This is a genomic window from Streptomyces bohaiensis, from assembly GCF_012033785.1.
In the GTDB taxonomy this organism is placed as follows: Bacteria; Actinomycetota; Actinomycetes; order Streptomycetales; family Streptomycetaceae; genus Streptomyces; species Streptomyces bohaiensis.
Genome location: NZ_JAAVJC010000016.1, coordinates 1 through 44,052 on the forward strand (window position 1 = coordinate 1; position 44,052 = coordinate 44,052).

Genomic DNA, 44,052 nt, shown 5'->3' on the forward strand with positions numbered 1-44,052 from the left:
GTCCGGGGCCGGCGGCGACGGCCAGCAGCTCGGCGAGCGCGTGTCGGGCGGCGGCGCCGGGGTCCGGGGCGCCGGGCGGGGCGGTGACGCCGCGGTCGGCGAGCCAGTGCGGGTCCGCCTCGGGGAGGTGCCCGGCGTCGAGTTCGTCCCAGGAGGCCAGGCAGTCGGAGCCGGTGAACCAGTGATTGCCGAGCGGCTCGCGGACGCCGAGGTCGGTGAGGACGGCGGTGGGGACGCCCCGGCTGAGCGACTCCAGCGCGGCGGTCGAGCTGACGGTGACCAGCAGGTCGGTGGTGTCCAGCAGCGCGCCCATGTGCCCGTAGGCGAGGCGGACGTTGGCGGGCAGCCCGCCGCGGACACGTGCGGCCAGGCGCTGGTAGGGCGTCTCCTCGACATGGGTGGTCTGCTCGCCGGGGACGCTGCGGAGCTTGAGGACGACCTCGCGGTCCGGGTGGCGGCGGGCGTGGCCGACGGCACGGTCCAGCAGGTAGCGGCGCGCGGCCGGGGTGTCGGGTACGGAGGGCTGCACGGCGAAGACCACGCGGAAGGGCCGGTCGCCGCGGGCGGCGGGCGCCGCGTCGTGCGGCTCGCCGCCCAGGAACGGCAGCGGCCAGGTGGTGACCGGGCGGGCGTCGGCGCCGACCCCGGTGAGCGTCTCGCGGAAGCGGCGGGTGTCCCAGTCGGAGCCGGCGAGGAGCAGGTCGGCGCCGTGGCGCAGCAGCAACCCCTCGGTGAGCTTCTCGTAGACGACGCCGCAGTACCCGGTGACGACCACCGGGCGGCGGGCGGTGGTGGGCCACGCGCGGGCGAGCCCCTGGAGGACGGCCTGCACGGTGTGGCCGACGCAGGCGAGGACCAGCACGTCGTACGGGGCGTCGCGGTCACCGTCGCTCGCCGCGTCGCCCGCCTCGCCGCCGCGCGCGGCGACCTCGTCGAGGAAGCCGGTGAGTGTGGTCTCGCGGGCGTCGTCGGCGGCGACCCCGGTGTCGGCGAGCTGCCGCGCGGTGGGGGTGGCCCGGCCCCGCAGCAGCCGGGCTGCGACGTCCGCGCCGGGGGCGAGGGCGCGGGCGGTCAGCGCACCCCACTTCCAGCGGGTGTCGGAGTCGGCGAGCACGGCGGCTCGCACCGGTGAATTCGGTGTCGCGGGCACAACTCGGAAGCTAGGCAGCCATTCGGCCTCTCGGACCAACGCGCCCGCAATGGAACATGAACAGCGGGTGGCCCGATTCCCAACTGGCCCAAGAAGAAAACCAATTCACCGATGAAGGGTTCTCCGTTCACCCGCGGATCACTTTTCCGGTCACTCGGCGGGTACTCCGTTCACCCGGAACTCCCGAGCGCTTCGCGGGGATGTCGGGGGCCTCGGCCACCGGGTGCGCCGCGCGGTCGGCGAACGCGACGGCCCGCCGTCCCTGCGACGAGGGGCGGCGGGCCGGGTGGTGCGCGGCGGTGACCGGAGCGCGTCAGAAGCGCTCGGAGGGGACGTACGCGCCCCACACCTCCCGCAGCAGGTTGCAGACCTCCCCGACGGTGGCGCGGGCGCGCAGCGCCTCCTTCATCGGGTACAGCACATTGGCGTCCTGGCCCTCGGCGGCGGCGCGCAGCTCGGCGAGGGCGGCGTCCACCGCACCCTGGTCGCGCTCGGCACGCAGCACCCGCAGCCGCTCGACCTGCTGGGCCTCGATGGCGGGGTCGACGCGCAGCGGCTCGTAGGGCTCCTCCTCGTCGAGCTGGTAGCGGTTGACACCGACCACGACGCGCTCACCGGCGTCGGTGGCGAGCGCCTGCCGGTAGGCGCTGCGCTCGATCTCCATCTTCTGGTAGCCCTGCTCGATGGCCTCGACGGCACCGCCGCGCTCCTCGACCTGCTCCATCAGCTCCAGGGCGGCCCGCTCGACGTCGTCGGTGAGGGACTCCACCACGTACGAGCCGGCGAACGGGTCGACGGTGGCCGTCACGTCCGTCTCGTAGGCGAGGACCTGCTGAGTGCGCAGCGCGAGCCGGGCCGACTTGTCGGTGGGCAGCGCGATGGCCTCGTCGTAGGAGTTGGTGTGCAGCGACTGGGTGCCGCCGAGGACCGCGCCGAGTCCCTGGATGGCGACGCGGACCAGGTTCACCTCCGGCTGCTGCGCCGTCAGCTGCACGCCGGCGGTCTGGGTGTGGAACCGCAGCATCAGCGACTTCGGGTTCTTCGCGCCGAACTCCTCCTGCATCACACGCGCCCAGATCCGGCGGGCGGCGCGGAATTTCGCGACCTCCTCCAGGATCGTGGTGCGCGAGACGAAGAAGAACGACAGCCGAGGCGCGAAGTCGTCCACATCCATTCCGGCCGCCACGGCGGTCCGGACGTACTCGATACCGTCCGCGAGGGTGAAGGCGATCTCCTGCGCGGGCGTCGCGCCCGCTTCCGCCATGTGGTAGCCGGAGATGGAGATGGTGTTCCACCGCGGGATCTCGGCGCGGCAGTACTTGAAGATGTCGGCGATCAGCCGCAGCGAGGGCTTGGGCGGGAAGATGTAGGTGCCGCGGGCGATGTACTCCTTGAGCACGTCGTTCTGGATGGTGCCGGTCAGCTTGTCGGCCGGCACCCCCTGCTCCTCGGCGACGAGCTGGTAGAGCAGCAGCAGCAGCGCGGCGGGGGCGTTGATCGTCATCGACGTGGACACCTTGTCCAGCGGGATGCCGCCGAACAGGACCCGCATGTCGTCGATGGAGTCGATGGCGACGCCGACCTTGCCGACCTCGCCCTGGGCGAGCGGCGCGTCGGAGTCGTGGCCCATCTGGGTGGGCAGGTCGAACGCGACGGACAGCCCCATGGTGCCGTTGGCGATCAGCTGCTTGTACCGGGCGTTGGACTCCGCGGCGGTGCCGAACCCCGCGTACTGGCGCATCGTCCAGGGGCGACCGGTGTACATGCTGGGGTAGACGCCGCGGGTGTACGGATAGACGCCGGGGGCGCCCAGCCGCTCGTCGGCGTCCCACCCCTTCAGTGCCTCCGGGCCGTAGACCGGCTCGATCGGTGTGCCGGATTCGGACTCGCGCGCCATGCTCTGTCAGTGCCTTCCGCTCGGAATGCCGTGGTGCGGGACTGCTTGTGGCAGGTCCCCGCGCTAGGACTGTAGCGAGCGGTGGGCCGGGGCGGGAGGTACGCCGTCCCCGAAGAGGAGAGGGCGCCGCGGAGCGGGCACGCGGCGCGGCCGGTGCCGGCGGGCGCCGGGCACGGCCGGTGAGGTGCGCGGGCGGAGCGAGGGGGATACGCCCCGCCCGCGCCGGCCCCTGGGGTACGGGGGGAACCACGGGGGCCACAGCGGACCGATGACCAGTCGGCCCACTAGGTACAGCGTTGCAGACCGCTCCGGCGTTACGAAGGGCAGGTCGTGTTTTCCGGCCGGGATTCGTCGGTGGCGGTGGGCGCGGCGTCCCGCGGGACCGTCTGCCCGCGCACGCCGCCCTCGCCCGGGGGGTGGCTGCGCTGTTCCGGCAGCACCGCGTGCGGCGGGTGCGGCGGGTGCGGCGCGGGTGCGTGCCCGGGGCGGCTCGTGGCCCGCTGGGCGAGGACCGGTGCAGCGCGGCGTCCGGCCGGAATCGGCCCCACCAGCGGTTCCGCCGGGGCGCCCCGAGCGGTCCGGCGTCGCTGCTCGGCCGCCGGGATCGGCGTATGGGAGCGCTCCCCTTGCGCGTGGGAGCGCTCCCCCGACGCGCGGGCGCGCTCCCCGGTCGGCTGGATGTGCTCCCCCTGCCGGCGGGCCTGGGTGTCCGGGACGGCGTGCCCCGGCCCGGACGCCTGCGCGGGACGCCGCCCGTCGAGCAGTTCCGCGAGCCGGCGCAGGCCCCGGTGCGCCGCGGTCCGGACGGCCCCGGGGCGCCGGCCGAGCACCCCGGCCGCCCGTGCCGCGTCGAGGCCCAGCACCGAGCGCAGCACGACCGCCTCCGCCTGCTCCCGCGGGAGGCGGCCGACCAGCGCGAAGGCGTCGGTGGTGCCCAGTGCCACGATCGCCTCCTCGGCGGTGTCCGCGCGTGAGGGCATCTCGCCGAGCGCGACCTCGTCGAGCGGGTCCGCGGGCCGGCGCGCCCGGGAGCGGAGGTGGTCCAGCGCCCGGTTGCGGGCGATCCGGGTGGTCCAGCCCCGGAACCGGTCGGCGTCGCCGTCGAACCGGTGGAGGTCCCGCGCGATGTGCAGCCAGGCCTCCGCGGTGACGTCCTCGGCGTCGGGCTCCGCGACAATGCTGCGCACATAGCCCAGCAACCGCGGATGCAGCGCCCGGAAGAGCGTACGGAAGGCCGCGTCGTCCCCGGTGCGGGCGGCACAGAGCGCCGCCGTCAGTTCCTCGTCTTCCCCCAGCACGTTCCCGCCCCCTCCTCGCACATCCACGGCCGAGCCGATCACTGTGCGTCTCCCGGGAACGAACGCTACGCGAGCCGGGCGAACCCGTCCATCCCGGTCGCCTCTCCCGGTACCACCGGCAACGCGGCGCCGCGCAGCCGTCGTCACCCCCGGGACAGCGGCCCCCGCCGGCGGTAACGGATTCCGGGGACGGGACGCTGTACTCGGTGGAGGCGGGCGCCGCGGGGCCCGTCACCGAGCGGCGGCCGGGGCCTCTCCTGTGGGGGGTGGCGGCCCCGGCTGCCTGCCCGAGCCGCCGCCGCTCCCGCCGGGCCACCGGCCCGACGGTGGCCCGCTGCCGGCTCAGGCGCGGACGCCGGCCTCCAGGCGGTCGGCCAGGGCGGTGAACTCCTCCCAGCTCAGCTCCGGCTCGTCCGGGTTCCACAGCTTCTGCGAGGTCGCGTGGAGCGGCAGCCGGATACCGTCGGCGACCTCCGCCACGCTCTGCCGGTCGGCCAGGTCGCACCAGACGGCGAACCGGCCGCCCAGGATGTTCTCCGGCCCGCCCAGCGCGGGATCGACCGGTTCACTCCCCCGGAGCACCTCGGGCGTCCACTCCTCGTAGATGCGCTCACCGGTGGGGTAGACGAAGCCCACCGGCTCACCGAGGACGTAGTACAGGTACTCGCTGCTCATGTTGATCAGCTGCCAGCCGCCCTCCAGGTACTCCTCCGGCGGGCGGGCGCCGATCTCCCGACCGGTCCAGTAGGTGACCTCCCGCTCGGCGTCGGGCTGGATCTCCCCGCCGGCGTGCATGCCGTCGTTCCAGACCTGCGGCAGCCGCTCCAGGTCGCGGGCGGTGTCGGCCCGGTCGTTGAGCCAGCGGGTGGCGAGGTCCTGGACGGTACCGGCGGGGCCGAACTCCTCGCGTGCCGCGGCGGCCAGCCCGGGGAAGGACGCCTGCGGGTCGCGGTAGTAGAGCGCGCCGTACTCGTCACCGCCGAGGTGCCAGTAGGGGCCCGGGAACAGCTGCGCGAACTCGCGGGTCAGGCCGTCGATGAGCTCGCCCGCCCGCTCCTGCGAGATGTCGATCGCGCCCCGGACCGCCTCGCCGTCCCGGTCGAACAGGCGCAGGTCGGGGTAGGCGTTGAGCACCGCGCCGAGGTGGCCGGGCGAGTCGATCTCCGGGATCACGGTGATGTGCAGCGATTCCGCCAGCGCCAGGATGCGCCGCACCTCGTCCTGGGTGAGGTGCTCCTCGGAGACGACCTCGGGGTACTCCTCGCTCTCGATGCGGAACCCCTGGTCGTCGCTGAAGTGCAGCTGCAGCTGGTTGTACTTGAGGTCGCCCATCTGCCGCAGCCGGTCCTCGATCCACTCCGCCGGGAAGTGCTTGCGGGCGATGTCCAGCATGAAACCGCGCTGCGGCCGGTCGGGCGCGTCGCGGACCTCGCCCTCGGCGACGCCGCCCAACTCCTGCACCGACTGCACCAGGGTGCGGGTGCCGTAGAAGACCCCGGCGTCGTGCGAGCCGGTGATGGTGAGGACGCCGTCGCGGCTGGCGAGGGTGTACTCCTCCCGCTCCAGCGGCGCGTCCGGGTCGACCCGCAACAGCACGTCGCCGAGCAGCGCCTCGTCGCCCTCCACGACGGGGACGGACAGCTCGTCCGCGAGCCGCTCGGCCTCGTCGTCCAGCACGCCGTCGAGGACCGCGACGACCCGGGTGTCGGGGGTGACGGCCCAGCCGCTGCCGTCGGCCGGCTCCCACGACCGCACGGCCGGGATGGCCCGCGGCGCCTCCTGCGGCCCCGAGGGCCGGACGCGCGGTTCCTCCGGGGTGGGCGGGGGCGACGCGACCGGTGCGTCGTCCTCCGCGGAGGGGTCGGGACCGAACACGACGACGCCGAGCGCGACGAGCACCACCATGGCGGCCACGACGCCACCGATCACTACACGAGCCATGGGTCGACCGTAGCGACCCGGGCCGACAAGCGGTGACCGGAGCGGGTCCGTCCGGCCCAGTGGAGCGCCCCGGGGCCGGCCGGCGGCCGCGTGCGACGGGCCCGGCGAGGCCGCCGGGCGCACCGCTCGGGCCTCACCCATCCGTGCCTGATTGCTCACACCTGAGCCCCCGGGTCCGAGAGGCCCGGAAGCCGTCGATACGATATCGCCCGGCCGGTGGACCGTACCCGGCTCGGGACCGGCGGCCTCCGCGAGGCGGTGACACCGGCACCCGCTCCCGACATTCGGCTCCCGGAGGGTATTTCCGTGCCGGCAGGAACGCTGTACCGCGGCCGGGAAGGCATGTGGTCATGGGTGGCTCATCGAGTCACCGGTGTCCTCGTTTTCTTCTTCCTGTTCGTCCATGTGCTCGACACCGCGCTCGTCCGCGTCTCGCCCGAGGCGTACGACGACACTGTCGCGGTCTACAAGACCCCGCTCGTGGCATTCATGGAGTACGGCCTCGTCGCGGCCGTCCTCTTCCACGCGCTCAACGGCCTGCGTGTCATCGCGGTCGACTTCTGGAGCAAGGGCGCTCGCTACCAGAAGCAGCTGCTGTGGAGCGTCATGGGGCTGTGGGGCCTGCTGATGGCCGGTGCCGCGTACCCGGTTCTGTCGCACGCCTTCCGTGAGCTGTTCGGGAGCTGATCGAGATGACCACCGAAAACACCACCACCGCCGCCGCCTCGGGCACCACCGCGGTCGAGGGCGAGCGCTACTCCCCCGAGAACCCCGCGCCGGTGATCGAGCCGCCCCGCGCGCGCACCACGCGGACCCCGCGGTCCACCCGCACCAACTTCGAGCTGTACGGCTGGCTGTTCATGCGGCTGTCCGGCATCCTGCTCGTCTTCCTGGTCCTCGGTCACCTGCTGATCCAGCTCGTGCTGGACGGCGGCGTCTCCAAGGTCAGCTTCGCGTTCGTCGCGGGCCGCTGGGCCTCGCCGTTCTGGATGGCGTGGGACCTGATCATGCTCTGGCTGGCCATGCTGCACGGCGCCAACGGCATGCGGACGATCATCAACGACTACGCGCAGCGCGACAACACCCGCTTCTGGCTGAAGGTCCTGCTGTACACGGCGACGACCTTCACCATCCTGCTGGGCACGCTGGTGATCTTCACCTTCGACCCGAACATCCGCTGACGCACCGGGGCTGACGAGACAGATGCAGATCCACAAGTACGACACCGTCATCGTCGGTGCGGGCGGCGCCGGTATGCGTGCCGCCATCGAGGCCACCAAGCGCAGCCGCACCGCCGTACTGACGAAGCTCTACCCCACCCGGTCCCACACCGGCGCGGCGCAGGGCGGCATGGCCGCCGCCCTGGCCAACGTCGAGGAGGACAACTGGGAGTGGCACACCTTCGACACCGTCAAGGGCGGCGACTTCCTGGTCGACCAGGACGCCGCGGAGATCCTGGCCAAGGAGGCCATCGACTCCGTCCTCGACCTGGAGAAGATGGGCCTGCCGTTCAACCGGACCCCGGACGGCACCATCGACCAGCGCCGGTTCGGCGGCCACACCCGCAACCACGGTGAGGCGCCCGTGCGCCGCTCCTGCTACGCGGCGGACCGCACCGGCCACATGATCCTCCAGACGCTGTACCAGGTCTGTGTGAAGGAGGGCGTGGAGTTCTACAACGAGTTCTACGTCCTGGACGTCCTCCTCAACGAGGTGGACGGCGTGCGCAAGGCCGCCGGCGTCGTCGCGCTGGAGCTGGCCACCGGTGAACTCCACGTCTTCCAGGCGAAGTCGATCGTCTTCGCCTCGGGCGGCAACGGCAAGTTCTACAAGGTGTCCTCCAACGCCCACACCCTCACCGGCGACCTGCAGGCCGCCGCGTTCCGCCGGGGCATCCCCCTGGAGGACATGGAGTTCTTCCAGTTCCACCCGACCGGCATCTGGAAGATGGGCATCCTCCTCACCGAGGGCGCCCGCGGCGAGGGCGGCATCCTCCGCAACAAGGACGGCGAGCGCTTCATGGAGCGCTACGCCCCCACGATCAAGGACCTCGCGCCGCGTGACATGGTCTCGCGCTCGATCTACACCGAGATCCGCGAGGGCCGGGGCTGCGGTCCGGACGCCGACCACGTCTACCTGGACCTCACGCACCTGCCGCCGGAGCAGCTGGACGCCAAGCTGCCGGACATCACCGAGTTCGCCCGCACCTACCTGGGTATCGAGCCGTACACGGACCCGATCCCGATCCAGCCGACCGCGCACTACGCGATGGGCGGCCTGCCGACCAACGTGCGCGGCGAGGTACTGGCCAACAACACCGACGTGATTCCCGGCCTCTACGCCGCCGGCGAGGTCGCCTGCGTGTCGGTCCACGGCGCCAACCGCCTGGGCACCAACTCGCTGCTCGACATCAACGTGTTCGGGCGCCGGGCGGGCATCGCCGCCGCCGAGTACGCGGCGACCGCCGACTACGTCGAGCTGCCGGAGGACCCGCAGTCCTTCGTCGCCGGCCAGGTCGAGATGCTGCGCGACGCCACCGGTTCCGAGCGGGTCGTGGAGATCCGCAACGAGCTGCAGGAGACCATGGACAAGAACGCCATGGTCTTCCGCACCGAGGAGACGCTGCGGGAGGCCCGCGACACCATCGCGGCCCTGCGCAAGCGCTACAAGGACATCTCGGTCCAGGACAAGGGCAAGCGGTTCAACACCGACCTGCTGGAGGCCATCGAGCTGGGCAACCTGCTCGACCTGGCCGAGGTGCTGGTCGTCTCCGCCCTGGCCCGCAAGGAGTCCCGCGGCGGTCACTACCGCGAGGACTACCCGGACCGCGACGACGTCAACTTCATGCGCCACACCATGGCGTACCGCGAGGTCGACGCCGAGGGCACCGACTCGATCCGGCTGGACTACAAGCCGGTCGTCCAGACCCGCTACCAGCCGATGGAGCGTAAGTACTGATGAGCACCGCCACCGTCGAGAAGCCGGAGGCCGGCGCCGCCGACAGCGCCGCCTCGCACAAGATCACGGTCACCTTCCGCATCCGCCGGTTCAACCCGGAGGTCTCCGCGGACGCGTCCTGGCAGGACTTCGTGATCGACATCGACCCGAAGGAGCGCGTCCTGGACGCGCTGCACCAGATCAAGTGGGAGGAGGACGGCACCCTGACGTTCCGCCGTTCCTGCGCCCACGGGATCTGCGGTTCGGACGCCATGCGCATCAACGGCCGCAACCGGCTGGCGTGCAAGACGCTGATCAAGGACCTGAACCCGGCCAAGCCGATCACCGTCGAGGCGATCAAGGGCCTGACCGTCCTCAAGGACCTCATCGTCGACATGGAGCCGTTCTTCCAGGCCTACCGCGACGTGATGCCGTTCCTGATCACCAACGGGAACGAGCCGACGCGCGAGCGCCGGCAGTCCGCCGCGGACCGCGAGCGGTTCGACGACACCACCAAGTGCATCCTGTGCGCCGCATGCACCTCCTCGTGCCCGGTGTTCTGGAACGACGGCCAGTACTTCGGCCCGGCGGCGATCGTCAACGCGCACCGCTTCATCTTCGACTCGCGTGACGAGGCCGGGGAGCAGCGGCTGGAGATCCTGAACGACAAGGACGGGGTGTGGCGCTGCCGCACCACGTTCAACTGCACCGACGCGTGCCCCCGCGGCATCGAGGTCACCAAGGCCATCGCCGAGGTGAAGCAGGCGCTGATCACCCGCCGCCGTTCGGCGTCACGGGGGGGGCGGGGCCCGGGTGATGTGTGGCTGAAGATCTGCGGGAAGGGGCGTCCGCGGGACCCGGGCCACGAACGCCGGGAGCCCAGCGGCGTGCACCACGCCGACGACCTGGACGCGTCGTCGCGCGCTCGTCACCATGGGTCGTTTCCCGTGGTGGACCCAGCGGGACCGGGGCGCGCTTCTCGGCCCAACTCGACCAATTTGTTTGCAACTTGGGGTCCTGCGCGTGCGGCGTGTCGTCCCGGGATGCGTGACGCGGGGCCTGAAGCATGCTGCGGGACGGGCCGGGAGGACCGGCCCCGGGGACACGTGAAGGGGAAGCACATGCGGAGCACTCGGGCAGCAGGCGTTCGGTACACGGCGATGGCGGCGGCGGCCGTTCTGGCACTGTCGGCATGCGGAAGCGGCTCCGACGACGAGACATCGGAGGCATCGCAGTCCTCGGAGTCCACCGCGCAGGAGGAGGACGCGGAGGGGCCGGATGTGCAGATGACCGCGGAGGAGACCGACAGCGACGCCCAGGCCGGCCCCCTCACGGAGATCACGGTGGAGGAGGGCGAGGGCTCGGAGACCGTGATCCTGGAGTTCGACGGCGCCGCCCCGGAGTACGAGTGGGAGCGGTTCGTGGCTCCCGTCTACTTCCTCAGCGGCGACTTCGCCGACGAGCCGATCGAGGTCGACGGCGACTGGACGCTCCGCTTCCTCCTCACCTCGGGGCACGGCACCGACACGGACACCCCCGAAGAAGCGACGTTCGACGGCATGGTCGCCCACGTTCTCCCCTTCGGGAAGTTCGAGGGCGGGATAGAGATCGCGATCGGCATCAACTCCGAGTACGGCGAGCAGCCCGAGTACGAGATCACCACCGAGGGCTCGGAGATCCACATCGAGATCACCGAGATGAACGACCCGCGGGTGGAGTGACCCGGCGCCTCGGACGGCACGTCCGCCTCCTCGGATGCGTGGCACTCCCCTCGGGAGTGCCACGCATCCGCGTTTCCCCCACAGCTCACGGCGGACCCCGGACGCCGGTGCCGCTCGGATCAACGCGCTCCCGGGTGCGACGCCGCGCCCGCAGCCGGCGGCACCGGCGTCCGGCTGCGCGACACGTGAGCGGTCCGGGGTCCCGTCGCCGTTCGCGGGTGCCGGGGCGCGGGTGCCGACCGCGGCGGGGCGCCGTCCGGACGTCTCCCGGCGGCGGTTGTCGGTGGGGCGCGCTAGCGTGCCCGGCATGACGGAATTCGTACTCGTACCCGGTGCCTGGCTCGGCGCCTGGGCCTGGGCGGAGATCGCCCCGGCGCTGCGGACCGCCGGCCACGGCGCGCTGCCGCTGACGCTGGGCGGCCTGGCGGAGCGCGGCGGGGAGTCGGCCGGGCAGCAGGACCACGTGGCCGACATCGTGGGCGCGGTCGAGCGGCTGGACCTCCGGGACGTCGTCCTGGTGGGACACAGCTACTCGGGCATCCCGGTCGGCCAGGCGGCGGAGCGGATCGGCGACCGGTTGCGGCGCGTGGTGTACGTCGACGCCACCGTCCCGGTCGACGGCCAGTCCTTCGTGGACTCCTGGCCGGGCGGCCGCGCCATGGTGGAGCCGGCGTTGGCGGCCCACGACGGCCGGTGGCCGCCGCCCGCGGCGGCGGACTACGCGGGGCAGGGTCTGGACGCCGAGTCCGTGGAACGGCTGGTGGTGGGGGGGCACGCCGCACCCGGGCGCCACGCTGACGGAACCGGCCCGGCTGTCCCACCCGGCGGGCGGCCTGCCCGCCACGTACGTGAAGTGCCTGCTGGACGGCGCGGAGCCGCCCCCGCCGGCGGTCGAGCCGCTCGCTGCGGGCCGGTGGCGGCTGGTGCGGTTGGAGACCGGTCACTGGCCGATGCTGTCGGCCCCGGCGGAGCTGGCCCGGGTCCTGCTGGAGGCCGCGGAGGAGAACTGAGGCAGCCCGTGCAGAGCAACGCCCGCACGGGGCTCAGCGGCCAGTGAGCACCAGTTCGTCATCCTCCGGGCCGTCGTCCGGACCGTGACCGCCGTCGGTCGGCGCGGGCTCTCCTGCCCCGTCCCCCGCGCGCCGCAGCACGCCCCAGGCCACACACCCGGCGACGGCCCCCCAGACCGCGAGGCCGGCGGAGAAGGCGGTGACGGCTTGGAAGCACCAGGCAGCGAGCGCCCCGCCGTCGAAGACCGAACCGTCGACGAAGGTCGCGTGCAGGGCCAGAGCACCGGCCACGTGAGCGACGCTGCCCGCGGCGACGGAGACCCACACGCCGGTGACCGCGAGCGCCTGCGGGGTGCGCTCGGTGATCCGCGTCAGCATCTGCCGGAGCAGGAGAGCGAACAGCAGGATGTACAGCACCGCGCCGACGAGATCGGCCAGCCGGTCCAGGAGGCCGGGGTCGTCCGGGACGAAGCGGCCGATCGACCAGCTGGTCGGAACGAGGAATCGCCCCACCAACCACCACGGGCCCGTGGCGTCGCGCGACAACCACGGGGGCTCCGCCTCGGCCGCTCCCCCGACGCCGGCCACCACGGCCAGCGTGACGGTGGCCGCGCCCACGGCGGGCCGCCGAGCGCGAACGGACGGACGTGCTGTCATGCCGGCAGGCGTCGTCCCGGCAGGCGGCGCGACGGCAGGCGTCGTTTCGACGGGCGGCCCCGGTGCCGTGTCCGCCGCCGCGTCGGGTGCGTCGCCTTCAGGAACCGTGTCGTGGTCGGGGGCCGACCGGTCGATCACCGTGCGGCCCGCCCATGCCGTCAGCGCCACCAGGACGGCGACCGGCAGTGCCAGGGCGGTGGGCAGCACCACCGCGGCGCCGGACTCGAGAGCGACGGCGGACGTCAGGTCCGAGCCCGGCGGTGCGGCCATGACCACCACGGCCACGGTGCTCAGCACCGAGGCGGGTGCCACCGCGGCCCAGCAGGCAACCGCCGCCCACGCGCCCTGACGCGGTGTCGGCAGCAGGTACCGCAGCGCAAGCCGGCAGCCCAGGGCGAACAGCACCCCCAGCACCAGGCCGCGGGTCGCCACCCACCCCGCCCCGGGGTGGTCGAGGGTTCCCAGCACCGCCGCCGCGTCGGTCCATGTCGGCATGTCGGGGGCCCAGGCGGCCAGCCACGGCGCCGCCCACGCGGCACCCCCCGTCCCGGCACGCACGAGCGCGTCGACCCGGTCGACGGTCGCCACCAGACGCACCGCGACGACGAGCACCACACCGCCCAGCGCCGACGCCACCCAGTCGACGGCCCGAGGGTCCGTCACGACTCTCCGCATGTTTCCCCCCGGGAGCAGCGGGGTCACCCCCTCACCGGCCCGGCCCGCTCCGCACGAGGCCCCACCGCCCCGCCCGGCCACCCCCGGTGTTCCCGTCCCCGCAGTGTGCCCATCCCCGCGTCGGCGGGAACATCACTGCCGGTTCAGAGCTGTTACGGGTCCTCCACCGCCTCGCCGCGCGCTCTGACGTAATCTCGTAGCGGGCACCGTGGGCCGTTCCGCGGCGCGGCAGTGCAGTGGGGGGTTACGGATGAACCAGGGCGATCCGCACGGCTACCAGTGGGGGCCGAACGGGCAGCAGTCACAGCAGCCGGCCGCGCCGCCCGTCGACCTGACGAAGGGCCCGTACCCGGCCCAGGGCGGCTACGGAACGCCGCAGCCGAACGCGCAGGGCGGGCAGCCCGGCCCCTACGCGCCGGGGGCGTACGACGCCGGCTCCCCGTCACAGGCGCCCATGGCACCGCAGGGTCAGCAGGGCGCGCCGCTGCTGTACATCGGCGACATCACGGTGATGCCGGACGCGATCCTGACCCCCGCCGGGCCGATGCCGCTGCGCGGGGCGGTGTGGACGTTCAACGACCTCTCCCGTACCGAGAAGTCCATCACCACCACCGGCATCGTCCTGGCCTGCGTCTTCGCGGTGTTCTGCCTGCTCGGTCTGTTGTTCCTGCTGATGCGCGAGGAGCGCACCACGGGCTACATCCAGGTGGGTGTGACCTCGGGCGGCCGCCACCACTCGACGATGATCCCCGCCACCACTCCGCACGCCGGCCCGGCCATCGCCCACCAGGTCGCCTGGCTCCGCTCGATCAGCGCCTGATCCCGCCGGGCGACGGCCCGTGGGGGCGGCGCCTCGATCGCATCGCCGGTCAGACGTCGTGCCGCCAACGCAACGCGGGGTGGCCGTCGATCCAGTAGGTGTGGCTCTCCGGCGTGACGCGCAGCCGCACAGCGGTGATGTCGGGGCGACCTGCGTCCTGCCATGCGGCAAGAGCCTGCTCGATCACGTCCCACAGCGCCGCGGGGCCGCCCTGGCGGACCCTCCAGCTGCCACCGCGCTCGGTGAACGAGGCGAACGATTCACGGTCCGGGTCGAAGAGGTACAGCAGCCGCTCGCCCGTCGAGGACGTGGCGCGGGTGAAGCGCGCACCCGGGGTCGCGAGCTGCGCGAGGAACGCGGGCATCCACTCCTGGAGCAGCAGCGGGCACACCTCCGCCTCGCGTTCGCCGTCCGCGTACGCGGTCCGGGCGGAGAGGTCGCCGTCAACGGGTGTCTCCGCCTGTGAGCGGGCCTGCATGAACGAGCTGCGGCCGATGATCCCGCCCTCCGCGGAGCCGTCCTCGGCGACGGTGACCTTGGCAAGGCCGGTCCCGTAGAGCCACGTACCGCCGATCGTGGCCAGGACGATGCCGCCGGGCTTCGTCTGCCTGATCCAGGTGTAGGGGATGCGGCGCACGGCGCACGTGGCGATGACCCTGTCGTACGGAGCGCGGCGCGGGTGGCCGAGAAGCCCGTCGCCGGTGACGGTCCACGTCGAGTAGCCGGCGCTCTCCAGGGCGGCGTCGGCTCGGGCAGAGACGTGCGGGTCCACCTCGACCGTGGTGACGTTGTCCTCCCCGAGCCGGAAGCACAGCAGAGCTGTGGAGTAGCCGCTGCCCGTGCCGATCTCCAGTACCCGGTGGGCGTCGTCCACCTCCAGCTTCTCCAGCATGTCCACGACGGTGACCGGGGTGGTGGACGAGGAGGTCGGTGAGCCGGCCACCAGGCCGTCGGCCTGGTCTGCGGTGAGGTGCCCGTCGAGCTGGGTGGTCAGGGACTCGTCGCGGTAGGCGAGCCGCACCCAGTCGGCGGGGGGCGTTGCCGCAACCGTCATCGGACGCCATCGGCCGCCCTCCGCGGGCAGGAACACGCCGGGGGTCAGGAACAGCTCGCGCGGCACGGCCTCCACAGCCGCCCGCCAGCGGGAACTCGACAGCACCCCCGCTCGCATCAGGCGGGCCGCGAGCGCGTTCCGCTCCGGGGAGGTGTCGGTCACGGTGCGGCTCCTTGCGTCAGCAACTCCGCGACCGCGGAGGACATCGGAAGGCCGGTGGACTCCTCCAACCACCCCCACTGTCCGTTCGGATTCAGCTCCAGCCACCACAGGTCACCAGCCCTGTCCACCGCCATGTCGAAACTCCCTGAGACGAGTCGGAAGTGGGCGAGGTACGCGAGCAGCGCGCTCACCACGCCGGCGGGCAGCTCCACGACGCGGTAGGAGAGCGCCGAGTAGTCCATGCGCCAGTCCAGCATCCCGGAATCGATGCGGACGGCGAACACCTCGTCGCCGACAACCAGGACGCGAAGGTCGGCCACCTTGTCCACGGCGGCCTGAAACAGATGCGGCACCACTGCCACACTCTCGTCGACCTCAGCAGCAGTGACCGGTTGGACCCAGCAGGTCACAGGGGCGCCGTCACGCCGGTAGGGCGTCCACCGCAGGGTTTTGAAGATCACCCGGTGGTGTCTGTCGATGAAAGTGCGCGCCGCCTGCGGGTCGTTCGTGACCAGCGTCGGCGGCACGGCCAGACCGAGGCGCCCGGCGACGGCGAGCTGGTGGGGCTTGTAGTCCGCGGCGGCGTTGCGCAGTGGATGGTTGACCCACAGCGGCCCGTCGAGTGCATAGAGGGCGCCACCGAGGCCGTACCGGACTTGCGCCGCCGCGAACCGCGCGTCGTCCGCGCCGAGATGGCCGAAGGCGGGCCACACCGGTCGGCGCCAGTAGACCGACCGGACGCGGGCCAGGTCGACAGCTCTCGACGGGGTGCGGAGCTGCCCGGACACGGGGGCCGGGCGCTCGCCGAATCGGACTGAAACCACCAGGGCAGCCCCGATGTCGGCGGGGTTGAACCTGGTTACCGGCACGCTTCTCCGGTTCAGCTCCGCGATCACCATGTCGGCGGTGAGGTCGTCGACCTCCGTCGCCACGAGCACCGGCCTGTCGTCGACCACAGATCAGTCCTGCTCGGAGTCCTGATCGTGCCCCTGGTCCGGTGCGGAGTCCGAGTTGGTGGTGGTACTGGTCTCGGTGCCCTTGCCGGTCCCGTGCTTACCCATGTCGATCACCGTTCCGTTCTGGTCGGTGAAGACGCCGAGCTGGGTGCCGGGGTCGATCGTGACCGACGCGTGCCCGCGGCGGGTGACGGTCGGGTACGGGGCGAGTCGTCCGGCACCCCAGGGACGCGTGGCGGTCTCGATGGCGATGGTCATCCTTACCTCCTCCGTGGCGGTGACTGTTGCCGAATCCGACGCTACGGTCCCGCTGGTCGGCGTAGAACTGACTGTGAGTACGAGTTCGGTTACCGAGGGGGTGGCATGGCCGTCAAGGGGGTCGCACACGGACACGCGACAGCGGGGACGATCGCCGGGTTCGTCCTGCGCATCGCCCGGGAGAGCACAACCATCCGCACCCAGGCCGGCATGGCCGAAGCGATGGGTGTCGACCTTGCCACCTGGCAGGGTTGGGAGACCGGACGGCGGCCGCTCGTCAACGTCAAGGCGGGCGTACTTCTCGATGTACGACACCGGCTGCTCGCGTTGGGTGCTGACCCGCGTGTACTTCGCCGAATCGGCCCGGCGATGGACGCGGACCGCGTCATCACCGCGACCATCCACCCGGAGGCCGGCCGCCGTCATCCACTCGCGAACTGGGTCCACACGCGCGAGACGGCCCACATGATCGCCTGGGCGCTGAACGGGACCGCCCCTCCTGCTCTCGTCCGCCCCTCGGTGACAAGGCGCCGCGGACCGGTGGCCCAGGCCCCGCTCCTGCCGCCGCCCGTTCGGGGTGTGTTCTTCTCCCGTCTCCGGGAGACCGCCGAGTCCGCGATACAGGCCGGAGACGACGGACTGCTCCTTCACCGCCAGGCCCTTTACCTCTGCAGCTACGAGCGAACCTCCGCGGCGGTGTCGTGGATCCGGCGGCAGGCGCTGCACAGCAGCCGCAACCAGCTCCCCACGCCGGGTTGGAACCCTCGCTGGTCCACAGCACGCTCAACCGCCGCTGCCCTGGCACGACTCGGTGACCGCGAGCCACTGATGGAGTTCATCGACCGGAGCATTGCGGGCAACGAGTCAGCCGAACGTGCGAACCTCAACTACTGGGCCTACTGGTTCGGTGCCATCCGCGACGCGCAGCCGGGTGACCACTTCATGCGTCGCGAGGCAGTCGGCTGGGACCCCGTCCGCCTCCTGCACGGCCTGGCGAGCGGCCTGCACCAGGCTCCGGCCTACCGGGAGCTGTACGTCCACTCGCTGTGGGCGCTGCTGACCACCAACCGGTGGCTGCCACAGGCGGACCCTGCCCTGGCGGACGGCCTGGCAGCCCACGCGGCGCAGCTTCTCGATCGCGGCGGGATCTCCCGAAGAGCCAGGCGGGAGCTGAGTGCTGTGCATTACGTTCTAGGCGAGAACCGCGCGTGACACATCGGAGGGCACCTTCATGGCGGACACGGAGCAGGAGCAGGCAGCGGGGACCGCGGGCTTCCTGCTGGAGATGGGAATGCTCAAGCGCGCCAAGCGTTCCGGCTGGTGGATCGCCGGGGTGAAGGACCCCGAGACCATCGCCGAGCACAGCTTCCGGACCGCTCTCATCGGCTCCGTCCTCGCCATGATGGAAGGCGCCGACCCGGCCAGGACAGCCTTGCTGGGCCTCTGGCACGACACCCAGGAGACCCGCGTCGGCGACATCCCGCACATCGGTCGCCGCTACCTCGACGCCGCTGACAATCAGTCCGTCACCGCGGACCAGCTCGCCGACGCACATCCGGCCGTGCGCAGCGAGGCCCGGCGGATCGTCGACGACTACGAGAACGGCGATTCCCTCGAGGTCGCCTGCGCCCGCGACGCCGACAAGCTGGAGTGCCTCATCCAAGCCGTCGAGTACCGCGAACAAGGCTGCTCGAACGTCCAGCCGTGGATCGACAGCAGCATCGCCAAGCTCAGGACAGCTTCGGCACGGTCTCTCGCCGAAGCAGCTCTCACGATGAACTCGACGACATGGCAGCAGACCTACCTGCGCTGACACCCTGACGTACGGGCCCTGGGCGCGGCGGCTTCCTCCACGACCCGGGCGTAGACCGCGGGAATCAGGCAACGACCAGGCGAACGTTGGGCTCATCGATGCCCGGCTGCGGGCCGCATCAGCCAGGTCGACATTCACCTCCGGTGCGGTGACCTGGACGCAGCGGTCGCCGCCGGGCAGGGCATGTTGAGCGCGAGCCCGCTGCTGGCGTCGGTCCGGATGGTGGTGCAACTGGACGAAGTCCGCCGGCAGCTCGCGTCACGGGCGGGCCACCGGCCGGTGCGAGAGTACCTGGAGCGGTTCGACGAGTCACGAAGGCCGGGAATGCTGCTGCTGGCCGACATCATCCCGCCGCAGCCCCCGGGAGGTATCCCCGCATGAAGTCGAGCGCACCCTCGCCCGCCGACCCCGAAGCCTGGAACGCGTACCTGGCGGAGGGCAATGCCAGGCAGGCCCGCAAGCGGGTCTCCGCCGACGCGATCGTGCGCGACCCGGAGGGTCGCGTGCTGCTGGTGAAACCGACGTACAAGCCGGGGTGGGACCTGCCGGGCGGTATGGCGGAGGAGAACGAGGCCCCGGAGGACGCTGTGCGGCGGGAGCTGGCCGAGGAACTCGGGCTGGAGGTGTCGGCACGGCGTCTGCTGGTGGTGGACTGGGTGGCCCCGCACGGCCCGTGGGACGACCAGCTGGCGTTCATCTTCGACGGCGGCACGCTGGACGGGGTGCGGGTCGACCGGTTGCAGCCGCAGGAGGATGACGGAGAGGTGGCGGAGATCGCCTTCGTCCTTCCCGGCCAGGTGACCACCTGGTTGTCGGAACGGGCGGGGCCGCGGTGTGCGGCAGCGCTGGGGGGCTGGACTCGGGCGGCCCGGAGTATTTGCGGAACGGCCTACCGGTCGGTGGGGAAAAGAGGTCGGAACCCGGCGCGGCGGATGCCCGCCGGGAGTAGTCCGGTGGACACCGCACCGTGGGAACGTCATCGCCCCGGGCCGCTCCTGGTGTGTGAGGGCGGCCCGGGGTGACAGCGTGGCATCGAATCGAGTGCCCTCCCCCGCCCGTAGCCCGTCCGACAGCCCCTGGTCGACGACATGGCAGCAGACCCACCTGCGCTGACGCACAGGCGTACGGATCGCGGTCGCGGACCGGTGTGGGTTATCGGGCCCGGCGCAGCGCGAGGGTGAGGAATCCGAGGGTTCCCCGGTAGCCGCCGAGCCAGGCGTCGCGGTGCTCACGCGCGGTCGCGGCAGCTTCGGCGGCGGACGGGTGGTCGGGGTGGTCGAGCGCCCAGCGGGCCAGGGAGCCGGTCCACGACCACTCGTAGTCGTCCCACTCCTCGACGGTGCTGACGTGCCCGTACACCGGGACCCAGCCGCCGTCGGTGACGCGGCGGACCGTGCCGGGCAGGTCGTCGTAGGCGTCCGGGCCGCAGCCGAGTGCGTCCAGGGCTGCGCCCTCCGGTTCCCGTTCCCAGAACCCCTCCCCCACGACGACCGTGCCGCCGTCCGCCAGGTGGCCGTGAGCCGCCTCCAGTGCGGGCGGCAGACCGCCGAAGGCGTGGGTCGCGCCGACGCAGAGCACCGTGTCGGCAGGACGGTCGGAGACGTGCAGCGCGGCGTCCTCGCGGACCAGCCGCAACCGGTCCGCCACACCTTCTCGCTCGGCCGCGCGTCGGCCGACGGCGAGGCCGGGCTCGTCGAGGTCGACGCCGACCGCGGTGGCCCCGGGGCGCGCGGCCAGCGCTCGCCGCAGCCAGACGGCCTCCCCGCAGCCGAGGTCGAGCAGCCGCACGGTGCCGTCACGGGGGACGGTGCGGTCGAGCACCACCTCCACGGCGCGGTCCGACAACGGTGCTGCGACGGGGTGGTCTGCGTGGGTCACCGTGTGCCGGTGGTAGGCGTCCATCGGCGCATCGTCACACCGCCGCGGCCTCCCGCGCAGCTGATTTCCACGGAGTCCCGAGCCGCCGCCGTCCCGCCTGCTCCGTTCACGCCCCGTGATGTCACCCGCCGGTCGACGGGCCGAAGAGGAGCCGTGCGCTCGCGACCAGCTCGCACCCCCGGATCCCCAGGCCACCCGTCCCGCCACGCACCACCGACCCCAGCGCCACCCGGAGTTCCGGAGGTACTGAACGGGACACGGCGCGGCGGGTGGTCCGGGCCGGCGGGCCCAGGGGGCGGAGTGGTCGTCGGAGATTGTGGCCGAAGGGCAGCGGTGAGGCGGCCGCTCTCACGGGTGGGCCGGCGGCCGAACTCGCGCGGACGAGTCGTCGCAGAACGTCCGTCGTCCTCGACGCGCTGCCCCTTTGTGATCGTCGCGCGGTCCGGCGCGTGGTGGAACCACGGGATGTGAGGGGGCTTCTCTCAGCCGAACCCGACTGTTTTGTTTGGCTTTTGGGGTTCTGTGCGCGCGGCGTGTCGTCCCCGAAGGGGCCATCAGGCACCGGAAGCATGCGGCGGGAAGCGGCCGGGGACCCGGCCGGAGGCGACAGGAGGGTCAGGGATATGCGGAGCATGCGCGGAGCGGGCGTTCGGGCGACAGCGGTGGCGGCAGCGGCCGTGCTGGCCTTGTCGGCGTGCGGGAGCGACTCGGACGAGGAGAGCGCGGAGACCTCGGAGTCCGCTTCCCAGGACGACGCGGAAATAGAGCTCGCATCGCAGGGTTCCGACAGCGATGAGGAGTCCGAGTCCACCGGGCCCTCGCTGCTCGAGGACGTCACTGTGGAGGCGGGCGAGGACGCCGACATCGTGCGGCTGACGTTCGCGGACGGGGCACGCGAGCCGCTCGGCGACTACTTCGTGAACCCCATCTACCGGGGCGGCGACCGCGCCGACGAGACCCACGACGGAGTCGAGGGGCACTGGTACCTCAAGCTCCACATCCCGGGCCAGGACGGCACCGGGGACGAGGACGTGTACGAGGACATCACCTTCGACGGTGACCGAGTCGTCCACTACTACCCGGTCCTCCAGTTCGAGGGCATGCTGGAGGCCGTGATCGGCATCAACTCCGAGAACGGACTGATGCCCGAGTACGAGATCACCACCGAAGGGTCGGACCTCGTCATCGAGATCACCGACGGTGAGCACGACAGCTGACCCACGCTCACCGGTGCCGGTGCGCGCCAACCCGCTTGACTATCAGGGGTGTTGGCGCGCGCCGGCAGTTCCGGACAGCGAACGCGCGGGGTACGAGGACATCGGCCGCAGCCGGCCCCTTCCCGCCTCACGGTGATGATGCGCTCGGCAGCGTGACCTTGCTCCGCGCGGTCAGGACTTCGGCCGCGGTCAGCTCGCGAGGTCGCGGCGCTTCACGACCGCCACGAACGCGGACCAGGCCGCGTGCTCCACCAGCAGCACCGCGCCACCGGGCACCTTCGAGTCGCGCACGGGCACCACCGACGGCACCCCGTCGGCGACCTCCAGGCAGTTGCCGCCGTTGTCCCCGCTGAAGGTGGACGAGCGCCAGGCGGTGGCGGCGGGCAGGTGCACCTCGGTCATGTCAGGTCCTTCATTGCGGAGTCGAGCAGCGCGACCGACTCCTCGGGCGGCAACGCTGTGGCCTTGAGCAGATCATAGGCTCGCCGGGCTGTCCTCACAGCGTCGGATTCGGCAATGACATGACCGGCCGGAAACCCGTCGGCGTGCACGACGTCGGCGCCTTCGTCGAACGACAGAACGCTGTAGGGGTAGCCGACCGCCGGGTAGCTGGCGGTGCTGTCGGGGATGAACTGCACCACGTGGTGCGGGTTGGTCGCGATGCGGCGCAGCTGCTCGAACTGCGCTGCCATGACGGAGGGTTCGGCGATGCCTCGCCGCAGTACGCCCTCTTCGAGGATCAGCCAGAGACGAGGCGGTTCCTCCCTCGTCAGGATGCGCTGGCGCTCCATCCTCGCCGTGACCAGGTCGTCCAGGTTCGGTGGCCGCCTCCCCTGGAAGATCGCCCTCGCGTACCCCTCGGTCTGCACCAGCCCCGGCACCAGCACAGGGTGGTACTCACAGATCGCCGTGGCGGTCTGCTCCAGCCGGACGTAGGGGCGGAACCAGCTCGGGTAGGCGAACATCAGCACCAGTTCCCACAGCCGCACGAACCGCCCGTTGGCGTGCGGGAAGACCTCGTCGCAGGTCTCGGCGAACTCCCGCACCGCCACCCGGTCTCCCGACTCGATCTTCGCCACGAGTGAGTACCCGCAGTGCGCCCGGTTCCCCAACTGGGCACGCGTCATCCCCAGACGCTCGCGCTCCAACCTCACTTCGCGCCCGAACGCCCCCAGTGGCGACACACCGTCGTCCCTGGCATCCACCGCCGGCGACTCGATCTTCATGACGGCTCCCCCGCTCCCGCTCTCCATGGACAGCACCAGCTGTCCAACCCGGCTCCCTGGCGCACCACCGTGGCCACACGCAACCATCGAAGCACATGGAGTCACCAGGCGTTACCAGAACCGACAAAGAGCGTGATCTGCTGATGAAGCATCAGAAATGTCTCGCCGATTGCCCATTCGCGAACGACCCGACCGAGGTCGGCGCGGCAAGCCCGGCGGAGCCGCGTCACGACGACCGGGCAGCTCAGGCACCGACGCTCGCCGAGCTCGTCACCCGGAGCGCACTTCTCGCAGCCCAGATCGACGCTCACCTGTCACGACGGGAGCAGCGGTGAAGCCGACCTGGAACGGCAATCGGCCCCCGGTGCGACGAACGTCGCCGCTCGACGGGCCGGTGACCGAAGCGGACGTCCCTGTGGCCGCCGTTGGGCGAGTGCAGGGCTACTGGGCCGAGACGGTGGCCCGGTCGCCGGATGCCGGAAGCGAGTGGCACCTCGGGGGCTGGTGGGCGCCGGGCGCGTGGGGCGCGGTCAGCTGGATACGGCAGGACGGGCTGCGCCTCGCCCACGCGCTCGGGCCCGGCTGCGAGGCCGCCGCCGTGTTCCGCGACTGGGCCGCCGACACGGCCTACCTCCGCGTGCAGCTCGCGGCGCTGCTCGCCGGGCGGCCGGTCTCCGTCAACACCTGCGGACCGGACCGGATCTGCGCTGTCGGGCAGCACTCCGGCTCTCCCGGGGCCGGCACCGGGCGCGCGGTGGAAGTCCTCTACTCCGTTTCCGCCCGCCCTGTCCGCCGCCACCCCCGCGCGCTGCGGTTCCCCCGGCCGGGACACCCGGGCGCCCCGGATCCGACCCACTCGTCGTCGGTCTGACCGACCACCACCCCCGAGGAACCGCCGTGTTCGAAGACATCAGCTTCGCCAACTCCGACCGCGAGGCGGCCGAGGACGCCGCCCGCGAGCTGTTCAACCACGTCAAGGACCTCGGTGTCCGGCTGGACGACATCGATGTCCTCGACCCCTGCGACGGCTGCCGTCGCACCGGCTACCTGGTCCACCTCGGCAACCTCAGCACCGACGAGGTCGCCACCCTCAACGCCGCGCTGCGGTCCCGTGCCGCCGGTGCCGCGGGGCCGGACCACCCGCTCCGGTGACCCGCCGCGGCCTCATCCGGCGGCTGGGTGAGGCGTTCACCGGCGCCGGTGTCCTCCGCCTCGGCGAAGTGCGGTGCGCGGGGGCCGACTCACCGGCGGACGCGCACCACCGTGCTGTCGTGCTGCGGGGTCACGCTCCGGCGGAGTCGTCGCCGTCCGGGGTGCCGCCGGTCTCCGAGGTGAGGGTGCCGTGGGCAGGAGCCGGGTCACCGGCCGGTCGCCCGCTGCGTACCGCTCCCTGGGTCGCGCGGTCCGCACAGGTCGTCGAGCAGGTCGCGCCGCCGCTGGGCTGGCGGCGCCGCCAGCCAGGGGAGGAACGCGTCGTGCCAGGTGGCGGTGGCGTCGTCGACGACCTCGGTCAACCGGCGGCGGAGCCGGCCGCGCACGGCCATCAGCACCGGGGCGAGCAGCGGCCTGGCCGGGCCGCGGCCGTGCAGGGTCAGGGTGACCGCCACCTCCCAGCCCTCGCCGGCCGGAGTGCGGGTGTGCGTCGCCGCCAGGTCGATCCGCACCCGGCCGAGCGGATGGTCGGCGTGGGCCGTCACCGCGGTGGCGCCTTCCGCCCCGTACCAGGCGTCGATGTCGGCACGGAGGGTGCCGGTGACGCGCTTCAGGCCCAGCGGCCCGGGCCCGGTGGATGCGGTGGCCGCTCCCTCGGCGGTGACCAGCGCCGGATCGGCCGGGGTGGCGAGGCGTGCCTCGCCGGAGATCTCACCGGACGCCGCAGCCAGGGCGAGCCCGGCTCGGGTGTCCCAGCGGGTGAGGGTGACGTCGACGGTCTCGTCCCGCCGGGCGGGGCCGGCGGCCCGCTCGGCCGGGTCGGCGTCCTGGAAGCGGTAGGAGGCGCCGGGGCGGAGGTGGTCGCCGCTCCGAGGGGCGTCACGTCCGGGACAGGGCGGCCGTCCTCCGCGACGACGCGGCCGTCGACCACGCGGGTTCGCCCCAGGACATCGAGGAGTTGGGCGATCAGTGCGGTCAGCTCGGCGTGGGGCACCGCCCGGAGGGTGGTGGTGTGCCGCAGTCGTGCCATGGCGGAAGGATGGCACGCCGCCGCGCTGCGCCGCGGCCCCGGCCGGGTCGGCGTGCGGACGAGGGTGCCGGTCCGCCTGCCGGCGGATGTGGGGGCGGCGGGGTCGGGAAACTGGCCGGTAACCGCCGTGCGCGGGCGAGCGCTCGGACGGGCGGGCGCTCGGACGGGCGGGGCGTCGGTCCGGGTGCGGGACCGCGCCGATGACGTGCGATGTCCGGGCACCCGGGAGCGGGCAGTCCGGCGTGCGCGGCAGGGCCACCCGCGGCACGCCGGACGGCCCCGAACGCCGGACGGCCCCGGGCCGCCGCACGGGTGCGATGGTCCGGGGCCGTCGGAGGCGGTCCTGGGTCGTGCCGGGTGACCGGCGCGGCGTCAGAAGCGTTCGAGCTCCCAGAGGCGGAACTGCCCACCGGCGTCCCGCAGGTGCTGGAGGCCGGTGATCGAGCGGTCGGCGATGACGAAGGTGCGGTCCTGCCAGATCGGCACCACCACGGCCTCCTCCGCCGCCAGCATCTGGATCTCGCGGAACAGCTCGCCCGAGTTGCCGCGCTCCAGCTCGCTGCGGGTCTGCTGCATCAGCTCGGCCATCTCCTCGTGCTCCAGGCCGTGGGCCAGTGCGGAGTCGGAGCTGAGCAGCGCGTCGGTGTAGGTGTCCGGGTCGGTGAAGTCCGGGCGCCAGCCGATGAGGTAGGCGTCCAGTTCCTTCCGCCCCATGGCGCCGGGCAGCGAGCCGGGCGTCTCACCCTCCACCAGGGTGACGTCGAAGACGCCCTCCGCCTCCAGCTGCTGGACGACCAGCTCGGCCTCGGGCTCGTTGACGCTGGCGGCGAACCCGAGCGTGATCTTCACCGGCAGGCTGGTGCCGGAGGCCATCACGTCGTCGATAGCGTCGTCGATGCTCTCCTGCGAGTACAGGTCGTAGTACGGCGTGCCGTGACCGGTGACACCGACCGGGATCAGCGAGTAGGCCGGCTCCACGGTGTGCAGCCGCACGTCGCGGGCGATGGCGTCACGGTCGATCAGCATCGCGGCGAGCTTGCGGAGCTCCTTGTCGGCCAGCGGCGAGCCGCTGTCGATGGTGCTGACCAGGGCGCGGATGCTCAGACCGGTGGTCTCCGAGTAGCGGATGTCCAGGTCGTTGCGGTCGATGCGCTGGATGTCCTCCGGCTCCATCTTGCCGCCGTTGACGTCGATCTCCCCGCCCCGCCAGGCCTCTTCGAGGGCCTCGGAGGTGCCGTAGAACTTCAGGGTGACCGGGTAGTCGCTGACCTTGAGCGCGCCCTTGTAGTCCGGGTTCGGCTCCAGCACGGCCTGGCCGGTCGTGTCGGACTCCTCGTCGTAGTCGGAGAACTCCGTCATCCGGTACGGGCCGGACCCGACGGAAGCCTCGGTCGGCTCGTCCTCCGCGTACTCCTCGCGGTCGAGAATGGAGCCGACACCACCCGCGATCTTGAACGGGAACGTCACGTCCGGGTCGGACAGCTCGAAGATGACGTCCATGCCGTCGGCGCGGACCTTCTCGACGCCGCGGACCAGCTGGATCGGGCCGCTGAAGCGGAACTTGTCCTCTTCGGCGATGGAGTCGTCCTCCGCCTCCGCCTGCTGACGGTCGGCCATCACGTGGAAGCGCTCGACGGAGAAGACGACGTCCTCCGGCGTGACATCGCGCCCCGAGGTGAACTTCAGCCCTTCACGGAGGGTGCAGCGGTACACCTGGTAGGCGTTGTCCGTGAATCCGCAGCTCTCGGCCGCGTCCGGCACCGGCTCCTCGGAGCCGGTGCTGATCGTCAGCAACCCCTGGTAGATGTTGCTGTACAGGTCCCAGGCTCCGGACGAGTAGGTCGCCGCCGGGTCGAGACTGTCCACCCGGTCGGTGATACCGACCACAATCGGTTCCTTGGTGTCCCCACTGGACCGGAAGAGAAGCCACCCTCCCAGTGCTACGACTACCAGACCTACGGCAAGGGCTATGCCCATGCCTTTTTTGGCCCCCAACGCTCGCACTACGGTTGCCTCTCTTGCCTCGGACCTATGCGCGGGGGCCAGCCAATCACAGGGGGGTCACCCATGCACCAGCCGGGGGACAACGGACCGGCCACAACTCGCCCCGTGGTCAGTCGGCTACGGCCCCGGGGACGGGGACGCGGAACTCGACCTCGACACTGTGATCCTCGAGCCTCAACAGCAGCCGTTCCTCGCCGAGTTGAGGAGCGGAGGCGCAGAGCAGGTAGTCGGCCCTGCCCGGTGCCGTCACGCTGAAGACGCCGTCGGCCGCGCTGCGCGTCTTCGCCAGTTGCCGGCCGCCCTCACCCGGCACGGCGAGGGTGACCACCGCACGCGGCAGCAGCACGCCCAGGGAGTCCCGGACGACGCCGGTGATCACCAGCACCGGCGGCTCGGGCATCATCGCCGGCGGTTCGACCGCCTCGACCGGGCGAGGCTCCGACTCCGGCTCGCCGGGGGCACTCGCCTCCGGGTCCCGCCCATGAGGCGTCCTCCCCTCCGGGTCCCGCGCGCCCGGGGTGGCCCCGGCGGCTGCCGCGTCCGGCGCGCCGGAGGGGGTGCCCCCGCCCGCCACCGACGGGAACCCGTCCCCACCTGTCGCTGCCGCCGCTCCCGCGGTGCCCTGTGACAGGGAATCCGTCATGACCCCACACTCCCATCCACCCCGCCCGGCGAGCCCCGGCGCGGACCGTGGTCTCTTTCCCAGCGTTGCCGTGTCGTTATCGAAGGACACCAGATTCGCCCGAATAGTTGACCGACAGGCGACGGGAAGTCGAGATCTTTGCACTCCGACGGCGGCGTCCGGTGCGTGCCGGCCCGGTGCGCACCGGGCCCGAAACCGTCCGGAGCTGCGCGAATCCCCCATCGCGGGACGCGTCTCGCGGCCCCTGTGAGGTCCCGCGGGGCTCGGGAATCGGGTCACGCGGTCGGGCGTGTCAACCCCGCCTCCCGAAGTCGGCCACCGACCGCGCACCGCGGCCGCATCCGCCGGCCCCGCCCGGGCAGCGCCGCATCCGCCGGCACGCCACTCGCCGTCCGACGGACCGTGCCCCCGGAAGCGGCGCGTTCCGGGGGCACGGGGCGGGCGGCGGGGCCGCCTCGGCGGTCAGGCGCGGGCGAGCGTCAGCACCGTGATGTCGGGCTCGGCACCCACGCGGACCGGCGGGCCCCAGGTGCCCGCCCCGCGGGTGACGAAGAGCTGGGAGTCGCCGTACCGCTCGAGCCCCGCGAGGGTCGGGTTGACCCGGGCGGCGACGAGCGGGAACGGCCAGACCTGGCCGCCGTGGGTGTGGCCGGAGAGCACCAGGTCCACATCGTGGTCGACCGCGGTGTGGATGAGCTCGGGCTGGTGCGCGAGGACGACGACGGGGCGCTGCGGGTCACGGCCGTCGAGCGCCTTGGCGAAGTCGGGCCCTTCGAGGCCCCCGCGCTCCTCGGCGGCGATGTCGTTGACCCCGGCGATGTCGAAACCGGCCTCCAGCTCGACGCGGCTGTTCGCGAGCGAGGTCATGCCGAGGCGCTGGACGTGCTCCACCCAGGGGGTGGCGCCCACGTAGTACTCGTGGTTGCCGGTGACGAAGAAGACACCGTCGCGGGCGCGCAGGTCGGCGAGCGGTTCCGCCGCGTGCCGCAGGTCGGGCACGGTGGCGTCGACCAGGTCGCCGACTATCGCCACCGCGTCGGTGTCGGTGGCGTTGACCGCGGCGACGACCCGCTCGCAGAAGGAGCGGCCCAGCGTCGTGCTCAGGTGCATGTCGCCGACGACGGTGATCCGGTAGCCCTCGGCCGCGGCGGGCAGACCGGTCAGCCGGACCGTGACGTGGTTGGTGGCCAGCTGCCGGGCCGCCCAGATGCCGTAGCCGGTGGTGGAGACCGCCGCGGCGGTGGCCCCGATCGCCACGGCGCGGGCGACGAACATCCGGCGGCTGACCGCGGCGCGCTCCGCCGGGGTCTTCTCCCCGTCCGCGCCCGAACCGTCGGGGGCGTCGGCCGAGGCGGAGCGGGCAGCGCCCGCGTCGCCGGGGCCGTCCGCCGGGCTGTCGCCGCGGGTGGCACCGGCGGTCGCGCCCTCGGCAGCGACGGTGGCGTGCTCGCGGGACCCGGCGTCGGCGGAGTCGGCGGCGTCTGTCGCGGCGGCGTCGCCCGTGCCGGGGCGGTCACCGGCGGCTTCCCCGTCGCCCCCGGCGGCGCGGCGCGCGAGCCAGCGGCGCAGCAACGGGCTGACCAGCTCACCCACGAGCAGGGCCATCACCAGGTACAGCAGGACGACGAGCCAGACGTACCCGGGCCAGGCGAGTACCTGGCGCAGTGCGAACGGCGCCTCGACGGCGTCACCGACACGGGAGACGACCACGGCCGTCGGGAGCAGTACCAGCAGGGTCGTGCCGACCGTGCGCCACAGGCTGCCGCGTTCCGACACGTCCCGCACCAGCCGGCGCCACAGGTACCAGTGGACCACCGCGATGAGCGACAGGATCACGGCGAAGAACACGACCATCACGAACTACCCCTTTGCTGACCGGCGCTGTCGCCGCTCTCACGACGAAGGACGCGCAGGCTGCGGAAACCGATGACACCGATGGCGGTACCAAGCAGAAACGACACGACGGTGAGAGTGAGGTGCACCCAGAAGTACCCTGTGGGGTCCCCGTCGGCATCGAACGCGAGGCCGCTGCCGTCCCGGTAGAGGTTGCGCAGGAAACTGATCCAGATGAACCAGCTCCACACGCCGAAGGCGAGCAGGAACCAGGACGGACCGCGGCCGAGCTTCACAGGTGGTCTCCGTAGCGGGGAGGGCAGACGGGGCTGCCGTTGCCCGTCCAGTATCACCGGAGGCGGCCGGAGAGCCGGTGGCGGGTCCGCGGGCACGGCGGTGGCCTGCGCTCGCCCGGATGCACCACCGACTCGGCCGGATGCGCGGCGGTCGTCACCGGTTCGGCGCCGCCGGGTGGTCGCGCACACACCGGTGCTGGGTACGTTCAGGTCGTGTCGATGAACAGATTGTCACTTTATCGCGCCGTGCTGGGGTGCCTGACCACCGCCGCCCTGCTGCCGGCCCTGCTGTGCGCCGCCCCGGCCGCGCACGCCGACGACAACGATCCCGGTGCCGAGGCCGGTGCCGCCGACGGCGGGGAGCCGGGCGCGGCGGCACCACCCGGGTTCTCCACCGTGGGGGGCGAGCTGCTCGGCCGGCTGGGCACCCAGGTGCGTCCCGGCGCGGGCGCCCCGAAGCTGCCGAGGACGACCGCGCGCGCCTGGATCGTGGCCGACGCCGACACCGGCGAGGTACTGGCCGCCCACAACGCGCACCGGCCGCAGGCCCCCGCCTCCACGCTGAAGATGCTGTTCGCCGAGACGCTGATGTCGTCGTTCGAGCCCACCGCGAGCTACACCGCGCTGCCCGAGCACTTCCTCGACATGGGCCCCGGGAGCAGCGCCGTCGGCGTCGCCGACGGCCACGACTACACCGTGGACGACCTGTGGCACGGCGTCTTCCTCGCCTCGGGGAACGACGCCGTCTACGCGCTGACCGCCCTCAACGGCGGCAAGGAGAAGACGGTGCGGGAGATGAACGAACGCGCCCGCGAACTCCAGGCCCTCGACACCAAGGTGGTCAACCCGGACGGCTACGACGGTCCGGGCCAGGTCTCCTCCGCCTACGACCTCACCCTGATCGCCCGCGCCGGGTTGGAGAACGAGCAGTTCCGCGCCTACGCGGCGACCGGGCGGTTCACCTTCCCCGGACGGGCCGAGGGGAAGAAGCGCGAGGGGTACGAGATCCAGTCCACCAACCGCCTGATCATCGGCGACGGCGACCTCTCGCCCTACGACGGGATCATGGGGGTCAAGAACGGCTACACCTCGAAGGCGGGCTACACCTTCACCGGCGCCGCCGAGCGGGACGGCCGGACGCTGCTGGTGACGGCGATGGACCCCGAGGGCGACCGGCTCGCCGTCTACCGGGAATCCGCCGCGCTGCTCGACTGGGGGTTCGCCGCCTCGGGGAAGGTCGAACCGGTGGGCGAGCTGGTGCCGGCCGCGGGCCAGGAGGCCGCAGCGGCGCCCGACACCGCGGCGCGGGGCGGCAGCGCCGACCCGCCCCCGGTGGCGCCGGGCACCACGACCGCGGGAGCGGCGGGCCGCGAGGCGGCGCTGGTCACCCTGATCGGCTCGGCCGGTCTGCTGCTGGCGGCGTCGGTGGCGTATCTGGTGATCCGTCGGCGTCCGTCGTCGGCTGCCGTGCCGCCGGGGCGTCGGTTCCGGGGTCGTCGCTCTCCATCGCGTCCGCCCGGGGCCGCGCCTCCGGCGTGAGGCCGGTGGCGGTCCAGGAGCAGCAGAACATCAGCAGCTTGGCCATGAGGTTGATCCACACCAGCAACGCGATGGGGACACCGAACGCGCCGTAGATGCTCTTGGCCGCCACCCCGGTGAGGTACCCGCTCAGCGCCCACTTCAGCAGCTCGAAGCCGACCGCGCCGAGCAGGCAGGCGACCACCACGTCACGCCGCGGCGGGCGCACGCCCGGCAGCCAGACCAGGACGTAGAACATCAGCACCGCGGTGACGCCGACGGCCAGCAGGTGGCCGACCAGCTGGAGCCCGATCCCCGCCGCGCTGCCGGTCACGCCCAGCCAGCGGGTGCCGATCTGGACCGCGGAGACCGCCACGGTGGAGGCGGCGAGGGAGAGCAGCATGACCCCGCCGAGTCCCGCCAGCACCCCGAGGTCCTTGACCTTGCGCACCAGGAAGTTGTCGGTGGGCTCCGGCAGGTCCCACACCGAGCGCAGGCAGCCGCGCAGCTCCTCGACCCACCCCGCGCCGGTGGGCAGCAGCAGGGCCAGCGCGATCACACCGATGGTGCCGGCGTTGTCGAACAGCGACTGGAGGTCGAGGGAGTCCGAGATCCCGGGGACCTGCCGCGAGAACCAGTCCTCGACCTGGGCCATCCGCTCCTGCGGGAGGAAGGCGAAGCCGATGGCGGCGCCGAGTGCCAGCACGGGGAAGAGCGCGAGGAAACTGATGAACGTGATGGAGGCGGCGAGCCGCGCGTAGGTGTGCTCCTCCATGTGCTCGTACACCCGCCAGGCACGGGTGGTCAGCAGCCGGGCGACGACCGGGCCGATGAAGGGAAGACCGATCAGCTTCTGCTTCGTCTGCTCATCCATGAGGCCGACCAGGCTAGGAGCCGGACGGCTCGTCCCGGCGCATTACCGGCCCGACACGCACGGACAGGGCATGGCCAACGTCCGGCGGACCGTGACAGCGGTGCGGGCCGCCACCGCCCGGGCCGTCGGCCGGGCACGCCCACGGCCGGGCACCGGGGCGCCGCCCGCGGCCGCGTCAGACGGCCTGGCGGCGCAGTCCGGACTTCTGCGAGGGGACGCCGTCATGGGGGAACCGGAACTCGCGGACCAGCCGCCACACCGCGTCGTTGCCCTGCTCGTACAGGGCGAACCCCTCGGCGGTCCAGGCGGCCTGGTAGTCGGCGAGCTCCTTCTCGGCGCGGTCCATCGCCGCCTCGGAGATGCCGTGGGCCACGGTGACGTGCGGGTGGTAGGGGAACCGCAGCTCGCGGTCGAGCGGCCCGCCCGGCTCACGCACCCGCTCCTGGAGCCACCCGCACGCCGACCCGCCCTCGACGACCTGCACGAAGACGACCGGGGAGAGCGGGCGGAACGTGCCCGTGCCCGCGAGCCGCATCGGGAAGCACCGGCCGGCGGTGGCGATCGCCGCGAGGTGGTCCTCGATCTCCGGCCGGGTGTCTGCGGCGACCTCCGTCGGTGGCAACAGGGTGACATGGGTCGGGATACCGGCCGCGGCATCGTCCCCGAAGTCGATTCGGCACTGCTGCAGCAGGCTGCCGTACGGCTCCGGGACGGCGAGCGAGACGCCCAGGGTGACGGTAGCCACCACCATGTCCCTCCTGTCGTCGTGCCGCGTCTCCGGCGCGGCTCGGACGGCGTGCCGGGCCCGGGGGCCGCGACCACCGCGGTGCCAGTGTGGCCGTTGCGGACGCGTTGTGCGAGCGGTCTTCGGCCCTTCCTTCGGGGGGCTTGTGGCCCTGTGGGGCGCACGCTGGGCGCGTGCCGCGCCCGCGCCGTCACCGCGGCCGGCGGGCGCCCCCTCCCGCCTACCGCGGCTGCGGCGGCAGGAAGCCCACCTTGTCGTACGCCTCCGACAGCGTCGCCTCCGCGACGGCCCGCGCCTTCTCCGCGCCGCGCGCCAGCAGCCGGTCGAGCTCGGCCGGGTCGGACATGTAGTGCTCCACCCGCTCCCGGAAGGGCGTGGTCCACTCGACGACCACATCGGCGACGTCCGCCTTCAGCGCCCCGTAGAGCTGGCCGGCGAACTTCTCCTCCAGCTCGGGGATGCCGATGCCGGAGAGCGCGGAGTGGATGGTGAGGAGGTTGCTGACCCCGGGCTTGTTCTCCCGGTCGAACCGGACCTCGGTCCCGGTGTCGGTGACGGCGCTGCGGATCTTCTTCGCGGTGGTCTTCGCCGGGTCCAACAGGTTGACCAGGCCCTTCGGCGAGGACGCCGACTTGCTCATCTTGACCTGCGGGTCCTGCAGGTCGTAGATCTTCGCCGCGCCCTTGGCGATGTGGGCCGCGGGCACCGTGAAGGTCTTCCCGTACCGGGAGTTGAACCGCTCGGCGATGTCCCGGGTCAGCTCGATGTGCTGCCGCTGGTCCTCGCCGACCGGCACCTCGTCGGCCTGGTAGACGAGGATGTCGGCGACCTGCAGCACCGGGTAGGTGAACAGGCCCACCGAGGTGTGCTCGGCACCGAGCTTCCCCGACTTGTCCTTGAACTGGGTCATCCGGCCGGCCTCGCCGAAGCCGGTCATGCAGTTCATCACCCAGGCGAGCTGGGCGTGCTCCGGGATGTGGCTCTGCACGAACAGCGTGCAGCGCTCGGGGTCCAGACCGGCGCCGAGCAGCTGGGCAGCGGCGAGCCGGGTGGCCTCGCGCAGCCCGGCGGGGTCCTGCGGAACGGTGATGGCGTGGAGGTCGACCACGGCGTAGAACGCGTCGTGCGTCTCCTGCAGCGCGACCCACTGACGCACCGCGCCGAGGTAGTTGCCGAGGTGGAACGAGCCTGCGGTGGGCTGGATACCGGAGAGCACCCGGGGACGGTCACTGGCCATGCGGGTCATTCTCGCAGAGCGGCCGGGTGCGTCCGTCCCGGATCGCGCACCGGGCGCGGATGGGGTGTGTCACAGCGCACGGACGCCGATCGGGGCGCGCCAGGGGCCCGCCGTCCGGTCGCGGTGCGGGCGACCGGGGGCATGTCGCAGGTTTCCTCCCGGTCCGGGAGGACGACGATAGAAGGGGACGAACGGTGCAGGGCGGACCGCGGCCGGGGCTCGCGGGAGTCCGTTGGTGCCGCAGCAGCGGCGCCGGCCCGCCCGCGGCCCCGGCGCCCGCCACTCGCGCCCGCCCCGTCTCGTTCCGTCCCGTCCCGTCCCGTCCCGCTGCGAGCAGTGCCCCCATCCGCGCACCACGACCGCGCGGCCGCGACCGCGCACCGACAAGGAGGCCCCGATGGCCACCGGACGATCATCGATGGAGCTGATCTCCGCCGCTGAGGAGCACAGCGCCCACACCTACCACCCGTTGCCCGTCGTGATCGCCTCCGCGCGCGGCGCCTGGATGACCGACGTGGAGGGGCGGCGCTACCTGGACATGCTGGCCGGCTACTCGGCGCTGAACTTCGGGCACGGCCACCCCCGCCTCATCGCTGAGGCGCACGCCCAGCTCAACCGGCTGACGCTCACCTCCCGCGCCTTCCACCACGAGCACTTCGCCGACTTCTGCACGGAGCTCGCCGAGCTGTGCGGCATGGACATGGTGCTGCCCATGAACACCGGCGCCGAGGCGGTCGAGACCGCGGTGAAGACCGCCCGCAAGTGGGGGTACCGCGTCAAGGGCGTACCCGACGGCCGGGCGCGCATCGTGGTGGCGGCGAACAACTTCCACGGCCGGACCACCACCGTTGTCAGCTTCTCCACCGACGAGGAGGCCCGCCGCGACTACGGGCCCTACACGCCGGGGTTCGACATCGTCCCCTACGGCGACCTCGACGCCCTCGCGGCAGCGGTCACCGACGACACCGTCGCGGTGCTGCTGGAGCCCATCCAGGGGGAGGCGGGCGTACTGGTGCCGCCGCCCGGCTACCTGCCGGGGGTGCGGGAGCTGACGCGGGAACGCGGCGTGCTGTTCGTCGCCGACGAGATCCAGTCCGGCCTGGGACGCACCGGCCGCACCTTCGCCTGCGAGCACGAAGGGGTGGTGCCGGACGTCTACGTGCTGGGCAAGGCGCTGGGCGGTGGCGTGGTGCCCGTCTCCGCCGTGGTCTCCTCCCGCGAGGTGCTGGGGGTCTTCCGCCCCGGGGAGCACGGCTCCACCTTCGGCGGCAACCCGCTGGCCTGCGCCGTCGCCCGCGAGGTGGTGGCGATGCTGCGGGAGGGCGACCACCAGCGGGCCGCCGCCGACCTCGGCGAGCACCTCCACCGCGAACTCGCCCTGCTCGTGGGCCACGGCGTCCGCGAGGTGCGGGGGCGCGGACTGTGGGCGGGGGTCGACATCGACCCTGCGCTGGGGACCGGCCGGGAGATCTCGGAGCGGCTGATGGCCCGGGGCGTGCTGGTCAAGGACACCCACGGCTCGACCATCCGGCTCGCCCCGCCGCTGGTGGTCTCCAAGGACGACCTCGACCACGGCCTCGCCCAGCTCCGCGCCGTATTGACCGCTCAGCCGCCCACCTGACCCCCCGCCCCGGTCGGGGGCGCGGGCGGGGGGCCGTGGGACGTCTGGAGTACGCCCCCGGGCCCTGCGGCTCGGGGGCGGTCGCAGGGCGCCTCGGCCGGGCGGGCGGGGTCGGATAACCTGGCGCCGGGTCTCTTGACGTAGAGAGATGTCGACGAGGGACCCGGCCGTGACCCGCGCCGACCGATGAACCCAACCGAGAGGCAGCCATGTCCCGCACTCCCGTCAACGTCACCGTCACCGGCGGAGCCGGCCAGATCGGCTACGCCCTGCTGTTCCGCATCGCCTCCGGTCAGCTGCTCGGCCCGGACGTCCCGGTCAACCTGCGCCTGCTGGAGATCACCCCCGCGCTGCCCGCCGCCCAGGGCACCGCGATGGAGCTGAGCGACGGCGCCTTCCCGCTGCTGGGCTCGGTCGACATCACCGACGACCCGAACGTCGCGTTCGACGGCGCCAACATCGCGCTGCTGGTCGGCGCCCGTCCCCGCACCAAGGGCATGGAGCGCGGTGACCTCCTGGAGGCCAACGGCGGCATCTTCAAGCCGCAGGGCAAGGCCATCAACGACCACGCCGCGGACGACATCAAGGTCCTGGTCGTCGGCAACCCGGCGAACACCAACGCGCTCATCGCGCAGGCCGCCGCGCCGGACGTGCCCGCCGAGCGGTTCACCGCCATGACCCGCCTGGACCACAACCGCGCGCTGTCGCAGCTCTCGGCGAAGACCGGCACCCCGGTCGGTGAGATCCGCCGCCTCACCATCTGGGGCAACCACTCCGCGACCCAGTACCCGGACATCTTCCACGCCGAGGTCGCCGGGAAGAACGCCGCCGCCACCGTCGACGACGAGGCGTGGCTGGCCGACGAGTTCATCCCGACCGTCGCCAAGCGCGGGGCCGCGATCATCGAGGCGCGCGGCGCCTCCTCGGCCGCCTCCGCCGCCTCCGCCGCGATCGACCACGTCCACACCTGGGTCAACGGCACCGCCGAGGGCGACTGGACCTCGATGGGCATCCCCTCCGACGGCTCCTACGGCGTGCCGGAGGGTCTGATCTCCTCGTTCCCGGTCACCTGCTCGGGCGGCTCCTACGAGATCGTGCAGGGGCTGGAGGTCAACGACTTCTCGCGCGCCCGCATCGACGCCTCCGTGCAGGAGCTGGCGGAGGAGCGCGAGGCGGTCCGCGCCCTCGGCCTGATCTGATCCGGCACTCCCCCGCACCACCGCGGACGCCTCCGTCCGCCACCGCTGCCCCCGGCCTTCCCGCCGGGGGCAGCGGTGCGTCCCGGCGGAGCGCCGTCAGGGCCAGGAGGGTGACGAAGCCCACACCGCCACCGCCGCCGACATGCACCGCACCTCGGCGGGGCAGGGAGAGTGCGGCCGCCGCGGGTTCCCCGGCGGACGTCCGGGGCCCCCCGGGGACGGCGGGGTCCGAGTACCTCGGAGGCCTGTGACCGTGCCGGTGACCGACACCCTGTGCATCGACGGCGTGTGGCGCCCCGCCGCCGGCGGTGCCACCCGCGAGATCCTCGACCCGGCCGACGGGACGGTGCTGGCCACGGTCGCCGAGGCCGACGCCCGGGACGCGGACGCCGCCGTCGCCGCCGCGCGCCGCGCCTTCGACTCCGGACCCTGGCCCCGCACGCCGGTCCCGGAGCGGGCCGCCCTGCTGCGGCGCGTGGCCGACCTGCTGGTCCGGGACCGGGAGGAGATCGCCCTCACCGAGTCGCGCGACACCGGGAAGACCCTCGCGGAGGGCAGGGTGGACGTCGACGACGTGACCGCCGCCTTCCGCTGGTTCGCGACGCTGGTCGAGTCGGAGCCCGCGGGGCGCGTGGTGGACGCCGGCTCCCCGGACGTCCACAGCGTCGTCGTCCACGAGCCCGTCGGGGTCTGCGCGCTGATCGCGCCGTGGAACTACCCGCTGCTCCAGGCCTCGTGGAAGGTGGCGCCCGCGCTGGCCGCCGGGAACACCTTCGTCCTCAAGCCGTCCGAACTCACCCCGCTGAGCACCGTGCACCTGGTGGGGCTGCTCGCGGAGGCCGGGCTGCCGGCGGGGGTGGCGGGGCTGGTCACCGGCGCCGGCGACCCGGTCGGCGCCCGGTTGGCCGCGCACCCGGACGTCGACCTGGTGTCGTTCACCGGCGGCCTGGCCTCGGGCACCAGGGTCGCGGCGGCCGCGGCCCCGACGGTGAAGAAGGTGGCGCTGGAGCTCGGCGGCAAGAACCCCAACGTGGTCTTCGCCGACGCCTGCGCCACGGACGACGGGTTCGACGCCACGGTGGACCAGGCGCTCAACGCGGCGTTCGCCCACAGCGGTCAGGTCTGCTCGGCGGGCAGCCGGCTGATCGTGGAGGAGAGCGTCCGGGAGCGGTTCGTCGCCGAACTCGCCGCCCGCGCCGACCGCATCCGGCTGGGGCGCGGCACCGCGCCCGACGTGGAGTGCGGACCGCTGGTGTCGGCCGCCCAGCTCGCGAAGGTCGAGGCGCACGTGGCGGACGCCCTGGCCGAGGGCGCCGTGCTGCGCGCGGGCGGCGGTCGGCCCGCACCCGGGCCCGACCGGCCCGCCGGCGGCTTCTTCCACTCCCCGACCGTGCTGGACCGCTGCCGGCGCGAGATGCGGGTGGTCCGCGAGGAGGTCTTCGGCCCGGTGCTGACGGTGGAGACCTTCCGGACCGAGGACGAGGCCGTGGCGCTGGCCAACGACACCGAGTACGGCCTGGCGGGGGCGGTGTTCAGCGCCGACACCGCCCGGGCCCGCAGGGTCGCCGCCCGGCTGCGCCACGGCACGGTGTGGATCAACGACTACCACCCCTACCTGCCGCAGGCGGAGTGGGGCGGCTACGGCCGCTCGGGCACCGGCCGGGAGCTGGGGTCGGCCGGGCTGGCGGAGTACCGCGAGACCAAGCACGTCTACGAGAACCTGCGCCCCGCACCCGTCCGCTGGTTCGCCGGCTGACGGCGCCCCGCCACCCCACCGGCCCCGGGAGGTCCGACCCCATGCAGCGTCCCAGCCCCACCGCGCGCACCGACTCCGACGGGCCCGCCGAGGTGTTCGACTACGTCGTGGTGGGGGGCGGGACGGCGGGTTCGGTGATCGCCTCACGGCTCGCCGAGGACCCCGACCTCACGATCGCACTGATCGAGGGCGGCCCCTCGGACGTCGACCGGCCGGAGGTGCTGACGCTGCGCCGCTGGCAGGGGCTGCTCGGCGGCGAGCTGGACTACGACTACCCCACCGTGGCGCAGCCGCGCGGCAACTCGCTGATCCGGCACAGCCGGGCGCGGGTGCTGGGCGGCTGCTCCTCGCACAACACACTGATCAGCTTCCGTCCGCTGCCCTCCGACTGGGAGGAGTGGGCGGCGGCGGGCGCCACGGGCTGGGACGCGGCCACCATGGACCCGTACTTCGACCGGCTCCGCAACCGGATCGTCCCGGTCGGCGAGGCGGACCGGAACGCGATAGCGCGGGACTTCGTCACGGCGGCCTGCGCGGCGCTGAAGGTGCCGCACATCGACGGGTTCAACGCGGCGCCGTTCGCCGACGGTGCGGGCTTCTTCGACCTGGCCTACCACCCGGAGACCAACCAGCGCTCCTCCGCCTCGGTCGCCTACCTGCATCCGCATCTGGCGGCCGGGGACCGGCCGGGGCTGCGGCTGTTCCTTCAGACGCGGGTGCTGCGCCTGGAACTGGACGGCGACGGCCGCGCCACCGGGGTGCGGGTCCGGGGCGCGGACGGTGCGGTGCGGGTGCTCGGCGCGCGCAACGAGGTGGTGCTGTGCGCGGGGGCGGTGGACACGCCGCGGCTGCTGCTGCTCTCCGGGATCGGCCCGGCCGAGCAGCTGGCCCGACTGGGCATCGAGGTGCGGCACGACCTTCCGGGGGTCGGGGAGAACCTGCTGGACCACCCGGAGTCGGTGATCGTCTGGGAGACCGACGGGCCGATACCCGAGAACTCGGCGATGGACTCCGACGCGGGGCTGTTCGTCCGCCGCGACCCCGGCTCCCCGGGGCCCGACCTGATGTTCCACTTCTACCAGATCCCGTTCACCGACAACCCGGAGCGGCTGGGGTACCGCCGCCCGGCGCACGGGGTGTCAATGACGCCCAACATCCCCAAGCCGCGCAGCCGGGGCCGGCTGTACCTGACGAGCGCCGACCCCGACGCGGTCCCCGCGCTCGACTTCGGGTACTTCACCGACCCCGAGGACTACGACGCCCGCACCCTGGTGGACGGCATCCGGCTGGCCCGGGAGGTGGCGGCGGCGGAACCGCTGGCGTCCTGGCTGAAGCGGGAGGTCTGTCCGGGCCCGGAGCTGAACTCGGACGAGGAACTGAGCGCCTACGCGCGCCGCGCCGCGCACACCGTCTACCACCCGGCGGGCACCTGCCGGATGGGGGCGGCCGACGACCGCGACGCGGTGGTGGACCCGGCGCTGCGGGTCCGCGGCCTGACTGGGGTGCGGGTGGCGGACGCGTCCGTCTTCCCCACGATCCCCGCGGTCAACCCGATGGTCTGCGTGCTGATGGTCGGCGAGCGGGCGGCGGAACTGCTCCGCGCGGGCTGAGCCGAGAGCGTCTCCGGGACGCCGGGCCGGGCGGACGCCGCCCGGGCCGCCCGCGTCGGGCACCGGCCCGAACGGCCGCCTCGCCTCCGACCGTTCCGACGGCGTGACCGGACGCCCCGCGGCCGCAACCGGAGGCCCCGCGGCCGCGCCCCGCCGTTCCGGCCGGGTCCGGACGGCTCAGCCGTGTGCGCGAACCGGGTCGCTCAGCGCTTTCCGGCGACCGCCGCGGTGGCTAATGTGTTCGGTACATCGCCGATCTGCGGACAAGTGGGGACCACCTCAGTGGAGACAGGGCAGCGCGCGCTTCGCCTGCCGGCCGCCGGGACCGCGCTGGCGCTGGTCCTCCTGGCCGCCGGGTGCACCTCCGGGGCCGGTCAGGCGGCGGGGGCCTTCCCGGAGGTCGTGATAGCGATGCCCGCGTGGACGGGCGGCCAGGCGAACGCCGCGGTGGCGGCGCACGTGCTGCGCGAGGAGTTGGGCGTGCCGGTGCAGCTCCGAGAGCTCTCCCCCGACCAGGCCTGGGACCAGATGGACGCGGGCGCGGTGCAGGCCGTGCTGGAGGACTGGGGTGCGACGCCCGACAAGCGGCGGCTGTACACGGCGCAGCGGATGTCGGTGGTGCCCGCCGGTGACCTCGGCCCGGTGGGGCGGGTGGGCTGGTACGTCCCGAGCGGGTACGCCGCGGCCAACCCCGGGGTGCTCGACTGGCGCAACCTCAACGACCACGCCGACGCCTTCGCCTCGGCGGACAGCGACGGCCGGGGCCGGCTGCTGACCGGCGGCCCGGACGACGCCTCGCACGACGAGGCGCTGATCGACGCGCTGGACCTCGCCTACACCGCCGTTCCGACCGGCGGCGAGGAGCAGTTGATCGAGGCGCTGCGCGGTGCGGACCGCGGCGACGGGGCCGTGCTCGCCAACTGGTGGCAGCCGCACTGGCTCCACGAGGAGCTGGAGCTGGCGGAGGTGGCGCTGCCGGAGCACCGGGCCGGCTGCCATCGCGAGGGCGGTTCGGACATGTGCGGCTACCCGGACATCCCGCTGCGGAAGTTCCTCAACGCGGCGTTCGCGGAGCACGGCGGTGAGGCGGCGGCCTTCCTGACGGACTTCTCCTGGACCGCCGAGGAGCAGAACGAGGTGGCGCGCATGATCGCTGCCGAGGGGATGAGCCCGGAGGGCGCGGCTGCGCGCTGGGCGGAGAAGAACGGCGAGCGCATAGCGGGGTGGCTGGGCGAGGACTGATCTCCCGCCCGCCGGCCTGTCCCGCCCTGTCCGCCGCCGCCCGCTCCGGTGGGTCGAGCCGCGGGCTGCTGTGGGGGCGCCCCGCCGGGGCGCCCCCACCGGGGGTCACGCCTTGGCCGACGTGTCCAGCAGGTCGTCGCCGGGGGTGTCCTTGTCGGCCTTGTCGCCGACCCCGGCCGCGCCCGAACCGCTGCCGGTCCCGGAGGTCGCCGGGTCGAGCTCGCCGTTCTCCTGCGCCTCGGTCATGGCGGCGACGGCGGACTCGATGAGCGCCTCCTCGGCCTCCTCGGCCTGCGCCTCCTGCCGGGCGACGTGCTCGTCCCGCAGCGACTTCAGCGTCGCGAGGCACATCGCGATCATCACGAAGCTGAACGGCAGGGCGATGACGACCGCGACGTTCTGCAGGATCGTCAGTCCGGCGCCCGATCCCGCCGTCAGCAGGGCGATGGCGACCAGGCCCTGGGTGACGGCCCAGAACACCCGGCTCCAGGTCGGCGGGTTGGGGTCGCCGCCGGAGGCCAGCATGTCCACCACGTAGGAGGCGGAGTCGGAGGAGGTGACGAAGAAGAAGACGATGAGGAGGATCGCGACGCCGATCACCAGCGTGGCGCCCGGGAGCGAGTCCAGCAGGGCGAAGAGGGCGCCGGTGGAGTCGACCGAGCCGTCCTCGCCGACCATGCTGCCGGTGGCCTGCTGCTCACGGATACCGGAGCCGCCGATGACGGAGAACCAGAAGAAGCTGAGCGTGGTGGGGACCAGCAGCGCGCCGACAATGAACTCGCGCACGGTCCGGCCGCGGGAGATGCGGGCGATGAAGATACCGACGAACGGCGCCCAGGACATCCACCAGCCCCAGTAGAAGACGGTCCAGCCACCGACCCAGCTGGTGCCCTCGTCGCCGTGCCACGAGCCCGTGTCGAAGCTCAGCCCCGCGAAGTTCTGCAGGTAGACGCCGATGTTCTGGAAGAAGTCGGTGAGCAGGGCGGTCGTGCTGCCGGCGACCAGCACGAACAGCAGAATGGCCGCCGCGATGATGCCGTTGGTGTTGGACAGGATCTTGATGCCCTTGTCCAGACCGGAGACCACCGACAGCGTGGCGATCAGCGTGATGACGATCACGAGGATGCTCAGCGTGACCGACCCGGGGTTCTCGATGATCCCCAGGTGGTCGAGACCGGCGCCGATCTGCTGCACGCCGAAGCCGAGGGAGGTGGCGACACCGAAGACGGTGCCGACGACGGCGATGACGTCGATCGCGTCGCCGAGGCGTCCGCGCACCCGGTCACCGAACAGCGGCTCCAGCGTCCACCGGATGGAGACGGGACGCCCCTTGCGGTGCACGGCGTAGGCGATGGCGAGACCGACGACGATGTAGATCGCCCAGGGGTGGAACCCCCAGTGGAGGAAGGTCTGGCTCATGGCGAACTCGGCGCGCTCGGCTTCGCCCTCACCGACGCCCGGCTTCGGCCCCATGTAGAAGCTCAGCGGCTCGGCGACGCCCCAGAAGACGAGGCCGATGCCCATGCCGGCGGCGAACAGCATCGCCAGCCAGGAACCGAGTCCGAAGTCGGGCTTCTGGCCGTCCTTGCCGAGCTTGATCTTCCCGTACTTGCTGAACCCCATGAAGAGGGCGAAGACCACGAAGAGCGAGACCAGCGGCACGTAGTACCAGCTGAGGTTGTCCACCACCTCGGCCCGGAACGAGAGGATGTTGTCCGCTGCTCCTTCGCCTCCGAGCATGGCCCAGATGACGAAGACGCCGATGATGGCGACGGATGGCCAGAACACCCATGGCGCGATCGAAGCAGTGCGGGCCGGTGGCCTCACACCACCGCGGTCCATCTCCGCTGTCGTCTCTTTCCCAGGATGTCCTGATGACATAAGCAAAATCCTTCCGCCACAACCGCTTCCGCGGTTCGCTCAGATGAACTAACAGATCTCGCCTGCCCCCGGTGGCCGGGAACATACGTCACGGTTGGGTCACCTTGGCGTGTCGAACAGGACGCGGCGGCGTTTTTGCGTTAGGGGATGGTGACCCTCAGCTCCCGGCGGAGAACCGGAGGATGTCGTTCAGGAACGGCACCTCCAGCCAGGGGCGCGGCTGGGCCATCAGCGTGAGCAGCACGATCACCACGCCCATCCCCCCGTAGGTGAGCACGTCGGTGTAGCGCGACCGCACGGCGAGCATGCCGACCGCGGAGACGGTGAACCGGAGGACGGCACCGGCGAGCATCGCGGCGCCGACGATCAGCAACCCGATCCGGAAATCGACGATCATGACGAGAAGTCCGGAAAACAGCACCGCGATCACCGACAGCAGCGGCCACTGCCGGATCGGCGCCGGAGCGTCACCGTCGGCATAACGGCGCCCGCCTTCCGGCGGAGCGGTGTCCCGGGTGACCGTGGGGTAGCGCCGCGACCCGCGCGCCAGCCGCAGGCCGCGGCGCGGCTCGCCTTCGGCACCTGCTCCCGCCTCCGCGGCAGGCGCGGCAGCGTCGGCGGGCGCGCCTGCCGCCGCGCGCGCTGCCTCGGCGGTCTCGCCCCCGGTACCCCCGTCGGCGCCACTCTCGTCGGCGCCACCGGGCGGGGCCCGGTCCGGTGCCGGCGGCACGGGCGCCGGCT

At 72.7% G+C, this 44,052-nt stretch carries 37 protein-coding genes and 4 pseudogenes; 19 read left to right on the top strand and 22 right to left on the bottom strand.

What is annotated here, in order from left to right; all coding sequences use genetic code 11:
- The 4 genes and pseudogenes from HCN52_RS03940 to HCN52_RS03955 all read right to left on the bottom strand — a co-directional run.
- The coding region (locus tag HCN52_RS03940; RefSeq protein WP_312876527.1) for a DUF6716 putative glycosyltransferase at nucleotides 1-1,114 on the bottom strand (1,114 nt) is incomplete at its 3' end.
- A gap of 349 nt (nucleotides 1,115-1,463) precedes the next feature.
- Nucleotides 1,464-3,047 (bottom strand): acyl-CoA mutase large subunit family protein, encoded by a 1,584-nt coding sequence (locus HCN52_RS03945; RefSeq protein ID WP_168086947.1) that lies wholly within the window; start codon nucleotides 3,045-3,047, stop codon nucleotides 1,464-1,466.
- Between the two features lie 754 nt (nucleotides 3,048-3,801).
- Nucleotides 3,802-4,345: pseudogene (locus tag HCN52_RS25175) on the bottom strand (RNA polymerase sigma factor); the annotation flags it as partial.
- 342 nt (nucleotides 4,346-4,687) lie between these two features.
- Nucleotides 4,688-6,286 (bottom strand): beta-N-acetylhexosaminidase, encoded by a 1,599-nt coding sequence (locus tag HCN52_RS03955; RefSeq protein ID WP_168086949.1) that lies wholly within the window; start codon nucleotides 6,284-6,286, stop codon nucleotides 4,688-4,690.
- A 306-nt stretch (nucleotides 6,287-6,592) separates the two neighbouring features.
- Here HCN52_RS03955 and sdhC point away from each other — a divergent pair, with 306 nt between their 5' ends.
- The 5 genes and pseudogenes from sdhC (at nucleotide 6,593) to HCN52_RS03980 (ending at nucleotide 11,954) form a co-directional block, all read left to right on the top strand.
- Entirely contained in the window at nucleotides 6,593-6,973 is a 381-nt protein-coding gene (gene sdhC / locus HCN52_RS03960; protein ID WP_167933117.1) for a succinate dehydrogenase, cytochrome b556 subunit, read from the top strand.
- A gap of 5 nt (nucleotides 6,974-6,978) precedes the next feature.
- Entirely contained in the window at nucleotides 6,979-7,467 is a 489-nt protein-coding gene (locus HCN52_RS03965; RefSeq protein WP_168086950.1) for a succinate dehydrogenase hydrophobic membrane anchor subunit, read from the top strand.
- Nucleotides 7,468-7,489: 22 nt separating this feature from the next.
- Nucleotides 7,490-9,244 (top strand): succinate dehydrogenase flavoprotein subunit, encoded by a 1,755-nt coding sequence (gene sdhA, locus HCN52_RS03970; protein ID WP_168086951.1) that lies wholly within the window; start codon nucleotides 7,490-7,492, stop codon nucleotides 9,242-9,244.
- Nucleotides 9,244-10,005, top strand: a pseudogene (locus HCN52_RS03975) (succinate dehydrogenase iron-sulfur subunit); the annotation flags it as partial. The gene sdhA and the pseudogene HCN52_RS03975, both read left to right, overlap by 1 nt.
- A gap of 1,246 nt (nucleotides 10,006-11,251) precedes the next feature.
- Nucleotides 11,252-11,954, top strand: a pseudogene (locus HCN52_RS03980) (alpha/beta fold hydrolase).
- 33 nt (nucleotides 11,955-11,987) lie between these two features.
- Here HCN52_RS03980 and HCN52_RS03985 read toward each other — a convergent pair.
- Nucleotides 11,988-13,274 (bottom strand): hypothetical protein, encoded by a 1,287-nt coding sequence (locus HCN52_RS03985; RefSeq protein WP_168086952.1) that lies wholly within the window; start codon nucleotides 13,272-13,274, stop codon nucleotides 11,988-11,990.
- Nucleotides 13,275-13,536: 262 nt separating this feature from the next.
- On the opposite strand from HCN52_RS03985, the gene HCN52_RS03990 reads away from it, so the two are divergent.
- Nucleotides 13,537-14,106 carry a hypothetical protein gene (locus HCN52_RS03990; protein ID WP_168086953.1) on the top strand — a complete coding sequence of 190 codons (570 nt, stop codon included), beginning with the start codon at nucleotides 13,537-13,539 and terminating at the stop codon, nucleotides 14,104-14,106.
- A gap of 49 nt (nucleotides 14,107-14,155) precedes the next feature.
- On the opposite strand, the gene tgmC is transcribed toward HCN52_RS03990, so the two are convergent.
- The 3 genes from tgmC to tgmA are packed head-to-tail and all read right to left on the bottom strand — an operon-like array spanning nucleotide 14,156 to nucleotide 16,536.
- Nucleotides 14,156-15,322, bottom strand: a complete 1,167-nt coding sequence (gene tgmC / locus HCN52_RS03995; protein WP_168086954.1) for an ATP-grasp peptide maturase system methyltransferase — start codon at nucleotides 15,320-15,322, stop codon at nucleotides 14,156-14,158.
- A complete protein-coding gene (gene tgmB / locus HCN52_RS04000; RefSeq protein WP_168086955.1) occupies nucleotides 15,319-16,278 on the bottom strand; it encodes an ATP-grasp ribosomal peptide maturase in 960 nt (319 codons plus the stop codon). The genes tgmC and tgmB overlap by 4 nt, the downstream gene beginning before the upstream one ends.
- A 3-nt stretch (nucleotides 16,279-16,281) precedes the next feature.
- Entirely contained in the window at nucleotides 16,282-16,536 is a 255-nt protein-coding gene (gene tgmA / locus HCN52_RS04005; RefSeq protein ID WP_168086956.1) for a putative ATP-grasp-modified RiPP, read from the bottom strand.
- A gap of 105 nt (nucleotides 16,537-16,641) precedes the next feature.
- Here tgmA and HCN52_RS04010 point away from each other — a divergent pair, with 105 nt between their 5' ends.
- The 4 genes from HCN52_RS04010 to HCN52_RS04025 all read left to right on the top strand — a co-directional run bounded on the left by HCN52_RS04010 (nucleotide 16,642) and on the right by HCN52_RS04025 (nucleotide 19,371).
- Entirely contained in the window at nucleotides 16,642-17,748 is a 1,107-nt protein-coding gene (locus HCN52_RS04010; RefSeq protein ID WP_168086957.1) for a helix-turn-helix domain-containing protein, read from the top strand.
- 19 nt (nucleotides 17,749-17,767) lie between these two features.
- A complete protein-coding gene (locus HCN52_RS04015) occupies nucleotides 17,768-18,349 on the top strand; it encodes an HD domain-containing protein (protein ID WP_168086958.1) in 582 nt (193 codons plus the stop codon).
- Between the two features lie 183 nt (nucleotides 18,350-18,532).
- On the top strand, nucleotides 18,533-18,730 hold the full coding sequence (locus HCN52_RS04020; RefSeq protein ID WP_168086959.1) for a hypothetical protein: 198 nt from the start codon (nucleotides 18,533-18,535) through the stop codon (nucleotides 18,728-18,730).
- Complete coding sequence (locus tag HCN52_RS04025; protein ID WP_168086960.1) at nucleotides 18,727-19,371, top strand: NUDIX domain-containing protein; 645 nt, start codon at nucleotides 18,727-18,729, stop codon at nucleotides 19,369-19,371. The genes HCN52_RS04020 and HCN52_RS04025 overlap by 4 nt, the downstream gene beginning before the upstream one ends.
- Before the next feature lie 130 nt (nucleotides 19,372-19,501).
- Here HCN52_RS04025 and HCN52_RS04030 read toward each other — a convergent pair whose 3' ends face one another.
- Nucleotides 19,502-20,251, bottom strand: coding sequence for an SAM-dependent methyltransferase (locus HCN52_RS04030; protein WP_168086961.1), 750 nt, complete (start codon nucleotides 20,249-20,251; stop codon nucleotides 19,502-19,504).
- Between the two features lie 599 nt (nucleotides 20,252-20,850).
- Between HCN52_RS04030 and HCN52_RS04035 the strand changes: the two genes are divergently transcribed.
- The gene (locus HCN52_RS04035) at nucleotides 20,851-21,444 is read left to right on the top strand and encodes a hypothetical protein (RefSeq protein ID WP_168086962.1); all 594 of its coding nucleotides are present in this window, start codon (nucleotides 20,851-20,853) and stop codon (nucleotides 21,442-21,444) included.
- A 189-nt stretch (nucleotides 21,445-21,633) separates the two neighbouring features.
- On the opposite strand, the gene HCN52_RS04040 is transcribed toward HCN52_RS04035, so the two are convergent.
- The 3 genes from HCN52_RS04040 to HCN52_RS04050 form a co-directional block, all read right to left on the bottom strand.
- Nucleotides 21,634-21,846, bottom strand: coding sequence for a DUF397 domain-containing protein (locus tag HCN52_RS04040; RefSeq protein ID WP_168086963.1), 213 nt, complete (start codon nucleotides 21,844-21,846; stop codon nucleotides 21,634-21,636).
- On the bottom strand, nucleotides 21,843-22,670 hold the full coding sequence (locus tag HCN52_RS04045; RefSeq protein WP_168086964.1) for a helix-turn-helix domain-containing protein: 828 nt from the start codon (nucleotides 22,668-22,670) through the stop codon (nucleotides 21,843-21,845). Before HCN52_RS04045 ends, HCN52_RS04040 begins: the two co-directional genes overlap by 4 nt.
- Before the next feature lie 101 nt (nucleotides 22,671-22,771).
- On the bottom strand, nucleotides 22,772-22,981 hold the full coding sequence (locus tag HCN52_RS04050) for a hypothetical protein (protein WP_168086965.1): 210 nt from the start codon (nucleotides 22,979-22,981) through the stop codon (nucleotides 22,772-22,774).
- A 122-nt stretch (nucleotides 22,982-23,103) separates the two neighbouring features.
- On the opposite strand from HCN52_RS04050, the gene HCN52_RS04055 reads away from it, so the two are divergent.
- A complete protein-coding gene (locus HCN52_RS04055) occupies nucleotides 23,104-23,541 on the top strand; it encodes a hypothetical protein (protein WP_168086966.1) in 438 nt (145 codons plus the stop codon).
- Nucleotides 23,542-23,567: 26 nt separating this feature from the next.
- Nucleotides 23,568-23,822 carry a hypothetical protein gene (locus tag HCN52_RS04060; RefSeq protein ID WP_168086967.1) on the top strand — a complete coding sequence of 85 codons (255 nt, stop codon included), beginning with the start codon at nucleotides 23,568-23,570 and terminating at the stop codon, nucleotides 23,820-23,822.
- 206 nt (nucleotides 23,823-24,028) lie between these two features.
- Here HCN52_RS04060 and HCN52_RS04065 read toward each other — a convergent pair whose 3' ends face one another.
- From HCN52_RS04065 to HCN52_RS25180, 5 genes are all read right to left on the bottom strand, one after another.
- Nucleotides 24,029-24,868 carry a hypothetical protein gene (locus tag HCN52_RS04065; RefSeq protein ID WP_168086968.1) on the bottom strand — a complete coding sequence of 280 codons (840 nt, stop codon included), beginning with the start codon at nucleotides 24,866-24,868 and terminating at the stop codon, nucleotides 24,029-24,031.
- 356 nt (nucleotides 24,869-25,224) lie between these two features.
- Entirely contained in the window at nucleotides 25,225-26,739 is a 1,515-nt protein-coding gene (locus tag HCN52_RS04070; protein WP_168086969.1) for an ABC transporter substrate-binding protein, read from the bottom strand.
- A 226-nt stretch (nucleotides 26,740-26,965) separates the two neighbouring features.
- Nucleotides 26,966-27,499 (bottom strand): carboxypeptidase-like regulatory domain-containing protein, encoded by a 534-nt coding sequence (locus HCN52_RS04075; protein WP_168086970.1) that lies wholly within the window; start codon nucleotides 27,497-27,499, stop codon nucleotides 26,966-26,968.
- Nucleotides 27,500-27,961: 462 nt separating this feature from the next.
- Nucleotides 27,962-29,353, bottom strand: coding sequence for a metallophosphoesterase (locus tag HCN52_RS04080; RefSeq protein ID WP_168086977.1), 1,392 nt, complete (start codon nucleotides 29,351-29,353; stop codon nucleotides 27,962-27,964).
- A complete protein-coding gene (locus HCN52_RS25180; protein ID WP_167934306.1) occupies nucleotides 29,353-29,628 on the bottom strand; it encodes an SCO4848 family membrane protein in 276 nt (91 codons plus the stop codon). The genes HCN52_RS04080 and HCN52_RS25180 overlap by 1 nt, the downstream gene beginning before the upstream one ends.
- Nucleotides 29,629-29,847: 219 nt before the next feature.
- Between HCN52_RS25180 and HCN52_RS04090 the strand changes: the two are divergent.
- Nucleotides 29,848-30,729 (top strand): annotated as a pseudogene (locus HCN52_RS04090) (D-alanyl-D-alanine carboxypeptidase family protein); the annotation flags it as partial.
- Between the two features lie 283 nt (nucleotides 30,730-31,012).
- Here the strand turns inward: HCN52_RS04090 and HCN52_RS04095 are convergent.
- The 3 genes from HCN52_RS04095 to trpS all read right to left on the bottom strand — a co-directional run bounded on the left by HCN52_RS04095 (nucleotide 31,013) and on the right by trpS (nucleotide 34,002).
- Nucleotides 31,013-32,020 (bottom strand): YihY/virulence factor BrkB family protein, encoded by a 1,008-nt coding sequence (locus HCN52_RS04095; RefSeq protein ID WP_376767089.1) that lies wholly within the window; start codon nucleotides 32,018-32,020, stop codon nucleotides 31,013-31,015.
- A 175-nt stretch (nucleotides 32,021-32,195) separates the two neighbouring features.
- On the bottom strand, nucleotides 32,196-32,765 hold the full coding sequence (locus HCN52_RS04100; protein ID WP_168086979.1) for a 2'-5' RNA ligase family protein: 570 nt from the start codon (nucleotides 32,763-32,765) through the stop codon (nucleotides 32,196-32,198).
- 220 nt (nucleotides 32,766-32,985) lie between these two features.
- Nucleotides 32,986-34,002 (bottom strand): tryptophan--tRNA ligase, encoded by a 1,017-nt coding sequence (gene trpS / locus HCN52_RS04105; protein WP_168086971.1) that lies wholly within the window; start codon nucleotides 34,000-34,002, stop codon nucleotides 32,986-32,988.
- Nucleotides 34,003-34,399: 397 nt separating this feature from the next.
- Between trpS and rocD the strand changes: the two genes are divergently transcribed.
- From rocD to HCN52_RS04130, 5 genes are all read left to right on the top strand, one after another.
- Nucleotides 34,400-35,623 (top strand): ornithine--oxo-acid transaminase, encoded by a 1,224-nt coding sequence (gene rocD, locus HCN52_RS04110; RefSeq protein ID WP_168086972.1) that lies wholly within the window; start codon nucleotides 34,400-34,402, stop codon nucleotides 35,621-35,623.
- Nucleotides 35,624-35,832: 209 nt separating this feature from the next.
- Complete coding sequence (locus HCN52_RS04115) at nucleotides 35,833-36,822, top strand: malate dehydrogenase (protein WP_168086973.1); 990 nt, start codon at nucleotides 35,833-35,835, stop codon at nucleotides 36,820-36,822.
- Between the two features lie 259 nt (nucleotides 36,823-37,081).
- Entirely contained in the window at nucleotides 37,082-38,578 is a 1,497-nt protein-coding gene (locus HCN52_RS04120) for an aldehyde dehydrogenase family protein (RefSeq protein WP_376767090.1), read from the top strand.
- 41 nt (nucleotides 38,579-38,619) lie between these two features.
- Nucleotides 38,620-40,188, top strand: a complete 1,569-nt coding sequence (locus HCN52_RS04125; protein ID WP_168086974.1) for a GMC family oxidoreductase — start codon at nucleotides 38,620-38,622, stop codon at nucleotides 40,186-40,188.
- Between the two features lie 282 nt (nucleotides 40,189-40,470).
- A complete protein-coding gene (locus HCN52_RS04130; protein ID WP_168086975.1) occupies nucleotides 40,471-41,430 on the top strand; it encodes a glycine betaine ABC transporter substrate-binding protein in 960 nt (319 codons plus the stop codon).
- A 105-nt stretch (nucleotides 41,431-41,535) separates the two neighbouring features.
- Here HCN52_RS04130 and HCN52_RS04135 read toward each other — a convergent pair whose 3' ends face one another.
- Nucleotides 41,536-43,218, bottom strand: coding sequence for a BCCT family transporter (locus HCN52_RS04135; RefSeq protein ID WP_312876526.1), 1,683 nt, complete (start codon nucleotides 43,216-43,218; stop codon nucleotides 41,536-41,538).
- Between the two features lie 250 nt (nucleotides 43,219-43,468).
- Nucleotides 43,469-44,052 (bottom strand): DUF3017 domain-containing protein (locus HCN52_RS04140; protein ID WP_168086976.1); only part of this gene is annotated, 584 nt, incomplete at its 5' end.

What these genes read in the sequence shown, in the direction of transcription:
- HCN52_RS03990 (WP_168086953.1), top strand. Translation starts at nt 13,537, where the DNA reads ATGAACCAGGGCGATCCGCACGGCTACCAGTGGGGGCCGAACGGGCAG.
- HCN52_RS04075 (WP_168086970.1), bottom strand. Translation starts at nt 27,499, where the DNA reads ATGACGGATTCCCTGTCACAGGGCACCGCGGGAGCGGCGGCAGCGACA.
- HCN52_RS04125 (WP_168086974.1), top strand. Translation starts at nt 38,620, where the DNA reads ATGCAGCGTCCCAGCCCCACCGCGCGCACCGACTCCGACGGGCCCGCC.
- HCN52_RS04010 (WP_168086957.1), top strand. Translation starts at nt 16,642, where the DNA reads ATGGCCGTCAAGGGGGTCGCACACGGACACGCGACAGCGGGGACGATC.
- tgmA (WP_168086956.1), bottom strand. Translation starts at nt 16,536, where the DNA reads ATGACCATCGCCATCGAGACCGCCACGCGTCCCTGGGGTGCCGGACGA.
- HCN52_RS04040 (WP_168086963.1), bottom strand. Translation starts at nt 21,846, where the DNA reads ATGACCGAGGTGCACCTGCCCGCCGCCACCGCCTGGCGCTCGTCCACC.
- trpS (WP_168086971.1), bottom strand. Translation starts at nt 34,002, where the DNA reads ATGGCCAGTGACCGTCCCCGGGTGCTCTCCGGTATCCAGCCCACCGCA.
- HCN52_RS04025 (WP_168086960.1), top strand. Translation starts at nt 18,727, where the DNA reads ATGAAGTCGAGCGCACCCTCGCCCGCCGACCCCGAAGCCTGGAACGCG.
- HCN52_RS03955 (WP_168086949.1), bottom strand. Translation starts at nt 6,286, where the DNA reads ATGGCTCGTGTAGTGATCGGTGGCGTCGTGGCCGCCATGGTGGTGCTC.
- HCN52_RS03945 (WP_168086947.1), bottom strand. Translation starts at nt 3,047, where the DNA reads ATGGCGCGCGAGTCCGAATCCGGCACACCGATCGAGCCGGTCTACGGC.
- HCN52_RS04115 (WP_168086973.1), top strand. Translation starts at nt 35,833, where the DNA reads ATGTCCCGCACTCCCGTCAACGTCACCGTCACCGGCGGAGCCGGCCAG.
- HCN52_RS04035 (WP_168086962.1), top strand. Translation starts at nt 20,851, where the DNA reads ATGCGGAGCATGCGCGGAGCGGGCGTTCGGGCGACAGCGGTGGCGGCA.
- HCN52_RS04045 (WP_168086964.1), bottom strand. Translation starts at nt 22,670, where the DNA reads ATGAAGATCGAGTCGCCGGCGGTGGATGCCAGGGACGACGGTGTGTCG.
- HCN52_RS04095 (WP_376767089.1), bottom strand. Translation starts at nt 32,020, where the DNA reads ATGGATGAGCAGACGAAGCAGAAGCTGATCGGTCTTCCCTTCATCGGC.
- HCN52_RS04030 (WP_168086961.1), bottom strand. Translation starts at nt 20,251, where the DNA reads ATGGACGCCTACCACCGGCACACGGTGACCCACGCAGACCACCCCGTC.
- HCN52_RS04015 (WP_168086958.1), top strand. Translation starts at nt 17,768, where the DNA reads ATGGCGGACACGGAGCAGGAGCAGGCAGCGGGGACCGCGGGCTTCCTG.
- rocD (WP_168086972.1), top strand. Translation starts at nt 34,400, where the DNA reads ATGGCCACCGGACGATCATCGATGGAGCTGATCTCCGCCGCTGAGGAG.
- HCN52_RS04020 (WP_168086959.1), top strand. Translation starts at nt 18,533, where the DNA reads ATGTTGAGCGCGAGCCCGCTGCTGGCGTCGGTCCGGATGGTGGTGCAA.
- sdhA (WP_168086951.1), top strand. Translation starts at nt 7,490, where the DNA reads ATGCAGATCCACAAGTACGACACCGTCATCGTCGGTGCGGGCGGCGCC.
- HCN52_RS03965 (WP_168086950.1), top strand. Translation starts at nt 6,979, where the DNA reads ATGACCACCGAAAACACCACCACCGCCGCCGCCTCGGGCACCACCGCG.
- HCN52_RS04080 (WP_168086977.1), bottom strand. Translation starts at nt 29,353, where the DNA reads ATGGTCGTGTTCTTCGCCGTGATCCTGTCGCTCATCGCGGTGGTCCAC.